Origin of the sequence: Micromonospora thermarum (genome assembly GCF_012034245.1) — a bacterium.
In the GTDB taxonomy this organism is placed as follows: domain Bacteria; phylum Actinomycetota; class Actinomycetes; order Mycobacteriales; family Micromonosporaceae; genus Micromonospora; species Micromonospora thermarum.
This window is the reverse complement of sequence record NZ_JAATEO010000025.1, coordinates 1-55638: the sequence shown is the minus strand read 5'-3', so window position 1 is coordinate 55638 and position 55638 is coordinate 1. Positions and strand designations below refer to the sequence as shown.

The 55638-nt window shown below is 73.3% G+C and carries 55 protein-coding genes and 1 riboswitch (1 of these 56 only partly in view); of the genes, 25 read left to right on the top strand and 30 right to left on the bottom strand.

Annotated elements, in window-relative coordinates:
• The 3 genes from HCJ94_RS21590 to HCJ94_RS21580 form a co-directional block, all read right to left on the bottom strand.
• Positions 1-88, bottom strand: partial view of an esterase/lipase family protein gene (locus HCJ94_RS21590; protein ID WP_309227370.1) — the 5' end (the start) only. Its footprint begins 596 nt before the window's first position; 88 of the gene's 684 nt are visible here — the first part of the coding sequence; the start codon lies at positions 86-88; its stop codon lies beyond the left edge, outside the window.
• 328 nt (positions 89-416) lie between these two features.
• On the bottom strand, positions 417-1535 hold the full coding sequence (locus HCJ94_RS21585; RefSeq protein ID WP_309227369.1) for a glycosyltransferase: 1119 nt from the start codon (positions 1533-1535) through the stop codon (positions 417-419).
• A 21-nt stretch (positions 1536-1556) separates the two neighbouring features.
• The gene (locus tag HCJ94_RS21580; RefSeq protein WP_205801671.1) at positions 1557-2579 is read right to left on the bottom strand and encodes a glycosyltransferase family 2 protein; all 1023 of its coding nucleotides are present in this window, start codon (positions 2577-2579) and stop codon (positions 1557-1559) included.
• Positions 2580-2889: 310 nt separating this feature from the next.
• On the opposite strand from HCJ94_RS21580, the gene HCJ94_RS21575 reads away from it, so the two are divergent.
• The gene (locus tag HCJ94_RS21575; protein WP_205801685.1) at positions 2890-4209 is read left to right on the top strand and encodes a glycosyltransferase family 4 protein; all 1320 of its coding nucleotides are present in this window, start codon (positions 2890-2892) and stop codon (positions 4207-4209) included.
• Positions 4206-5786, top strand: a complete 1581-nt coding sequence (locus HCJ94_RS21570; RefSeq protein WP_168002852.1) for a glycosyltransferase family 2 protein — start codon at positions 4206-4208, stop codon at positions 5784-5786. Before HCJ94_RS21575 ends, HCJ94_RS21570 begins: the two co-directional genes overlap by 4 nt.
• Positions 5787-5800: 14 nt before the next feature.
• Here the strand turns inward: HCJ94_RS21570 and HCJ94_RS21565 are convergent, their stop codons facing one another.
• The 3 genes from HCJ94_RS21565 to HCJ94_RS21555 form a co-directional block, all read right to left on the bottom strand.
• Positions 5801-6208 carry a hypothetical protein gene (locus HCJ94_RS21565; protein WP_168002851.1) on the bottom strand — a complete coding sequence of 136 codons (408 nt, stop codon included), beginning with the start codon at positions 6206-6208 and terminating at the stop codon, positions 5801-5803.
• A gap of 276 nt (positions 6209-6484) precedes the next feature.
• Positions 6485-7813 carry an alpha/beta hydrolase family protein gene (locus HCJ94_RS21560; protein WP_168002850.1) on the bottom strand — a complete coding sequence of 443 codons (1329 nt, stop codon included), beginning with the start codon at positions 7811-7813 and terminating at the stop codon, positions 6485-6487.
• Positions 7810-9276, bottom strand: a complete 1467-nt coding sequence (locus HCJ94_RS21555; protein ID WP_205801670.1) for an arylsulfotransferase family protein — start codon at positions 9274-9276, stop codon at positions 7810-7812. Before HCJ94_RS21555 ends, HCJ94_RS21560 begins: the two co-directional genes overlap by 4 nt.
• 632 nt (positions 9277-9908) lie before the next feature.
• Between HCJ94_RS21555 and HCJ94_RS21550 the strand changes: the two genes are divergently transcribed.
• Positions 9909-10073 (top strand): hypothetical protein, encoded by a 165-nt coding sequence (locus tag HCJ94_RS21550; RefSeq protein WP_168002848.1) that lies wholly within the window; start codon positions 9909-9911, stop codon positions 10071-10073.
• A gap of 11 nt (positions 10074-10084) precedes the next feature.
• Here HCJ94_RS21550 and HCJ94_RS21545 read toward each other — a convergent pair whose 3' ends face one another.
• The 3 genes from HCJ94_RS21545 to HCJ94_RS21535 all read right to left on the bottom strand — a co-directional run bounded on the left by HCJ94_RS21545 (position 10085) and on the right by HCJ94_RS21535 (position 13346).
• The gene (locus HCJ94_RS21545) at positions 10085-11773 is read right to left on the bottom strand and encodes a long-chain-fatty-acid--CoA ligase (RefSeq protein ID WP_168002847.1); all 1689 of its coding nucleotides are present in this window, start codon (positions 11771-11773) and stop codon (positions 10085-10087) included.
• A 162-nt stretch (positions 11774-11935) separates the two neighbouring features.
• On the bottom strand, positions 11936-12655 hold the full coding sequence (locus tag HCJ94_RS21540; protein ID WP_168002846.1) for a spermine/spermidine synthase domain-containing protein: 720 nt from the start codon (positions 12653-12655) through the stop codon (positions 11936-11938).
• A gap of 76 nt (positions 12656-12731) precedes the next feature.
• On the bottom strand, positions 12732-13346 hold the full coding sequence (locus HCJ94_RS21535) for a class I SAM-dependent methyltransferase (protein WP_168002845.1): 615 nt from the start codon (positions 13344-13346) through the stop codon (positions 12732-12734).
• A 333-nt stretch (positions 13347-13679) separates the two neighbouring features.
• Here HCJ94_RS21535 and tnpB point away from each other — a divergent pair, with 333 nt between their 5' ends.
• Together tnpB and eccB are read left to right on the top strand one after the other, a co-directional pair.
• Complete coding sequence (gene tnpB, locus HCJ94_RS21530) at positions 13680-14639, top strand: IS607 family element RNA-guided endonuclease TnpB (protein ID WP_168002844.1); 960 nt, start codon at positions 13680-13682, stop codon at positions 14637-14639.
• A 15-nt stretch (positions 14640-14654) separates the two neighbouring features.
• Positions 14655-16043, top strand: a complete 1389-nt coding sequence (gene eccB, locus HCJ94_RS21525; RefSeq protein ID WP_168002843.1) for a type VII secretion protein EccB — start codon at positions 14655-14657, stop codon at positions 16041-16043.
• Between the two features lie 137 nt (positions 16044-16180).
• On the opposite strand, the gene HCJ94_RS21520 is transcribed toward eccB, so the two are convergent.
• The 4 genes from HCJ94_RS21520 to HCJ94_RS21505 all read right to left on the bottom strand — a co-directional run bounded on the left by HCJ94_RS21520 (position 16181) and on the right by HCJ94_RS21505 (position 20130).
• Positions 16181-16786: a class I SAM-dependent methyltransferase gene (locus tag HCJ94_RS21520; protein ID WP_168002842.1), complete on the bottom strand. Its 606-nt coding sequence runs from the start codon at positions 16784-16786 to the stop codon at positions 16181-16183.
• A gap of 124 nt (positions 16787-16910) precedes the next feature.
• Positions 16911-17777 carry a carbohydrate ABC transporter permease gene (locus HCJ94_RS21515; RefSeq protein ID WP_168002841.1) on the bottom strand — a complete coding sequence of 289 codons (867 nt, stop codon included), beginning with the start codon at positions 17775-17777 and terminating at the stop codon, positions 16911-16913.
• On the bottom strand, positions 17777-18739 hold the full coding sequence (locus HCJ94_RS21510; RefSeq protein WP_168002840.1) for a carbohydrate ABC transporter permease: 963 nt from the start codon (positions 18737-18739) through the stop codon (positions 17777-17779). Before HCJ94_RS21510 ends, HCJ94_RS21515 begins: the two co-directional genes overlap by 1 nt.
• Positions 18736-20130, bottom strand: a complete 1395-nt coding sequence (locus HCJ94_RS21505; protein ID WP_168002839.1) for an ABC transporter substrate-binding protein — start codon at positions 20128-20130, stop codon at positions 18736-18738. The genes HCJ94_RS21510 and HCJ94_RS21505 overlap by 4 nt, the downstream gene beginning before the upstream one ends.
• 116 nt (positions 20131-20246) lie before the next feature.
• Here HCJ94_RS21505 and HCJ94_RS21500 point away from each other — a divergent pair, with 116 nt between their 5' ends.
• From HCJ94_RS21500 to HCJ94_RS21485, 4 genes are all read left to right on the top strand, one after another.
• A complete protein-coding gene (locus HCJ94_RS21500) occupies positions 20247-21284 on the top strand; it encodes a zinc-binding dehydrogenase (protein WP_168002838.1) in 1038 nt (345 codons plus the stop codon).
• Positions 21285-21286: 2 nt separating this feature from the next.
• On the top strand, positions 21287-22105 hold the full coding sequence (locus HCJ94_RS21495; RefSeq protein ID WP_168002837.1) for a sugar phosphate isomerase/epimerase family protein: 819 nt from the start codon (positions 21287-21289) through the stop codon (positions 22103-22105).
• A gap of 41 nt (positions 22106-22146) precedes the next feature.
• A complete protein-coding gene (locus tag HCJ94_RS21490) occupies positions 22147-23484 on the top strand; it encodes an MGH1-like glycoside hydrolase domain-containing protein (RefSeq protein WP_168002891.1) in 1338 nt (445 codons plus the stop codon).
• Between the two features lie 128 nt (positions 23485-23612).
• On the top strand, positions 23613-24020 hold the full coding sequence (locus HCJ94_RS21485) for a DUF2267 domain-containing protein (RefSeq protein ID WP_168002836.1): 408 nt from the start codon (positions 23613-23615) through the stop codon (positions 24018-24020).
• Positions 24021-24063: 43 nt separating this feature from the next.
• On the opposite strand, the gene HCJ94_RS21480 is transcribed toward HCJ94_RS21485, so the two are convergent.
• Positions 24064-25305 (bottom strand): hypothetical protein, encoded by a 1242-nt coding sequence (locus HCJ94_RS21480; protein WP_168002835.1) that lies wholly within the window; start codon positions 25303-25305, stop codon positions 24064-24066.
• Between the two features lie 31 nt (positions 25306-25336).
• On the bottom strand, positions 25337-25852 hold the full coding sequence (locus tag HCJ94_RS21475) for an NUDIX hydrolase (protein ID WP_168002834.1): 516 nt from the start codon (positions 25850-25852) through the stop codon (positions 25337-25339).
• 141 nt (positions 25853-25993) lie between these two features.
• Between HCJ94_RS21475 and HCJ94_RS21470 the strand changes: the two genes are divergently transcribed.
• The gene (locus HCJ94_RS21470; protein ID WP_168002833.1) at positions 25994-26476 is read left to right on the top strand and encodes a type II toxin-antitoxin system PemK/MazF family toxin; all 483 of its coding nucleotides are present in this window, start codon (positions 25994-25996) and stop codon (positions 26474-26476) included.
• A gap of 46 nt (positions 26477-26522) precedes the next feature.
• Here HCJ94_RS21470 and HCJ94_RS21465 read toward each other — a convergent pair whose 3' ends face one another.
• A complete protein-coding gene (locus HCJ94_RS21465) occupies positions 26523-27170 on the bottom strand; it encodes a GGDEF domain-containing protein (RefSeq protein ID WP_168002890.1) in 648 nt (215 codons plus the stop codon).
• A 240-nt stretch (positions 27171-27410) separates the two neighbouring features.
• Between HCJ94_RS21465 and HCJ94_RS21460 the strand changes: the two genes are divergently transcribed.
• From HCJ94_RS21460 to HCJ94_RS21450, 3 genes are all read left to right on the top strand, one after another.
• Complete coding sequence (locus HCJ94_RS21460) at positions 27411-27650, top strand: DUF397 domain-containing protein (RefSeq protein ID WP_168002832.1); 240 nt, start codon at positions 27411-27413, stop codon at positions 27648-27650.
• Between the two features lie 129 nt (positions 27651-27779).
• Entirely contained in the window at positions 27780-28667 is an 888-nt protein-coding gene (locus HCJ94_RS21455) for a Sco1979 family transcriptional regulator (RefSeq protein ID WP_168002831.1), read from the top strand.
• Positions 28668-28802: 135 nt separating this feature from the next.
• The gene (locus HCJ94_RS21450) at positions 28803-30245 is read left to right on the top strand and encodes a serine/threonine-protein kinase (protein WP_168002830.1); all 1443 of its coding nucleotides are present in this window, start codon (positions 28803-28805) and stop codon (positions 30243-30245) included.
• 10 nt (positions 30246-30255) lie between these two features.
• On the opposite strand, the gene HCJ94_RS21445 is transcribed toward HCJ94_RS21450, so the two are convergent.
• Both HCJ94_RS21445 and HCJ94_RS21440 read right to left on the bottom strand, forming a co-directional pair.
• On the bottom strand, positions 30256-30963 hold the full coding sequence (locus tag HCJ94_RS21445) for a phosphotransferase (RefSeq protein ID WP_168002829.1): 708 nt from the start codon (positions 30961-30963) through the stop codon (positions 30256-30258).
• Positions 30960-31652, bottom strand: coding sequence for a carbon-nitrogen hydrolase family protein (locus HCJ94_RS21440; protein WP_168002828.1), 693 nt, complete (start codon positions 31650-31652; stop codon positions 30960-30962). Before HCJ94_RS21440 ends, HCJ94_RS21445 begins: the two co-directional genes overlap by 4 nt.
• Before the next feature lie 99 nt (positions 31653-31751).
• Between HCJ94_RS21440 and HCJ94_RS21435 the strand changes: the two genes are divergently transcribed.
• On the top strand, positions 31752-32552 hold the full coding sequence (locus HCJ94_RS21435) for a DedA family protein (protein WP_168002827.1): 801 nt from the start codon (positions 31752-31754) through the stop codon (positions 32550-32552).
• Positions 32553-33029: 477 nt separating this feature from the next.
• A complete protein-coding gene (locus HCJ94_RS21430) occupies positions 33030-33611 on the top strand; it encodes a hypothetical protein (RefSeq protein WP_168002826.1) in 582 nt (193 codons plus the stop codon).
• A 334-nt stretch (positions 33612-33945) separates the two neighbouring features.
• On the opposite strand, the gene HCJ94_RS21425 is transcribed toward HCJ94_RS21430, so the two are convergent.
• Positions 33946-34365, bottom strand: coding sequence for a protein-tyrosine phosphatase family protein (locus tag HCJ94_RS21425; protein ID WP_373684388.1), 420 nt, complete (start codon positions 34363-34365; stop codon positions 33946-33948).
• Positions 34366-34522: 157 nt separating this feature from the next.
• Between HCJ94_RS21425 and HCJ94_RS21420 the strand changes: the two genes are divergently transcribed.
• On the top strand, positions 34523-34771 hold the full coding sequence (locus tag HCJ94_RS21420; RefSeq protein WP_168002825.1) for a hypothetical protein: 249 nt from the start codon (positions 34523-34525) through the stop codon (positions 34769-34771).
• Between the two features lie 123 nt (positions 34772-34894).
• Here the strand turns inward: HCJ94_RS21420 and HCJ94_RS21415 are convergent, their stop codons facing one another.
• The gene (locus tag HCJ94_RS21415) at positions 34895-37168 is read right to left on the bottom strand and encodes an ATP-binding cassette domain-containing protein (RefSeq protein ID WP_168002824.1); all 2274 of its coding nucleotides are present in this window, start codon (positions 37166-37168) and stop codon (positions 34895-34897) included.
• A gap of 182 nt (positions 37169-37350) precedes the next feature.
• Here HCJ94_RS21415 and HCJ94_RS21410 point away from each other — a divergent pair, with 182 nt between their 5' ends.
• Positions 37351-38073, top strand: a complete 723-nt coding sequence (locus HCJ94_RS21410) for a MerR family transcriptional regulator (protein WP_168002823.1) — start codon at positions 37351-37353, stop codon at positions 38071-38073.
• Positions 38074-38091: 18 nt separating this feature from the next.
• Here HCJ94_RS21410 and HCJ94_RS21405 read toward each other — a convergent pair whose 3' ends face one another.
• Positions 38092-38820 (bottom strand): class I SAM-dependent methyltransferase, encoded by a 729-nt coding sequence (locus HCJ94_RS21405; RefSeq protein WP_168002822.1) that lies wholly within the window; start codon positions 38818-38820, stop codon positions 38092-38094.
• A 150-nt stretch (positions 38821-38970) separates the two neighbouring features.
• Complete coding sequence (locus HCJ94_RS21400; RefSeq protein ID WP_168002821.1) at positions 38971-40407, bottom strand: glycine hydroxymethyltransferase; 1437 nt, start codon at positions 40405-40407, stop codon at positions 38971-38973.
• A gap of 18 nt (positions 40408-40425) precedes the next feature.
• A riboswitch (ZMP/ZTP riboswitch) is annotated at positions 40426-40516 on the bottom strand.
• A gap of 249 nt (positions 40517-40765) precedes the next feature.
• Between HCJ94_RS21400 and HCJ94_RS21395 the strand changes: the two genes are divergently transcribed.
• The gene (locus HCJ94_RS21395) at positions 40766-41635 is read left to right on the top strand and encodes a metallophosphoesterase family protein (RefSeq protein ID WP_168002820.1); all 870 of its coding nucleotides are present in this window, start codon (positions 40766-40768) and stop codon (positions 41633-41635) included.
• A gap of 49 nt (positions 41636-41684) precedes the next feature.
• On the opposite strand, the gene HCJ94_RS21390 is transcribed toward HCJ94_RS21395, so the two are convergent.
• From HCJ94_RS21390 to HCJ94_RS21375, 4 genes are all read right to left on the bottom strand, one after another.
• Positions 41685-42185, bottom strand: a complete 501-nt coding sequence (locus HCJ94_RS21390; RefSeq protein WP_168002819.1) for a hemerythrin domain-containing protein — start codon at positions 42183-42185, stop codon at positions 41685-41687.
• A gap of 112 nt (positions 42186-42297) precedes the next feature.
• Entirely contained in the window at positions 42298-43788 is a 1491-nt protein-coding gene (locus tag HCJ94_RS21385) for a S8 family peptidase (RefSeq protein WP_168002818.1), read from the bottom strand.
• Between the two features lie 146 nt (positions 43789-43934).
• Complete coding sequence (locus HCJ94_RS21380; RefSeq protein ID WP_168002817.1) at positions 43935-44438, bottom strand: ADP-dependent NAD(P)H-hydrate dehydratase; 504 nt, start codon at positions 44436-44438, stop codon at positions 43935-43937.
• Complete coding sequence (locus HCJ94_RS21375; RefSeq protein WP_168002816.1) at positions 44422-45150, bottom strand: histidine phosphatase family protein; 729 nt, start codon at positions 45148-45150, stop codon at positions 44422-44424. Before HCJ94_RS21375 ends, HCJ94_RS21380 begins: the two co-directional genes overlap by 17 nt.
• A 130-nt stretch (positions 45151-45280) precedes the next feature.
• Here HCJ94_RS21375 and HCJ94_RS21370 point away from each other — a divergent pair, with 130 nt between their 5' ends.
• Positions 45281-45511: a hypothetical protein gene (locus HCJ94_RS21370; protein ID WP_168002888.1), complete on the top strand. Its 231-nt coding sequence runs from the start codon at positions 45281-45283 to the stop codon at positions 45509-45511.
• Between the two features lie 94 nt (positions 45512-45605).
• Positions 45606-46580, top strand: a complete 975-nt coding sequence (locus HCJ94_RS21365) for a DNA polymerase domain-containing protein (protein WP_168002815.1) — start codon at positions 45606-45608, stop codon at positions 46578-46580.
• Positions 46581-46725: 145 nt separating this feature from the next.
• Here HCJ94_RS21365 and HCJ94_RS21360 read toward each other — a convergent pair whose 3' ends face one another.
• Entirely contained in the window at positions 46726-47232 is a 507-nt protein-coding gene (locus HCJ94_RS21360) for an Lrp/AsnC family transcriptional regulator (RefSeq protein ID WP_168002814.1), read from the bottom strand.
• Positions 47233-47304: 72 nt separating this feature from the next.
• On the opposite strand from HCJ94_RS21360, the gene pdhA reads away from it, so the two are divergent.
• Genes pdhA through HCJ94_RS21345 form a run of 3 tightly spaced genes read left to right on the top strand, consistent with a single transcriptional unit; the run spans position 47305 to position 50863 of the window.
• On the top strand, positions 47305-48501 hold the full coding sequence (pdhA, locus tag HCJ94_RS21355; protein WP_309227377.1) for a pyruvate dehydrogenase (acetyl-transferring) E1 component subunit alpha: 1197 nt from the start codon (positions 47305-47307) through the stop codon (positions 48499-48501).
• Positions 48501-49517, top strand: a complete 1017-nt coding sequence (locus HCJ94_RS21350; protein ID WP_168002812.1) for an alpha-ketoacid dehydrogenase subunit beta — start codon at positions 48501-48503, stop codon at positions 49515-49517. Before pdhA ends, HCJ94_RS21350 begins: the two co-directional genes overlap by 1 nt.
• Positions 49514-50863, top strand: coding sequence for a dihydrolipoamide acetyltransferase family protein (locus HCJ94_RS21345; protein WP_168002811.1), 1350 nt, complete (start codon positions 49514-49516; stop codon positions 50861-50863). The genes HCJ94_RS21350 and HCJ94_RS21345 overlap by 4 nt, the downstream gene beginning before the upstream one ends.
• Before the next feature lie 48 nt (positions 50864-50911).
• Here HCJ94_RS21345 and HCJ94_RS21340 read toward each other — a convergent pair whose 3' ends face one another.
• Positions 50912-51532, bottom strand: coding sequence for a PKD domain-containing protein (locus tag HCJ94_RS21340; protein WP_240944402.1), 621 nt, complete (start codon positions 51530-51532; stop codon positions 50912-50914).
• Between the two features lie 236 nt (positions 51533-51768).
• Between HCJ94_RS21340 and HCJ94_RS21335 the strand changes: the two genes are divergently transcribed.
• Positions 51769-53034 carry a L,D-transpeptidase gene (locus HCJ94_RS21335; RefSeq protein ID WP_168002809.1) on the top strand — a complete coding sequence of 422 codons (1266 nt, stop codon included), beginning with the start codon at positions 51769-51771 and terminating at the stop codon, positions 53032-53034.
• A gap of 112 nt (positions 53035-53146) precedes the next feature.
• Here HCJ94_RS21335 and HCJ94_RS21330 read toward each other — a convergent pair whose 3' ends face one another.
• Positions 53147-54166, bottom strand: a complete 1020-nt coding sequence (locus HCJ94_RS21330; protein ID WP_168002808.1) for an SMP-30/gluconolactonase/LRE family protein — start codon at positions 54164-54166, stop codon at positions 53147-53149.
• Positions 54167-54666: 500 nt separating this feature from the next.
• Here HCJ94_RS21330 and HCJ94_RS21325 point away from each other — a divergent pair, with 500 nt between their 5' ends.
• Entirely contained in the window at positions 54667-55029 is a 363-nt protein-coding gene (locus HCJ94_RS21325) for an STAS domain-containing protein (RefSeq protein ID WP_168002807.1), read from the top strand.
• A gap of 31 nt (positions 55030-55060) precedes the next feature.
• Here the strand turns inward: HCJ94_RS21325 and HCJ94_RS21320 are convergent, their stop codons facing one another.
• On the bottom strand, positions 55061-55438 hold the full coding sequence (locus HCJ94_RS21320; RefSeq protein ID WP_168002806.1) for an FKBP-type peptidyl-prolyl cis-trans isomerase: 378 nt from the start codon (positions 55436-55438) through the stop codon (positions 55061-55063).
• Between the last annotated feature and the right edge of the window lie 200 nt (positions 55439-55638).

Below are 55638 nucleotides of genomic sequence, written 5' to 3'. Positions count from 1 at the left end.
AGGCGGCGTGGACGGGGCTGGGGAGGCCGACGAGGGTCGCTGCGGCGACAGTCAGGGCGAGTGACAATCTTGCCATGATCGATGTCACGGGGGCGGTCCTTCCGGGGGTGCGCGGCCCGCGAGCTGCTCGCTGGCCGCGATTCGGCGCCACGGCGAATCGACGCGGGTTCGGGGGAGGACCCGCGCCGTTCCGAGGGTGCGCGAATGTTACCGGCGGGTTGCCTTCGCATGTCAATATCTCGATTGGCCTGCGGGCGTCCCTGCTCCGGGCCCTGGTGGCCGTACCGGCGAACCGGCCTCCGCCTCCTCACCGACGGCGAGGGGGCGGTCAGGTGGGCGGTCGGCGAACCGTCCGGAGGCAGCGTTCGACGACGTGACCGGCCGGCGTGGGGCCGTCGCGTCCGTGCTGCGTGGGGTTACCGCGAGGACGGGTGCCGCTCGGCGACGGCGTCGTACAGCTTCTCCAGCCGTCGGGTCTGCTTGTGCAGGTCGAAGCGGTCCTCGACGTGCCGGCGGGCCTGGCCGCCGAGCCGCCGCCGCAGGGCGTCGTCGGCGAGCAGGCGGGCGATGTTGTCGGCGAGCGCGGCCCGGTCGCCCTCGGCGCCGAGCAGGCCGGTCTCGCCGTGCACGACCGCCTCCGGGATGCCGCTGTGGTGCGTCGCCACCACCGGCACGCCGAGGCTCGCCGCCTCCAGGACGGTGGTGGGCAGCCCCTCGGAGTCGCCGTCCGCCGCGGTCCTCGACGGTGCGGCGAGCAGCGCCGACCGCGCCAGGTGACCGGCCGCCACCTCCGGTGGCTGCGCGCCGAGGAAGGTGGCGTCGAGGCCGAGCTGGGCGGCGCGGGCGCGCAGCGCCCCCTCCAGCGGCCCGGTGCCGATGAACAGTGCCCGGGGCCGCCGGGGCCGCAGCAGCCCCAGCGCCTCGACCAGGTCGTCGACGCCCTTCTTCTCGACGAACCGGCCGACGAACGCCACGTTCCACACCGGCGGGGTGGGCGCCGGGAGGGGCGGGACGGGCACGCCGGTGTGGTGCACGCGGACCTTCGCCGGATCCGCGCCGAGGGCGACCGCCCGGTCGCGGATGAACTCGCTGACCGCCACGACGAGCGCCGCCCGGTCGAACGCCACCCGCAGGTTGTGCCGCTGGCGGGCGCCGCGCAGCCCCGGGAGGGCCGGCTGGCGGGTGACGTCCTGGCCGTGCACCGTGACGACCAGCGGAATGCCCAGGTCGGCGGCGGTGCGGCTGATCAGCCACCCGTCGTTGCCGAAGTGGGCGTGCACCAGTGCCGGCCGGAGCCGTCGCAGCAGCCGGGTGAGCCGGGCTGACCGGCCGGTGGCCTTCAGCGCGAGCAGGGCCCGCCGGTCCCGGCCGGTGTCGCCGAACGCGACCACGTCGGTGTCGCGGGTCAGCGTCGACGCGACCCGCACCGCGCCGAGGTAGGTGGCGCGCCAGGCCGTCAGCGCGTCGGCCTGGTTGCGGATGAACGTCTCGGAGCCGGCCAGCAGGTGGCTGCGCCAGATGACGACGTGGGGCACCCGTTCAGCGTGCGGCACGGGTCACGGGTTCCCGGAGTCGGCGGCGGCGAGGTCCGGCGCGGCGGGCCGGGGCGACCCGGCGGCGCCCGGCGGGGTGGACCGGGTCGGGCGGCGACGGCGGTCCAGGATCCGGTCTCGCAGGGCGTGCCGGAGCTGCGGCGGGATCAGCCAGATCTGCAGGTACGTCAGGTAGTCGATGGCACCCGGGCGGCCGTACCGGCGGGCGTCGGCGAGCACGGTCCGGAAGACCCGCGGGTCGCGGGTGGTGGCCGCCATCGAGCCGACGACGCTCAGCGCGACGGCCGCGTACGCCCGTGGGGTGAGCAGGGGGCGGCTGGACCGCAGCCACTCCAGCTGCGCCGCCCAGGGGGAGGAGAGGCTGATCCGCGGCCGGTCCTCGTCCTGGTGCCACAGCACGAGCGGCTCGGGCGCCATCAGCAGCCGTACGTCGTCGTGCGCGAGTGCCCGCAGCGTCCAGTCCAGCTCCTGCTGCCGGCGCAGGCCGACGGTGAACGGGACGCGGCGCAGCAGCTCGGTGGGCGCCATGATCGTCGAGGTCTGGATGAAGCCGTCCCCGTGGAAGAGGCCCCGGCGCACGGTGAGGTACTCGCAGACCGGCTCGCCCGGCTTCGGCAGCCGGCGGGGCAGCACGAACTCGGCGCGCGGGGTGCGGTTCACCAGGCGGCTGGCGACGATCGGGGACGCGACGGTCGCGGTGGCGGCGAGCGCGAGTTGCACCTCCAGCTTGCGAGGCAGCCACTCGTCGTCGTCGTCGAGGAACGCCGTCCAGCGGGCGCGGGCAGCCTGGACGCCGACGTTGCGGGCGTTCGGCGCGCCACCCCGCTGGGGCAGCGGCAGCACGCGCAGGCGCGGGTCGGGGATCGCGGCGAGGGCGGCCTGCGTGTCGGCGTCCGCACCGTCGACCACGACGAGGACCTCGATCTCCGCCACCGACTGGGCGAGGGCGCTGCGGACCGCGCGGCTCACCAGGTCCGGCCGGTCGCACGTCGGGATGACCACGCTGACGTCAGGTGTACGCGACATGAATACCCGCTTACGCATTGATTGCGGTTTCCTCGGGAGCCGGCGAATGGGCGGCATCGGATGCCGGTCGAGGCTTTGCGCATGACCTAACCGGCCTAAGGAAAAACGCCGGTAAGACGTAGATGACCAGAGCGTATACGGCCGGGAATCAGCTCGTGGCCGAACTGTCGAGTGGCGGAAAAGCGCGGCGGTGGAACGATTCCGGTGCCCGAACTGCCGTACACTCGCCGGGCATCCGCTGACGTGAGGAATCGGAGAACAATTCGTGCAGCTCGACGGTGTCACCGCGGCCGGCGGTGGCCGGGTGGTCATGCTCGTGGACAACGGGGTGGACGGCGACTCCCGGGTGCAGAAGGCTGCCCGCTCGGCCGCCGACGCGGGCTGGGACGTCACCCTGCTGGGCTGCGCCGACGTCGAGCGGGAGTGGCGGCTCGGCGACGCACACGTCCGCGTGCTGCCGATGGGCGGCGGGACGCCCGCCGGCGGGCGGCGCACGCTGCGCCAGCGGCTGGTCGCCCGGGGCGGGCCGGTGCTGCGGGTGGCCCGGCTGGCCCGGCGGCCGGTCGAGCACGCCCAGGTCCTCCTGTGGCGTACGGTCTCCGGCGACCGGGCGTGGCGGCGCCTGGAACCGGGGCTGTGGACGTACGAGCGGGTGTTCGGGCCGGTGCTCGACGCCCTGGCGCCGGACCTGATCCACGCCCACGACTTCCGGATGCTCGGCGTGGCCGCGCGCGCGGTGGACCGGGCGCGGGCCGCCGGCCGGGACGTGAAGCTCGTGTGGGACGCGCACGAGTGGCTGCCCGGCGCGAAGCCCCGCCGCGACAACGTGCGCTGGCTGCCGGCCCATCTCGCGTACGTGCGGGAGTACGTGTCGCACACCGACGCGGTGGTGACCGTCTCGGAGGACCTGGCCGACCTGCTCCGGGAGGAGCACCGGCTGGCGGAGCGCCCGACCGTGCTGCTCAACGCCCCGACGTCAGCAGATTCGACGCCGGACGGAGCGGAGGTGCCCGACCTGCGTCACCTCTGCGGGATCGGCCCGCAGACCCCGCTGCTCGTCTACAGCGGCACGCTCACCCAGCAGCGCGGGGTGGCCACCGTGGTCGAGGCGCTGCCCCGGTTGCCCGATGCCCACCTCGCGCTGGTGGTCGCCGACCCGGCCGCGCCGTACGTCCGCCACCTGCGGGCCCTCGCCGACCGGCTCGGCGTGGCGGAGCGGCTGCACCCCGTGCCGTACGTGCCGCACGGACAGGTGAGCGCCTTCCTCAGCGCCGCCGACGTGGGCCTGATCCCGCTCCACCACTGGCCGAACCACGAGATCGCCCTGATCACCAAGTTCTTCGAGTACGCACACGCGCGGCTGCCGGTCGTGGTCAGCGACGTCCGCACGATGGCCGACACCGTCCGCGCGACCGGGCAGGGCGAGGTGTTCCGCGCCCGCGACGCCGCCGACCTGGCCCGCGCGGTGCGGGCCGTGCTCGCCGACCCGCAGCGCTACCGCCAGGTCTACGACGGCCCCGACTCGCCGCTGCCCGGCTGGACGTGGGAGGCGCAGGCCGACCGCCTCGACGCGCTCTACCGCCGGCTGCTGGCCGGTGCCGGGGCGCGCACCCCGGTGGAGGCGCCGTGAGCACGCCCGACGTCAGCGTGGTGGTGCCGGTCTACAACACCATGCCGTACCTGACCGGCTGCCTCGACTCCCTCGTGGGGCAGACGATCGGGCTGGACCGGCTGCAGGTTGTGGCCGTGGACGACGGGTCCACCGACCGCAGCGGCGCCGAACTGGACCGGTTCGCCGCCCGGTACCCCGGCGTGTTCACCGTCATCCACCAGGCCAACTCCGGCGGCCCCGCCGGCCCGTGCAACCGGGCGCTCGACGCCGCCACCGGCCGGTACGTCTTCTTCGTCGGCGCCGACGACCACCTCGGCCCCGAAGCCCTGGAACGGCTGGTCACCGCCGCCGACGAGTGGGGCTCCGACGTCGTGCTCGGCAAGGTGGTCGGCGTCAACAGTCGACACATCTACCAGGACATCTTCGCGGCCAACCAGGTCGACGTGGACCTGTTCGACTCGCCGCTGCCCCGGTCGCTGGCCAACACCAAGCTGTTCCGCCGCGACCTGCTGGAACGGCACCGGATCCGCTACCGGGAGGACCTGCCCCTCGGCAGCGACCTCCCGTTCACGCTGGAGGCGTGCTACCGGGCGCGGCGCATCTCGGTGCTGGCGGACTACGAGTTCTACTACGCCGTCCGCCGGTTCAGCGCCACCAACATCACGTACCTGAGCCGGCACCTCGACCGGCTGCGCACCGTCGAGGCGACCACCGCGTTCGTGGCCGACCTGATCGGCCCCGGCAAGCAGCGGGACGCCGTCATGGCCCGGCGTTTCGACCACGAGATCGCCAAGCTGCTGGAGGACGACCTGCTACGGCTGGACCGCGACACCCAGCAGCGGGTGCACGACGCCATCGGGCGCCTCGTGGCCGCGTACCTCACCGACGACATCGCGGGCGAGTTGAACGCCGAGACGCGCATCCGGCTCGCCCTGACCCGCGACGGCAGCCTCGACGACCTGCTCGCCGTGATCCGCCAGGACGCCCGCACGGGGGTGCCCCCCACGATCGTCGAGGACGGCCGCCGGTACGCCGCCTATCCGGGGTTCCGCGCCGGCGTGCCCGACTCCTGCTTCGACGTCACCACGGCGCCGGACTGGGTCGCGAAGCTGGACGTCACCGGCCTCGGCTGGGAGACCGACCGGCGGGGCGAGCGGGTACTCACCGTGACCGCGACGACGCCCGTGCCGGATCTCCCGCCGCTCAGCGTCAGCGCCGAGGAGATCCTCGCCGACACCGAGACGGTGACCGCCGGCCCGGACGGGACCACGCTGCGGATCCGGTTCCGCGCCGCCGACCTGATCGCCGCGACCCGGCCCACCGGCCAGCGGCGGGCCGTGTCCGCCCAGGTCGGCGAGTTCGACCCGGGGCTCGCCCAGGGTCTGCACCGCGCCACCGGGGCGGGTGGCTCCGCCGCCCTGCGGGCACCCCGACTGCGGGCTACCGCACCGCTGGTGCGCCGGCGCGGCGCCCGGCTGTACGTGATCACGCCGGTCGTCGACGAGTCCGGCCGGCTGATGGTCTCCGTGGTGCCGGTGACCCCGAACCGCGTCCTCGCCCAGGTCCGCCGCAGGGTGAGCCGCCGCCCCCGCTGACCCGACCCGCCAGCTCAGCCGCCCTGCCTGATCACCCATATCCGGACCCCCTCCTCACCGGCCGCCCGCACCTCGAACTCCCGCACCACCCTGCCGAGCGCCCGGACGACGACCTGCCGGTCCCGCTGTACCGCGGGCGCCGCCGGCACGGTCGCGGCGAGCACCAGCTCGTCGGGCTCCATCCCGTCGATCGCCTCCCGGACCCGGTCGGCGGTCACCGCGGCACCGGCAAGCCGGGCAGCGGGCGGTACGAAGAGATCCACCAGCTCCGGCCGTCCCGGGTCGGAACGCGGGGCGCGCACCGGTGGCACTCCGATGCCCTGTTCGACGCCGACGGCCGTCAACGCGTTCAGCAGCGCCAACAGTTCCGGTTCGGTGAGAGCGGGGTCGATGGTGACGTTGACGTCGCCGTGCAGCCCCACCAGGTGCAGCCGTACGTCGCCGGTGGCCGATGTGGAAGCGTCCGGTCGCCGTCCGGGCCGGACACGTTCCGGGTGACGGTGCCCTGAGAGTCCTCCACCACCCAATGGACCTCGTCGGAGTCGTCGCCGTAGTGGTTCACCTAAGTGGTGGCGGCACCCCAGGTCACCTGACGATGGACGCCTCGATGACCTACCTGCGGCAGAGCGTCCCCGGGCGGTGCTCACGGCGGTGCGGTTTGCCGGCGGGGCCGGGTCATGGTTTTGTGCCGGGGTGGCTCACTTGATCCCGAAGAGTTGCCTCAGCCGGGCCTGGACCAGCGGTCTTCCGACAGTGGGGACGTCGTAGTGGCCCGCCCCTTCGAGCACGGCGAGGTTGATGTCGTTGTCGTTGATCAGCATCCTGTTGACGACGTTGTAGGTGATCGTAGCCGGGCTGGTGATGTCCTCGGTCCCGTACAGCCAGAGGATCGACCCCGGCAGTGTCGAGTTTTCAAGCCTGCCCTGGTTCTCCCCGTAGAAACGCCTGTTCTCGGGAAGAGAGCTCGGCGTGTCGCCGCGGATGCCTGGATACGTGGTCAGGCGGTGGGAAGGGGACGCGTCCAGGTAGTTCTGGATGTCCTGCTTGACCAGGGTGTTCAGGTCGTCCAGGCAGGTGCGCCAGTTTTCGCGGTAGAGCTTCAGCATGTTCGGGCCGTAGATCACGGTGGGGTCGATGGCATAGCCTGCGTACCGTTGGGTCCTGGTGAAGTAGATGGTTTCTGCGTTGGCGAAGACGAGCTGTTCGATTTGGTGTTCCGTCGGCGGAAGTCCGGATTGGGAGGCCCTGTCGATGTCGTCCCACAGGATCGTGCTCATGGCGGGCACATCCGGAACCGGGGCCAGGGCGATGGTGCCGCGGTACTCCAGGTCGGGATCCGCCTTCGCGGCCTTGTCGGAGTAGTACGCGGCAGCCAGCGCCGCGAAGCCTCCTTCCGACCATCCGGCCGGCACCCACTGGCCCGACAACCGGTCGCCGAGATATCGCTGCGCGGCCACCGCGGCGAAGATCATGGAGTTTCCTTCGCTGGACAGCTCGTAGTAGCCGTGCCCCTCCGGGACGCCGTCGGCCACCGGGCCCAGCCCTTCGTAGTCCGGAGCGACCACGGCGATGTTCATCTTCAGAATGGCCGCCAGCAGGGCGGCGTTCGGCCCGTCGGCCCACCTGCCGTGTTCCTGGAGTTGGACGCTCGGGGCACACTCGGGTGCCCATCCGACGGTGCCGTGGCCCCAGACCACGAGTGGCCAGCCACCTTCCGGGGGCTGCTGCTCGGGGAGGAACAGCATGGCCGTAGCATTGATCTGTCCTCCCTGGATGCCCGGCATACGGTAGACGATCAGTTCGCCGTCGGCCACGTCGGCGATCACCGAGGGCACATTGCGCAGGGGTGTGGGAGTACCGACCACGTCCCCGTCGGAGGTCGCCTCGGCGATGCCGGTTGGACCGTTGTCGGAACTCCACGACGGGGCGACGGAGCCGGTGCTGAGAAGCGCCGCGACAAGCAGCAGGACCGCGAATCCGCGCCGGTACCGGCCACCGTGTAGCCACAGCATCGTCTGGCGTGTCATGGTAGCCCCTGTCGACGTGGCCCCTTGGCGAGATTCGCGACGGCTGAGGCCCCGAGGACGTTTCCGGCCTCGTCCAGCGCCCTCACCTGGAAGTACGGTCCTCGGCTCCCGGTGGCGATCGCCGTCTCGAACCCGACCCGCGAGGCGTGTCCGACCACCACCGACAGGGAATCCGGGTTGGGGCCGGCCAGCACCTGCCATGCCGCGGTCTGCGTCGAACCGTTCCACGAGGCGTAGACGACGCTCTGCCCACCGTCCGCCCGGACCGCCACGCTCGGGGAGTAGTACGGCGTACCGATCCATTCATCGCGAAAAGCTCGATACGAGATATTGTCGCCCGGCATCTTCGCGTCGTAGAGCAGATTCCGCGCACCGTCATTCTCAGAGTTCCCCGCAGCCGCGTACTCCGAGTAGTACGGGTTCTGCCCCCACCCGACGAACTCGTTGCCGTTCACCAGCGCCTGCGTGTTTCCCTGCGACTGTGAGTACAGCGGGGGTTCGTGGTAGTAGGTCCGTTCGGCGGTCGCGGTGCGGCTGTCGAAGTCGAGACTGAGGATCAAGCCGTGTGACTGCTGCTCGGGTGAGCCACCCGGTTGGTCGCAGCAGCCGTCGTCGAACATGCTGATCCGGTTTCCCGGCCGGAATCGGGCATCGTGTTGCCAGTAGAACTGCGCGTTCTCGCCGAGGGTGAAGTCGCTCTGCTGGCCGCCGAGTTGCCAGAGAACGTCCCCGCTGTTTTTGTCGATGTTGTAGACCGCCCACATATTTCTCATCGAGATCAGTAGTTGGCCGTCGGGGCCCTCGTCGATCGAGTTCACATGGTAGGCGTCCCACACCCCGCCGGACGACGCCGCGTTGGAGACCGGCTCCTCGGAATCGGCCGGGTCCACATGGTCCAGAACGTTCCACGAGAAGATCAGCTTCCCCGTGGCTAGGTCGACCTCCTGGATCTCGCTGTTCAGGATGGCGCCGTTCTCCGGGCCCCCGTACGGCCGCAGATCCAGAGGTTCGGCCCGTGACGCGATGAATAGTGCGGTACCCCGCGGGGTCAGCCGGAAATCGTGCTCGTCCGCGTCGAAGCCGTTCTTCGCCGAAACCGTCTTGAGCAGGCGGTAGTGGGAATCGTAGATGTAGTAGCACCCGCCCGGCTCGGGCGAGCCGCCGGGCAGGTTCGTGTACGTCGGCGGAATGGCGATGGTCCCCTGCCACCAGGTCAGCACCGGCTGCGACGTTCCGGTCTCGGGGTCGTGATAGGCCTGCACCTTGAAGTCGGCGTTCTGCAGGTTGGTGTACGGCAGTGGGCGGAACCACACGGGATCACCGGCGTCGTCGAGGATCAGGGACCCCGTCTGGCCGACCACCGTCTCCAAGCTGTACGGGGCGACGAAGATCTGACCGGCAGCCGTACCCGGTTTCCGTGTTGTCACGGTGACCCGCATCGGATGCAGGTCCGGCTCGGACACAAAACTCCACACCTCGCTGCCCGAGGTGATCGGCGCTGAAGTGGTCGTCGCGCCCCCCTCACTGCCCGACGCGGGAGCGGGCTCCGTCGCGCACAACAGCGGGCCCGGTCGTGGAGCAGGATCTGGTGATGGCGGTTCCGGCGGACCGTCGGCCAGCGCAACCCCGCCGGGCCCCGCCCACGCGCTGGCCGCCAACACCAGCGTCAACGCCACTGCCGACGACAGGCGCAACCGGACGCCACCGGGTCGCCGCCGCGCCGGACGGCTTGTCCGCGGTGACGGTTCATTCCCAGCGGAGTCATTCCCAGTCGAGTGCGACACCACTACCACCCCTGTGCCCCGGAAGAAGTTCCGCCGCGAGCGGTGGATCCTCGCGGACAAGACCGGATCCAGATCGGAGCGCCGAGGCAATGCGGCGGACCGGCTGGCCCGACACCGCGCGTTCCCGGTACGGCGACGCGCGGCCCAGCACCTAAGCACGCACCTCCCAGCCATGCCGAGAAGTGACGGCCCTCACGAGAGGATGGATCCGGTGCCTACCGGGCTGAAAATAACATTATTCGGTTATCTCGGGCGGTGGGTTTCCTGGTTTCGCCCGCGTCGGAAGGTGACGACACCGCTGGTCCGGTTCCATGGCTCGCGCGGCCAGCGCGGGGCTGACCGGCGCGGACATCCGCGAGGTCCTGCGCCGGTTGCAGCTCGCCAAGGCGATGCGCGAGGCCACCGGCGGGAGGCCGGCAGGCCCCGTCGACCAGGCCGACCTGCACGCGGCCATCGAGGGCCTGCGGCGCGGCTGAGCGTACGCGGGTCAGCCGGCGAGGAGCCGGGCGCGCACCTCCCGGCGCAGCACCTTGCCGATCTGTGACCGCGGCAGGTCCTCGACCACCACCACCCGCCGCGGCACCTTGTACGCGGTCAGGTGCTGCCGGCACGCCGCGCGGATGCCCGCCTCGTCGGTGGTGCAGTCGGCGTGCAGCACCACCGCGGCGACGACCTCCTCGCTCCCGCCGGCCCCGGGCAAACCCACCGCCGCGGCGTCGAGGACGCCGGGTACCCGCCGCAGGGCCTCCTCCACCTCGGACGGGTAGACGTTGAAGCCACCGGTGATGATGAGCTCCTTGATCCGGTCGACCACCCGGACGAACCCGTCCGGGTCCATCTCGACGACGTCCCCGGTGCGCAGCCAGCCGCCGGGCAGCAGCACCGCCGCCGTCTCGTCCGGCCGCCGCCAGTAGCCGGCGAACACCTGCGGGCCACGGATCAGCAGCTCGCCGGCCGAGCCGGGGGCCCGGTCGTGGGACGGGTCCTCCGGGTCGACGATGCGGATGTCGGTGGACGGGAACGGCACGCCGACCGTGCCGGGCCGACGCGCCGGCGACACCGGGTTGCCCAGCGCCACCGGGGACGTCTCGGTCATCCCGTACCCCTCGACCAGCAGCCCGCCGGTCACCGACTCCCACAGCTCGACCGTGGCCGGGGGCAGCGTCATCGCGCCGGAGATCGCGTACCGGACCGAGGTGAGGTCCACTCCGCGCTCCCGGGCCGCGGTGGCGAGCCTCTCGTAGATCGGTGGCACGGCGGGCAGGAACGTCGGGGGTCGGCGGCGCACCGCGTCGAGGGTCTGGTCCAGGTCGAAGCGGGGGAAGAGCACGAGCGTCGCGCCGATGCTCACCGAGAAGGTGAGGCACAGCGTCAGCCCGTACGCGTGGAACAGCGGCAGCACCGCGTACACCGTCTCGGCGCCGTCCCGCAGGCCCGGCACCCACGCACGGCCCTGCGCGGCGTTGGCGCGGAGGTTGCGGTGCGTGAGGACGGCGCCCTTCGGCGTGCCGGTGGTGCCGCCGGTGTACTGGAGCAGCGCGATGTCGTCCGGCCCGGGCGCGGGGTGGTCGGCGGCCAGTGGGCCGGCGGCGGCCACGATGCGTTCCCAGGACAGCGCGCCCGGCGCGGGCGCGGTCATCGCGGCCCGGGCGGCGCGGACCTTCGGCAGCGGCAGCCGCAGTGCCCAGCGCTTGAGCCGGGGCAGCGCCGCGCTGAGGTCCACCGCGACCACGGTCTCCACGCTGGTGGCGCCGGCCGTGTCGAGCACCAGCGGGGCGACCTTGTCCCAGGCCACGGCGACCCGGGCGCCGTGGTCGGCGAGCTGGTGGGCGAGCTCCTGCTCGGTGTAGAGCGGGTTGTGCTCGACCACCACCGCGCCGAGCCGGAGCACCGCGTAGAAGGCGACGACGTGTTGCGGGCAGTTCGGCAGCACGAGCGCGACCCGGTCGCCCCGGCCGACGCCGAGGCGGCGCAGCGCCTCGGCCGCCCGGGTCACCTGGGCGTCGAGCTCCGCGTACGTGGTGGTGGCGCCGAAGAAGTCCAGTGCGACCCGGGAGCCGAAGCGGCCGGCGGCGGCGCGCAGCAGGTCGACCAGCGAATCCTCCGACGGGGCGATCGTGGCCGGTACGTCCGGGGCGTAGCTGCGCAGCCAGGGCCGCTCGACGCTCAGGTCCATCTCTCCAACCTCCCGGTCCCGCCTTCGCCTACCCCACAGTAACCTACGGTCACGTAGGTACTCCGCGAGGTGCCGCGGACCGCGCCCTCGGTCCCGACCTGGCGGGACGCGCGGGATCGGGGTGGGCTGGCACTCTGGTCGCCGCCCCGCGTCGGGACACCCTCAGACGGCGGTGTGTGCGACGTAGACGGTGTTCGCCGACTCGCCGCCGGTCAGCGGGTTCGCGAAACGGACGACGTGCGGCTCCACCGCCGCGAACACCTGCGCGAGGACCTCGGTGAAGGCGACGTCGGGCGGGTCGTCGGACCAGAGCGCGAACACGCCGTCCGGCCGCAGGCACGCGGCGAGCCGGCGCAGCCCCTCGCGGGTGTAGAAGGCGGCGTGGCTGGGGTGCAGGACGTTGCGCGGCGAGTGGTCGACGTCGAGGAGCACGGCGTCGAACCGCCGCCCCGGATGATCCGGGTCGAGGCCGGCGCCCCCGGCGACGGCGGCGAAGAAGTCCGCGCGGACGAACCGGGTCCGGGGGTCGCCGGCGAGGCCGGCCGCGAACGGCAGCAGGCCCCGCCGGTGCCAGTCCACGACGTCCTCGACCGCCTCCACCACCAGCATCGAGGCGACCCGGTCGTCCTCCAGCACGGTACGGGCGGTGAAACCCAGCCCCAGACCACCGACGACCACGTCGAGGTCGCGCCGGGGCAGCGGAGCGAGACCCAACCGGGCCAGCTCGATCTCCGCGACCGGGAAGAGGCTCGACATGAGGAACTCGTCGTCGAGCTTCACCTCGTACACCTCGACGTCGAGGGCGGGGTCACGGCGCCGGCGCAGGCTGATGGCGCCGATCGGCGTCTCCCGCCAGGCCAACTCCTCGAACCGCGCGCCCACGGGCCGGATGCTACCGGCGGCGCGACGTGGGCGTCCGGCGGCGCGCGGCGGGCGTGCGTGGCCGGCGGGTGCGGGCTCAGCCGTCGTCCGCCGGGCGGACGGCGACCACCACCGTGTCGAGGGCGTCGACCGTCGTGCCGTCGGGGCGGGCGACCGGCCTCCGGGCCGTCTCCGCCCGGACCACCCGCAGGCCGGCGAGGGCGGCGACCACCGCCTCCGGGGTGTGCAGGATCTCCTCGTCCTGCGGACCGCCGGTGCCGCCGGTCAGGTTGGCGCGGTCGTGACCGACGACCACGACCCGGCCGCCCGGGCGGAGCGCGGCTCCCGCGCCGGCCAGCACCCGGGCGATGTCGTCCGGCGGCAGGTGCAGGTAGGCGACCAGGACGACGTCGTACGCCCCGAGCTCCGGCAGCCACGTCGTGACGTCGGCGACGTGCCAGGCCACGGTGACGTTCCGGCTCGCCGCCAGCGTGCGGCCCCGGGCGACGGCGACCGGCGAGAAGTCCACCGCGGTCACCCGCCAGCCCTGCCGGGCCAGCCAGACCGCGTTGCGCCCCTCGCCGGCCGCGAGGTCCAGCGCCCGGCCGGGCGGAAGGTCGGCCGTTTCCTCGACGACGAACCGGTTCGGCTCGGCCGTCCAGACCAGATCCGACGTGGACGCGTACCGCGCGTCCCACTCGTCGCTGTCCATGCCCTGCTCCTCTCCCGCGGTCAGCTTCTCATCGCGCGCCGACCGTTCGGAGGGCGCGGCACACCGCAGGACCGCGTGTGCGACGAGTCCTCGGCAACGGAGGGTCCTCGCGACATCGACGTAGCGCCTATCCTGTGCCCCGACCCCCGCCACCCGAAGGGCTGTCAGCTGTTGCCAGTCGAGTAGGCGTCGGTGTGCGTTTCTGATCTGAAGAGTGGTTTGCGGCGTGGGTGGTGCGTCTTGGCAGGGGTGTGGATCAGTGTCTGTCGGCGTAGTCCTGCGGGGCGAGAGTTGGCCGGGGCGAAGTCGTATCCGGTGGTTAGTGTGCCGGGCGTGGGGCACCGGGATCGGCTGAGCGTCGTGCAGGCGTACCGGTTCGCCCTTGATCTGTCCCCAGCACAGGAGCGGGCGGTGCTGGGCCATGCCGGTGCTGCCCGCACGGCGTACAACTGGGGGCTGGAGCGGGTGAAGGCGGTGCTGAACCAGCGGGCCGCCGAACGCAGCTACGGCATCGGCGACGATCAGCTCACCCCCACGATCGGCTGGTCTCTGCCGGCGCTGCGGCGGTCGTGGAACGCGGCGAAGGACGAGGTGGCGCCGTGGTGGCGGGATTACTCGAAGGAGGCGTACAACACCGGCCTCGATGCGCTGGCACGTGCGTTGAAGAATTGGGCCGACTCCCGTTCGGGTAGGCGGGCCAGCCGGCCGGTCGGGTGTCCCCGGTTCAGGTCCCGCCGCCGTTCGGCCCCGTCGGTGCGGTTCACCACGGGGGCCATCCGGGTGGAGCCGGATCGCAAGCATGTGGTGTTGCCGCGGCTGGGTCGGTTGAGGCTGCACGAGTCGGCCCGCAAGCTGGCCCGCCGGCTGGAGGCCGGCGCCGCACGGTTCCTGTCCGCCACCGTGCGTCGCGACGGTCACCGCTGGTACGTGTCGTTCACCTGCGAGGTCCAGCGTGCGCCACGCACCCCCGCCCGTCCTTGCGCGACGGTAGGCGTTGACCTTGGGGTGAGGCACTTGGCGGTCTTGTCCACCGGCGGACCGGTGCCGAACCCGCGACATCTTGATGCCGCGCTGCGGAAGCTACGCCGGCTCAGCCGTGGCCTGTCCCGCAAGGTGGCGCCGGACCGGCGCACCCGCCGCGATGCATCGATACGGTGGCAGCGGGCGCGCGGCCAACTCGGCCGGGTCCACGCCCGGGTGGCGAACCTGCGCCGTACCGCCACCGCGGACAAGACCGGGACCGTCCCACCGCAAGGTAGGACATCCAATCATGCGCTTACTCCTGCTTCATGAGAGGAAACGGATCCCATGCCGTCGCGGCAGGACCAGCTGCACTCGTACCAGTTCACCGTCCAGCGGGCGGTCGCCGCCCTGGTGATGCGCGAGACCGACCCCGCACAGTCGCCGTTCCGGCGGTTGGCGGGTGCCGGTCTGGCCAGCGTCCTGGTCGCGGTGATCGCCCTGGGCGGTTTCGCCCTGTACGGGTTGTTCGCCGGGGGTGGGACCAAATGGCGTGACGAGGCGGCGGTGATCGTGGAGAAGGAGTCCGGCGCCCGGTTCGTCTACCGCGACCAGCGGCTGCACCCGGTCCTCAACTACGCGTCGGCCCTGCTCATCATCGGGGCGGAGCGGCCCAAGACGGTGCTTGTCTCCCGCCGGTCCATCGCCGGGGTGCCCCGCGGCCTCCCGCTGGGCATCGCCGACGCGCCCGACTCCCTGCCCGCCCCGGGCGGACTGTCGACCGCGCCGTGGACGGTCTGTTCCGTGACCGGCCCAGACGGCGACCGGCCCGAGCCGCGCTCCGCACTCCTGATCGGCGTGGACGCCCCGGGTGGCCGGCCGCTCGGCGACGAGGGCCTGCTCCTGCGCCACCCCGACGGCGGTCTGCACCTGGTCTGGCAGCAGCGCCGGCACGCGATCCGGGACCCCGACCGGGTGCTCGCCGCGCTCGCGGCCACCCCTGCTCGGGCGGTCCCGGTGGCGCCGGCCCTGCTGCACTCGCTGCCCGCCGGCGTCGACCTGACCCCGCCGGCCCTGCCCGGCGAGGGGCGACCCTCGGCGCGGGTCGCCGGGGCCCGCATCGGCGACGTCTACCTGGTCCGCAACTCCGGGGGCGGCCGGCAGTACGCGGTGGTGCTCCGCGACGGCCTCGCGGGCATCACCGAGTTACAGGCCAGCCTGCTGCTGGCGAGCACCGGCCAGGGCGAGCCGGAGCCGATCACGCTGGGGCGCTTCGCCGCGCTGCCCAAGGTCCCCGACCTGACACCGGCCGGCCCGTCGGCCCCGCCGGCCGTACCGCCCCGGCTGGCCGCTCCCGACGGCGGGCTCTGCACGCGCGTCGGCGAGGACGGCGCGGTGGCCGACGTCCGGTACGGGGTCCGGCCGCCCGACCTGGACAGTGCCCTCCGCTCCGGGCCCGCCCCGGCGGAGGGCGGCGTGCTCGCCGACCACGTCGTCGTGGACCCCGGCCGGGGCGCGGTGGTCGAGGCCGTCGCCGCACCTGGGGCGACCGGGGGAGCGGTCTGCGTGGTCACCGACCTCGGCCGGCGGTACGTGCTGGCCGGCGCCGAGGTGCTCGGGATGCTCGGCTACCGCGACGTGCGCCCGCTGCGCCTGCCGGCGAGCCTGGTCAGCCTGGTGCCTCCGGGTGCCACGCTGGACCCGGCCGCCGCCCGGGTGGTCGCCGCCCCGGCGTGACGGGCGGCTCGGGGTGGACGCGGAGATCGTGGACGACCTCGGCGCCCTCGAGCCCGGCCGCGCGCCGGTCCAGCTCCGCGGAGCCGGCGGTGTCGACGCTCGCCGAGGCGACGATGGTGTCGTGTCGACTGGGCGCGTCAGTCGGCCGGGCGGCGGAGGATGGTGACCGCGAAGTCGCTGTCCTCCCGCCAGGGACGCAGGTCCCAGGTGGCGAAGCGGTGCTCGCGGCGCAACCCGGCGGCGGTCGCGTCGTCGTCGAAGTCGGCCAGCCGGTAGCCCCGGTCGAGGCCGAAGCCGACCGCCACCACGCCGTCCGGTCGCAGGTGCGCCGCGATCCGCCGGAGCACCGCCGCTTCGGTGCCCGGCGCGACGAAGGCCATCACGTTGCCGGCCACCACGGCCGCGTCGAACGGTTCCGGTTCCCCGGCGGCGGCCAGGTCGAGGTCGGCCAGGTCGGCGACGAGCCAGCGGGGTCCGGGGTGGTCGGCCCGGGCCGCCTCGATCAGGGCCGGGTCGGCGTCGACGCCGATCACGGTGTGGCCGCGGGCGGCCAGGGCGGCGCCCACCCGGCCGGTGCCGCAGCCGGCGTCGAGGATCCGGGAACCGGGTGGCACCAGGGTGTCGACCAGCCGGGCCTCCCCGGCCAGGTCGACGCCCTCGGCCGCGAGTCGGCGGAACCGGTCGATGTACCACTGCGAGTGCTCCGGACCGGTCTCGGTCACCCACCGCGTCGGCTTCCCCATGGGGCAACGTTAACCGCTCCCCACGCCACCCGATCCACCCTCCGCGATCTTGCACTTTCGGCCCTCATTCTGGGGTCCTTGCGGCTTTTGCCCGGGCCAGAAGTGCAAGATCGCGGCAGTGCGGTCAGCCCTTCTCGGCGCCGCTGGTCAGGCCCTCGGTGAGCAGCCGTTCGCTGGCGAAGAAGAGGATCACGATGGGCAGGGTGAGGATGACCGAGCCGGCCATCAGCACCGTTTTCGGGACCTCCACGCCGCCGGTGAGCTGGGCGAGGCCGAGCGACACGGTCCACCGGTTGGGCTTGTCGACGAGGAAGAGCAGGGCGAAGAGGAACTCGTTCCAGGCGATCATGAAGTCGTAGAGCGCCACCGCCATGATCGACGGAGCGGCGAGAGGGAGGCTGACCCGCCGGATGATGCCGAGCCGTCCCGCCCCGTCGATGGCGGCGGACTCCTCCAGGCTGACCGGAATGGTCTCGAAGTAGTTCTTCAGCATGTAGACCGAGACCGGCAGCGTCTGCGAGATGTAGACCAGGATCAGCCCGAGCAGCGAGCCGCGCAGCCCGGCCCGGGTGAAGACCACGAACAGCGGGATGGCGATGACGATCGACGGGAACAGGTAGACCGCCAGGAACAGGAAGTGGACCTGCCGGCGGCCGAAGAACCGCAGCCGGGAGACGGCGTACGCGCCCGGGATCGACACCAGCAGGGTGAGCAGGGTCGCCGCGACCGCGACCAGGCCGCTGTTGCGCATGAACGTGAGGAAGCCCTGGCCGCCGTCCTCGGTGGCCTTCAGGACCTCCGCGTACGTGGTGACGGTCAGCTCGCCCAGGCCCACCACCAGGGAGCCGGGGTCGAGCAGAAGGCGCTCGATGGGGCGTACCGAGAGTACCAGCATGTAGTAGAAGGGGAAGACGGTGACCAGCAGGAACACCGCGATCACGAGCCGGCGCAGCCAGCGCAGGCTCACCGTCTCCACCCGGTCCCGGTCCATCAGTCGGCCCTCCGTCCGCCGAAGAAGCGCAGGTAGACGACGACGAACACGATGAGCACGACGGCCAGCACCACCGCCTGCGCCGCGGCGGCGCCGATGTCGGTGCGCGCGGTCAGGAACTCGTAGACGCGGACGCTGACCACCTCGGTGCCGGCCGCGCCCCCGGTGAGCAGGTAGACGTCGTCGAACTTGTTGAACGTCATGATGAAGCGCAGCACGCCCAGCAGGGCGATCACCGGGAGCAGCTGCGGCAGCAGGATGTGCCGGAACCGCTGGGTCGGGGTGGCACCGTCGACGAGGGCCGCCTCCTCCAGCTCGCCGGGCACCGCCTGGAGCCGGGCGAGCAGGAACAGGAACGCGAAGGGGAAGTACCGCCACGCCTCGAAGGCGATGACGGTGGCCAGCGCGGTCGACTCCTGGGACAGGAACGGGACCGGCGTGTCCCAGCCGAGGAACCGCTGCCCCCAGTTGTTGACGATGCCGAGCTGCGGGTCGAGCATCACCTGCCAGACGAAGGTGACCGCGACCACCGGCGCCACGTACGGCAGCAGCATCGAGGCGCGGACCAGGGTGCGGCCCCGGAACGGCCGGCGGACCACCAGCGCCGCGACGAGGCCGAGCAGGATCGAGCCGGCGGTGCTGCCCAGGCTGTAGACCAGCGTGGTCCAGAGCGTGTCGGCGAACCCGGGGGTGTTGAGCACACGTTCGACGTTGGCGAGGGTGAACTCGCCGAAGAGTCCGGTGCGGCGCAGCGTGGCCAGACGTACCCGCTGGAAGGCCAGGACCACCGTCCACACGATCGGGATGCCGATCACCGCGACCACGACGAGCAGGGTCGGCGCGACCAGCGCGAGCCCGGCGCGGGACTCGCGCTGCCGGAGCGTGACCGGCCCGCGGCGGCGGGCCGGGACCGGCCGCTCCCGGGTGGGGGAGCGGCCGGTGTCCGGTGTCGCGGTGGTCAATTGACTCCCGCCTTGATCGCCTCCACGTCCTTCTGCGCCCGTCCGGCCGCGGCGGCGGCGTCGGACTTCCCGGAGACGACGTCGGCCAGCGCCTTCGGCACCGGCAGCTCCCCGAGGATGGCGCCGACCAGCTTGCCCTGGCCCTGGGTGAGACCCCACCGTTGGAAGGTGTCCGGGCTGCGGCGCAGGTTGGCGAGCACCTCCTCGCCGTAGACCTCGGCGAGCGGCTTCTTCGCGTCGACCCCGGCCTGGCTGGTGTTCCAGGCGGTGAGGAACTTCTCCGGCTCCTGCGCGGTGCCCTTGCGTACCGGGAAGCGTCCCTCCGGGGACATCCCGAACCAGCGCGGGTAGGCGTCGTCCAGCAGGTACGCCACGAAGGACTTCGCCGAGTCGGCGGCGGCGCCGTCGAGCACGGCCCAGGAGCTGATCTCGCCGTACTGGGCCGGCTCGGCGCCGTTGGGGCCCTTGATGGCGGTGACGAAGCCGCTGTTCTTCGCGAGGAACGTGGGATCGGCCTGGCACTGCGGGCAGGTGGGCTTGGCGTCGTTCCGCAGGCCGGCCAGCTCGTCGAGGATGAACGGCGACCAGACCAGCATGGCCGCCTTGCCGGCGAAGTAGGTGGCGCGGGTGGTGTCCACGTCCTGCGCGCCCTTGACCGAGTGGTTCCGCATCAGGTCGCCGTAGAAGCGGAACGCCTCCACGCACTCGGGGGTGTTCAGCTTCACCGCGCCGGAGTCGTCGGTGAGCTGGCAGTTGTTGGCCAGCGCGAGGTGCTCGAACGTCTGCTGGGTGAAGACGTCGCCGGGGGCGGTCGCCGCGGTGATGCCGGCGACCCCGCCGGTGTTCAGCTTCGCCGCCGCGGCGGCGATCTTCTCGTACGTGTCGGGGGCCGGCAGGCCGGCGGCGTCGAAGAGGTCCTTGCGGTAGACGAGCAACTGGCCCCAGCCGTCGCTGGGTACGGCGAGCTGCCGACCGTCCTCGGTGGTCAGTTCGATCGCTCGGGGCGAGAACGTCTGCCGGCCCAGCGCGTCGACGACCTCCGCGTTCGCCGAGGGGTGCAGGAGTTCGTTGCCGGCGAGGGTGCGTACGCCGGCCAGCGACACCGAACCGACCACATCGGGGAGTTCCCCGGCGGCGGCGCTGGAGGCGATCAGGGAGGGGAACTGGTCCTCGTTGACGGTGACCAGGTCGACGGTGATCCCGGTCTGCTTGGTGAAGTCGGCGATGATCGCCTTGGTGGCGGTGACCCGGGCAGCCACGTCCTCCAGGCTCCACACGGTGATCTTCTTGCTGTCGGTCTCGGACTCGTCGTCGCCGCAGGACAGCAGGCTGGCCGCGGCGAGTGCCATGATCAGGGTGGTGGCGAGTGTCCGCATCGGAGGTGCTGGCATCGGTGGCACTCCTCTCGAAGGGTACATGACGGATTCAACCCCTTCGATTGATCAATGACAAGACATATAACGAAATTTTGCCTACGATGGAACCCAGTGCTACCGGGATGTGACTCATGGTCAACTGGGTTGTCTCTCTGGCGGGGCCGCGACAGATCAGCCTCCAGCCCTGCCCCCCGGATCCGCTCGGTCCCGGTCAGGTGCGCGTCCGCACCTGTTACTCCGGCATCTCCGCCGGCACCGAGCTCACCCTCTACCGTGGCAGCAATCCGCGCCTGAGCAAGGACTGGGACGACGTCACGCGCATGTTCGTCCCCCGGCAGGCCGCCGTGCCGTACCCGCTCGTGGGCTTCGGCTACGAGGAGGTCGGCGAGATCGTCGAGCTGGCGCCCGACGTGGTCGGGCGGCAGCGCGGGCAGGTCGTCTGGGGCATCTGGGGGCACCGCGCCGAGGCGGTCGTGCCCGCCGACGCGGTGCACCCGCTCCCCGCCGGCGTCGACCCGCTGGCCGCGGTCTTCGCCCGCCCCGGCGCGATCGCCCTGACCGCGGTGCTCGCCGGCGACCTGCACCTCGGCGACTGGGTGGGGGTCTTCGGGCAGGGCGTCATCGGTCTGCTCGCCACCCGGCTCGCGGTGCTCTCCGGCGCGCGGGTGGTGGCCGTCGACCAGGTGCCCGCCCGACTCGCGCACGCCACCCGCCTCGGCGCCCGACTGGCCGTCGACGCGACGACCGAATCGGCCGCGGCGGTTCTCCGCAAGGCCACCGACGGCCGCGGCGCGGACGTCTGCCTGGAGCTGTCCGGGGCGTACCCGGCGCTGCACGAGGCCATCCGCGCCACCACCCACGCCGGCCGCGTCGTGGCCGCCGGCTTCTACCAGGGGCAGGCCGACGCGCTCGGCCTGGGGGAGGAGTTCCACCACAACCGCATCCAGCTGGTGGCGGCCCAGGTCTCCGGGCCGACCCCGGCGCCCGGCATGGCCGGCCGGTGGACCGGTGCGCGCGTCACCCAGACGTTCATGGACCTGGTGGCCGAGGGCAGCGTCGATCCGCTGCCGCTGGTGAGCCACGTCGTCGACGCGAGCGCGGTGGCCGACGCGCTCGCGCTGCTCGACCGCGGTGACGGTGACGTCCTCCAAGTAGTTCTGAGGTTCTGACCATGGCGATCCCACTGGCCTGTCAGGAGCAGCTCCTGCCGGGCGATGACCTCATCCGCAAGTACGCGCTCGCGACCGCACTCGGCTACCACGGCATCGAGCTGCGCGGGCGCGGCGACCTCGCCTTCGTACGCCGGCTGCCCGAGCTGCGCCGGGCCCGCGCGGCCGGCGTGGTCATGCCCACCGTGTGTGTGGAGATGGACCACTTCATCGGCGACTTCGACCCCGCGCGGTCCCGCGACGCCGTCCGCAACCTCCGCTCGCAGCTGTCGGTCATCGCGGAGCTCGGCGGTGTCGGGGCGATGACGCCGGCCGCGTGGGGGATGTTCTCCCGCCGGCTGCCGCCGTTCGAGCCGCCCCGGTCCCCGGCCGGCGACCGGCAGGTGCTCCTCGACGCCCTGGGCGAGCTGGGCGAGCACGCCCGGGCCGAGGGGGTCACCCTCTTCCTTGAGCCGCTCAACCGGTACGAGGACCACATGGTCAACCGGCTCGACGAGGCCGTCGCCCTCTGCGCGGCCGTCGGGCTGCCCTCGGTACGCGTGGTCGCCGACACCTTCCACATGAACATCGAGGAGGACGACGTCCACGCGGCGCTGCGCGCCGCCGCGCCGTACCTCGGGCACGTGCAGGTCAGCGACTCCAACCGGTTCCAGCCCGGCGCCGGCCACCTGGACTGGCGGGCGCTGGTGCGGACCCTGCTCGACATCGGCTACCCCGGCTGGCTGGCGCTGGAGTGCCGGCTGCGCGGCGACCCGGTCCGCGCGCTGCAACAGGCCGCGACCGTGCTGCGGCTCGCCGAGCCGAAGCGGGCGGCGGCGTGAGCGCCGGCACGCCGGGCGGCGTGGCCCCGGGGCCCGGCGCGGTGCGGGACGACGCGCCGGCGGGACCGGTCGCCGCCGACCCGGCCGGCCTCCGGGCGCTCGCCGTGGCCACACTCGACGGCAACTGGGAGCACGACCACACCGTGCCGTCGCGCACCCTCTACCCGCACCAATGGAGTTGGGACTCGGCGTTCATCGCGATCGGCTGGGCCCACGTCCGTCCCGCCCGCGCCTGGCGGGAGCTGGCCAGCCTGTTCCGGGCCCAGTGGGCCGACGGCCGGGTGCCGCACATCGTGTTCAACCCGTCCCTGCGCGTCGGGGCGTACTTCCCCGGGCCGGAGTTCTGGGCCTCGGCGCTCGCCGAGGGCGCGCCGGCCGCCGCCACCTCCGGTCTGATCCAACCGCCGGTGCACGCGCTGGCCGCCTGGCTCGCGTACCGGCGGGACCGGTCGGAGGCGGCGCGGGCGGCGCTGGCCCGGCTGTACCCACGGCTGGTGGCGCAGCAGCGGTACCTCGCCACGTGCCGGGACGTCGGCGGCGGTGACCTGGCCTGCATCGTGCACCCGTGGGAGTCCGGTCTGGACAACAGTCCCGCCTGGGACGCCCCGATGGCGGCGGTACGCGCCGACGCGGCCGTCATGCGCGCATACCGCCGGCACGACACCGTGCACGCCGACGCCGCGCACCGCCCCACGGACCTGGACTACGCGCGCTACGTCGCGATCGTCGCGTCCTACCGGGCGCTGCGGTACCGCGACGACGACCTCGCCGACCGGCACCCGTTCCTGGTGGAGTGTCCGCTGCTCAACGCGGCGATGGGCGGCGCGGAGCAGGCCCTGGCGCGGATCGCGGCGGTCGTCGGCGCCGACCCCGGCCCCCACCGGGACCGCGCGGCCGCGATCACCGAGGCCCTCGTCCGCCGGCTGTACGACCCGACCACCGGCCTCTTCCACCCTCGTGACCTCCGCACCGGCCGACTGGTCCCGGCGCGGACGGCCCTCGGCCTGATGCCGCTGGGCCTGCCCGACCTGCCGGCCCGGACGGCGGCGAGCGTCATCGCCGAGGCGTGCTCGGCCCGGTTCGGGCTCGCGCCCCGCATGGAACGGCCGCTGCCCAGCCACGACCGCACCGCACCGGACTTCGAGCCGCTGCGGTACTGGCGTGGCCCGAGCTGGCTGAACCTCGCCTGGCTGCTGCACCGGGGGCTGCGCGCGCACGGACGGCCCGACCTGGCCGCCGGGCTGCGCCGGTCGATGATCGGGTTGGTGGCGCGGTCGGGCTGCCACGAGTACTTCCACCCGGACACCGGCGCCGGCCTCGGCTCGCCGGCGTTCGGCTGGACCGCCGCCCTCCTGCTCGACGTCCTGGCCGATCCGTGAGGGCCGCCCGAGCCGGCACCGCCGCAGCCACAAGCGCGGGGGCTCGGCGCGGCCGGTCCGGTCACGGGCGCCGGAGCTGACGCGGCGCCGGTCCGTTTGCGCGGTCGCGCGGCGGGTAAGCGCGCGCCGTGCGGTTTCCCCTGTTCGTCGACGCGGTGTCCCGCCGCGGCGGCCTACCCACCGACCAGGCCGCCACCGTCGCCCGCGCGGTGCTGCAGACCATGGTGGAACGCATGACCGGCGGGGAGGCCGCCGACCTGGCGGGGCACCTGCCGGACGACGCGGGCGACTACCTCGCCGAGCCGGGCACGGCCCCCGCCGACGGCCGGCCGCCGGCCATCGGCCCGGTGGAGTTCCTGCGCCGGGTGGGGGAGCGGGCCGGGGTGGACGACGAGACCGCCCGGATCGGCACGGCGGCCGTCTTCGCCACCCTGCGCGAGGCCGTGACGGTCGACGAGTTCCGCGCGATGGTGGCCCAGCTTCCCCGCGACTTTGACGGCATGACCCAGCCGATCCCGCGCCCGCCGGACCGGTGACCGGCGGCCCGGGTCCGCCGGCGCCACCGCTCCCCGCCACCGGCTACCAGGCGTCCGGCGGGTCGGCCGCGTCGGCCTCGGGCAGGTCCTCCGGTTCGGCTACCCAGGCGGAGAAGACCGGCAGGCCGTGCCACGGGCCGGGCCTGCCGGACCGCTCGTCCGTCGCGACGGCCACCACCGCGTACGGGTGGCCGAAGCGCAGCTCGGCGGTGCGCCGTACCTGCTCCGGCGGCAGGGCGACCGCCATGGCGAACCCGGTGACCGCGGCGGCCTCGAAGCCGTAGCGGCCGTACCGGGCGGCGGCGGCCTGAGCCGCCTCGACGTCGAGGTCGGGCCTGGCCAGGAGCCCGCGGAAGGCCTCCGCTGCCGCCGGGAAACCGAGCGCCGGTGCGGTCAGGCCGTGGTGGCTCTCGGCCGACCAGCAGGGGAGCACCGCTTCGAGGCGCTCGTCCCGGGCCGCGAACGTGCGTACCGTCTCCTCCCGCAGCGTCCACAGCGGAGCCTCGCCCAGCGGGATGTCGTACAGCGAGCGCCGGCCGGCCGGCTCGTCCCCGTCGAGCGCGTGGGCGGCCTGCTCGTGGGCGGCGGCGAGCACGTCACCGCGCGGTACGTCGGCCGGCCCGGCCACCGAGACCACCAACAGCCCCGGCCCGCCCTCGGTCGCGGGCCGGGCGGGCGCGGCGTGCACGATCACGTCCCCGGCCCGGCCGGTCGCCGCGATCCACGCCCGGTGGCCGTACGAGGGGGTACGCAACACCCGCCGCAGCCGGCCGGCCCAGGCGCTGCCCCGGCCGAGCGCCTCCACTCCGGTCACCTGGAACGGCTCCGCCCAGGACACCCGCGTGGCGAGCGCGCTGGCCAGCACGAGCAGCACGGCCGGCCGGACCTCCAGCGGGAACCGTTCGATCAGGCCGAGGCTGTGCTCGCGCGCCCAGGCGTCGAGGGTGGCCTGGTCGGGCAGGGGGCCGGTCTGCGTCGACGATGGCAGGGCCGCCCGCCAGGACGCCAGCCCGGGCGAGTCGACCCCGCTGGCCTGCCAGAGGCCGGTCGCGGCGCCGACCAGGGGGTGCGGGTCGGCCAGCAGCGCGCGGGCGGCACCGGCCGCGGCGTCCGCGTCGGTGCCGAGCGCCTCCGCGAGGTCGGCCCGGGCGGTGCCGGTGGCGGCCGGCGCGACCAGGGCGAGCAGCAGCCAGGCGCCCAGCGGGGAGGCCACGTGGTGGCTTCCGCCGAGGACGTTGTGCAGCCGTTCGGCGTACCGGGCCACGCAGGCGGGGATGTCGGTCATCGCTCCACTGTGCCCGGGGACGGCGGTCCCGTCACGACCAGAGCTCGAACGGTTCGTCGATCCGCTCCCCGGCCAGAAAAGCGGGGAGCAGGTCGGGCAGCCGTCCCGGGTAGAAGCGCCCGTCGCCGGTCGTCACGTCGGCCACCCGCCACCACCGGAAGCCGAAGTAGTCCTCCCGCTCGTACGCGAGCCGGTGCGTCTCGTCGACGTCCGGGCCGGGTACGGCGAGCCGGACCGGGACGACCACCTCGTCCTGGAGGTGCCGGCGGTGGCGGTGCAGGAAGCTGGCCCGCCGTCGCCAGGTCGGCGCCCCGACCAGGGCGGGGTCGACCACGATGCCGGTCTCCTCCCGCAGCTCCCGGGCGGCCGTGTCGAGGTACGTCTCGCCGGGGTCCATCCCGCCGCCCGGCAGCTCCCACCACGTGCCGAGCCGCGGGTGCTCCGGGTCGCGGGTGTGGAACAGCAGCACCCGTCCGTCGACGTCGAGCACCACCAGCCGTACCGCGCGCCGCTCGACGACCGGATAGTCGTCCGGCAGCCCGTTCACGACGCGGTTCCCAACGGGGAGATCAGGTGCACGGCGACGGGCATGGCCCGATCCTGGCCGGTGCCGGCGTGATCGTCCAGCTCGGTGCGCCGGTGTTCCCTCGGCCGTGGCACGGGACGGGCAGGCGTTAGGCTGCCGGCCGTGGCAGGTCTTCTCCGCAGTGTGGCCGCGCGCCTCGGCACCGTCATCCCGACCCCGCGACGCCCGGGCCCCGCCCCGGCCCAGGTCGCGCGCCGGCGCCAGGTCGCCGCGCTGCAACGTCGCCAGCTCGCGTACGCCCCGGAGCTGGACGGGCACGCCGACCCGGGGGAGATCGTCTGGACCTGGGTGCCGTACGAGGACGACCCCCGCCAGGGCAAGGACCGGCCGGTGCTGGTGGTGGGCCGGCACAGCCGGACGTTGTTCGGGCTGATGCTCTCCAGCCAGGACGAGCGCGACGGGCAGCGGCACTGGCTGGCACTCGGGGCGGGCGGCTGGGACCGGTCCAGCCGTCGGAGCTGGGTGCGCCTGGACCGGGTGCTGACCATGCGCGAGGACAGCATCCGCCGCGAGGGGGCCGTGCTCGACCGGGAACGCTTCGACCGGGTGGCCCGGGCGCTGCGCGCCGGCTACGGCTGGCGGTAGGGCGTCCACCAGCGGAGGTCGTACCGCTGCCTGCCGGCGCCGTCGGTCAGCGGTCGGCCGCGCCCGCGCTGTCGAGCTGGCGGCGCGGGCGGGCGGACGCGACGCTCTTCGCCCGGTACATCGCCGCGTCGGCCTGGTCCAGCGCCTCGGTCAGCTGGCCCGGACCGGTGACCGGCGCCAGGCCGACCGAGGCCGTCACCCGGATGGTCAGCCCGCGCAGGGGGATCGGCGCGGCGAGGACATCGCGGAGTCGCCGGGTGGCGTGCTCGATCCACCGTCGGTCCACGCCCGGCGTGGTCAGCAGCCCGGCGAACTCGTCGCCGCCGAGCCGGGCCACCGGGTCGCCCCCGGCGAAGGCGGCGAACCGCTGGGCGACGCTGACCAGCACCTGGTCGCCGGCGGCGTGCCCGTACCGGTCGTTGATCTGCTTGAAGTCGTCGAGGTCGAGGACGACGGCGATGACGGGCCGGCCGGCCGCCCCGGTCAGCACCGCGGCGGCCAGCCGGTAGAAGGCGCGCCGGTTGGGCAGGCCGGTCAGCGGGTCGTGGCTCGCCGCGTGGCGCTCGGCGGCGAGTTCGGCCTGCAGCACGCTGAGCTCGGCTTCGGCCCGGACCGCCCGGCGGTGCAGCTGCCAGGACGAGACGAGGGCCCCCGCGGCGCAGATGCCGGACGCGAGGGTCAACGGATCCGGCACGAGCCCTCCCGTCACGCTGACGCCCCGGCCCGGCCGGCGGTCACCGACACCCTTGTTTTCCTGGTGGCAGCCCAGGTTGAGGTGACTGTCCGTGAGCGGATCGGCACCGCACACGTCGGTTATCATGCTCGCTGTCCAATGCAGATGCAATAGCAGATGCACGTGCAGGAAGCCCCTCCGTCCATTCGCGACGCCTCCACCGGTCCCGGTGCGAGCGGGTGCGTGAAGAGAAAGACGCACATGCAGCAGCCACCGAACGGCGTTCCCACCAACCAGTTGCCGCCGCTGCGGTGGCAGAAGAGCCGACGCAGCAACCCCAGCGGCAACTGCGTCGAGCTGGCCGAGCTGCCCGGCGGGGCGGGCATCGCGGTCCGCAACTCCCGGCACCCCGACGGGCCCGCTCTCATCTACACAGTGGACGAGATCGCGGCCTTCGTGCTCGGCGCCCGCGACGGCGACTTCGACCACCTGATCCGCTGACCGGCCGTCCCGTGACCGGGCCCGATTCGCCTCGCCGGAGGCATTCACCTCACTGACCGTCCATGGCATGCTTACACCCCGGTCGGGTTCGGCTGCCCGACGGGCATGGTGGCGTGCGGAGGGTCGGCAGTGGCGATGGTTCCCGCCGAGGGCGGTCCGGCGACCGGCCCCACCGTCCTGCGCATGCTGCTCGGCGCCCAGCTGCGCCGGCTGCGCGAGTCCAGCGGGGTGACCCGCGAGGGCGCCGGCTGGGAGATCCGCGCCTCGGAGTCGAAGATCAGCCGGATGGAGCTGGGGCGGGTCGGCTTCAAGGAGCGGGACGTCGCCGACCTGCTCACGCTCTACGGGGTCACCGAGCCGCAGGAGCGGGAGGCGCTGCTCAAGCTCGCCCGGGACGCGAACAGCCCCGGCTGGTGGCACCGGTACGGCGACGTGCTGCCGTCGTGGTTCCAGGCGTACCTGGGGTTGGAGGCCGCCGCGTCCCTGATCCGGACGTACGAGGTCCAGTTCGTGCCCGGCCTGTTGCAGACGCCGGCGTACGCGCGGGCCGTGGTGCTCCTCGGCCACGGGCGGGCCACGCCGGCGGAGATCGACCGGCGCGTCGGGCTGCGCATGCAGCGGCAGCGCCTGCTGCGCCGGGAGAACCCGCCCCAGCTGTGGGCCGTCGTGGACGAGGCGGCGTTGCGCCGGCCGATCGGCGGCCCGGAGGTGATGCGCGACCAGGTGACGGCACTGATCGAGGCGACCAAGGCGCCGAACGTCCGGCTCCAGATCATGCCGTTCGCCGCGGGTGGGCACGCCGCCGCCGGTGGCGCGTTCACGATCCTGCGGTTCGGTGAGGCCGACCTGCCGGACGTCGTGTACATCGAACAACTCACCACCGCGCTCTACCTGGACAAACGGGACGACCTCGAGAACTACGCGATGGCGATGGAACGGCTCTGCGAGGAGGCCGAGCCACCGCAGCGCACGCCCGAGATCCTCGGCCGGATCCTGGACGACCCGTACGCGCGGTGACCCCGCCGGGGCCGTGTTTCGCGGCCACCGGGAGTTGGCGCTTCAGGCATGATCCGGTCACCACGGCCGGTACCGGGCGTGGTCTCTGCGTAGTCGGTGGTCGTGCCGACCGTCGAACAGGCAGACTGGAGACCTATGTCGCCGTTCACGCCCAGCCTCCGCCTGCACGACCGGTACGTCCTGCGCGAACGCATCGGCCGCGGCGGGATGTCCGAGGTGTGGCGCGCCGACGACGAGGTGCTGCACCGGCCGGTGGCGGTGAAGGCCCTCGCCGGCGAGCTGGCCACCGATCCGCAGCTGCGGGCCACCATCCAGCGCGAGGCCCGCGCCGCCGCCCGGCTGAGCCACCCGCACGTGACCCAGGTGTACGACTACGGCGAGGCGACCCTCACCGGTGGTGCCGTCGTGCCGTACCTGGTGATGGAGCTGGTGGAGGGGCACAACCTCGCCGACCGGCTGGCCGCCGGCCCGCTGCCGTGGCCCGAGGCGGTCCGGATGGCCGCGCAGGTGGCCGGGGCGCTCGCCGACGCCCACCGGATCGGCGTCGTGCACCGCGACATCAAACCCGGCAACGTCATGCTCACCGCCACCGGCGCGAAGGTGCTCGACTTCGGCATCGCCGCACTGGCCGGCCCCGACCATCCGCTCGCCGGCCAGACCGGCGAGCTGCTGATGGGGACACCCGCGTACTTCGCCCCGGAGCGGATGCGGCCCGGCCCGCCGGACCCGGCCAGCGACGTGTACGCCCTCGGCGCACTGCTCTACCGCACGCTCACCGGCCGGGCGCCGCTGCGGGTGGACAGCTGGGAGGACGCGGTCGACGTGCACGCCCGTGGCGTCACCGTGCCACCGCCGGCCGTCCCCGGGCTGCCGGCCGACGTCGCGCAGCTCACGCTGGCCTGCCTCGCCGCCGATCCGGCCCGCCGGCCCACCGCCGCGCAGGTCGCCGCCCACCTCCGTGCGACGCGGCCCGCCAGCTCGCCCGCGAACCCACCCACCGCGGTCCTGCCGGCCGTCGCCGCGCCGACGCCCGCCCACGCGCCCACGCTGGTCGACCGTCGCCCGGCCACCCCCGACGGTGCCCGGCCATGGTCGCCCGTGCCGACCCGGGCGCCCGCACGACGGTCGGACCGGCCCGTCGCCGCCCTGGTGGCCGCCGGTCTCGCCCTGGTCGTCGCGACCGTCGCCGTGCTGGTCCTCGGCAACCGGGGTGACCGGGCCCCGACCGCTGGGCCGTCCGTGCCGGTCGAGGCGCCGAGCAGCTCGCCGGCGCCGAGCACCGCCGCCCCGCCGACCACCGTCGGGCCGGCGCCGGTCGGCCTGCGGGAGGTGGCCGCCGAGTTCGCCGCGGTGCTCGCGCTGGCGGTCGCGCAGGGCGACGTCGACCGCAAGACCGCCGAGCAGCTGGGCAAGGACCTCGTCGACCTGAGCCGCCGACCGCGGGACCGGGCCGAGCGGGTCGAGAAGCTGCGCGAGCGCCTCGACGAGGCCGTCCAGGACGGCAAGCTCGACCCCACGGTGGCGTCCCAGCTCGACGCTCTGCTCGCCGACACCGGCAGTGGCCGGGGCGACGGCTGACGGTCGCAGGTCACCTCTCGCGTCCGGTCGGGTGGAGGGCCCGGATCAGCTCCGCCGCCGCGAGCCGGGCGTCGCCCGGCGGGCCCAGGGTGCGGCGCAGGTCGACCGCCTGGTCCAGCAGCGGAAGCGGACCGGTCCGGGCCAGGTACGCGACCAGCAACTCCCGGGCCGGTCGGCACAGCGGTGAGCCACCGTCCGCGGCCACCTCACCGAGAATCACCGCGGACATCGCCACATCCAGGCCGGGCCGGCCCTCCCTCGCGTTGCGCCAGTCGATCACCACCGGACCCGCGGGGGTCAGGATGACGTTCTCCGGATGCAGGTCGAGGTGCAGGATCCGGTCAGCCGGGACGGCCGCCCGGCGCGTCGGCAGCGCGTGCAGGCTGCCGAGCAGGTCGAGCAGGATCCGGGCGGCGGACCAAGCATCCGTCCGGCCGATGACGACGGACTGGGCCAGGGTGGGCCCGACCAGCCGGTCCAGCACCAGATCGGGGCCGGCGGCGTGGTGTACGCGCGGAACCGGGTACCCGAGCCGGTGCAGGTGGGTCATCACCGCCGCCTCCGCGGCGACGTCCCCGCCGGAGCGGTAGCGGCGCAGCACGCGGTCGCCGTCGAGGGCGTACACGTCGGCGTCCCGCCCGGAGGCGAGCGGTCGGCACCCCGACGACAGCGGTGCGTCGTACCCGGATGCGGGCGCCGGCCCGGACCGCCGGCTCATCCCAGGACCGTCCGGGCGATGTCGCCGGTCGCCGCGCCGGCACGCGCCAGCACAGTGCCGTCCGGGGACCAGATCGCCGATCGGCCGGCCGCCTGCGGGTAGCCCTCGCCCGACGAGCCGGCGAAGCTGGCGACGGCCACGTGGACGCGGTGCGCCGTGGCGATCCGACAGGCCCGCTCGTCGGTCACCGCCGCGTCCGGGGCGGCCTCGAGGACGGACGCCGCGTACACCTCGATCCCCGTGTCGGCGGTGCGCCGGGCGTGCTCCGCGACCCCGGTGTCCCGGCAGATCGCCAGGCCCAGCCGCCAGCCGTCCGCATCGAGCACCGCCGGAGCGGCGCCCGGGGAGAAGCGTCGCGGTTCCGTCCCGCCCAACCACATCTTCCGGTACGCCACCCGCACCCCGCCGCCGTCGACGGCCAGCGTCGCGATGTGGTCCCCGGCGACCGGCGCGCCGGCCAGGGCCAGCGCGCCCGTCGCGGCACACGCCTCGACCAGTGGCGCCAGCACCGGATCGGCGGGGTCGAGGACCGGCGCGTCCAGGTGGTAGCCGGTCAGGGACAACTCCGGGAAGACCACGACCCGGGCGTCCGCCGCGCGGACCGCGTCGGCGTGCCGGGCCGCGTTGACCGCGATGTCGTACGGCTCGCACGCCGGTTGGGCGACGGCGATGCGCAGGGGCGTACGCACTGGGCGGCTCCTCTCCCGGAGTTCCGCAGCATAATCGGGGCGCGCCAACGGGGCCGCCCGCTCGGCCGGCTCTCAGGATGGGTTCGTAGCGTGTAGCCCATGTCTGGAACCGCGCACGCCCTGCTCGCCGTCGGCACCGCCACCGGCGAGGCCGCACCACCCCAGGACGGCCTCGTCGGGTACGTCACCGGCCTGGTGGAACGGCTCGGAGGGCCCGGCGCGGGTCTGGCCGTCGCCCTGGAGAACCTCTTCCCGCCCATCCCCAGCGAGGTGATCCTGCCGCTCGCCGGGTTCGTCGCCGGGCAGGGGCGGATGAGCCTGGTCAGCGCGATCTTCTGGACGACGCTCGGCTCGCTGCTCGGCGCCCTGGCGTTGTACTACATCGGGGCGGCGCTCGGGCGGGAGCGGATGCGGGCCATCGCCGCCCGGCTGCCGCTGGTGAAGCTGAGCGACGTGGACCGCACCGAGGAGTGGTTCCTCCGGCACGGCGTGAAGGCGGTGTTCTTCGGGCGGATGATCCCGATCTTCCGCAGCATGATCTCCATCCCGGCGGGCGTGGAACGGATGCCGGTGCTGACCTTCGTCCTCTACACCACGCTGGGCAGCCTCATCTGGAACACCACGTTCGTCATGGCCGGTTACCTGCTCGGGGACAACTGGCATCTCGTCGAGGGGTACGCCGGCATCCTCCAGAACATCGTCATCGTCGCCTGCGCGGTGGGGCTCGTGTGGTTCGTCGTCACGCGGGTGCGCCGGTCGCGGACGGCCGGGGGCGTGCTGCCGAACGGCCCTGACGACGAGTTCCCGTCGTCCGTTCCGCCCGCTGACGGCGTACCCGACCCGTACGGCCGGGGCACGCTGTACCGGAGCGCGTGGTCGCAGGGGCGGGACGTCGGGTAGGCGGCTTCGTTTGTGGTTGCGGTTGGGGCTGACGGCTCGGCCCCGGCATCCGCGCCGATCCTTCCAAGATCCCGATGTGCCGTCTGCGCTGTCTGGCGCGGATGCCCGGATTCGGTGTCGTGTGCTGGGCTGCTTGTCCGGTTTGGAGGTGTGATCGGCGGCATCCCGGAGGTGGAATCGTGGCGGGGGCGGGGTCGTTACATCACCTGGACGATCGAGCAGGACCGCCGCCCTGAGCGGGTGGGGTGCGGGCCCCGGGCCGGCCGGAATGATGGCGGGCCGGCGGTCGTTACATCTGGACCCGGCACCACGAGGGCCCCCGGCCCGGGTCGCCGATCCGATCACCACCCCACCCCCCTGGGCCTGGTGATCATCCCCCAACTGTCTTTTGAGCGCCGGACGGTGCTTGCGTCACCACACCCCTGATTTCCCCCTGTGCGGGTGGGTGGCGTCTTTCCCCCGAATGGAGCTTTGACCATGAACACGATCATTCGTAAGAGCGTTCTCGGTATCGCCGGTCTGGCCTTCGCCGGTGGCATGTTCGCCGGCCCGGCCACGGCCGCCCCGTCGGTCGAGTCGAAGCCGGTCGCGGTCACCGTCCTCGCGGACAAGGTGGACAAGGGCACGCTGATCCCGCACGGTGTGCAGGGCGAGCAGTCGCGCATCGACCTGGACGACGAGCAGATCAAGAACGTGAAGGCGATCATCGCCGCGACGAAGAAGGCCGGCATGGACGAGCGGGCCGCGGTGGTGGCGATCGCGACGGCGTTGCAGGAGTCGAAGTTGGTGAACCTGGGTCATCTGGGTGAGCGCAACGACCACGACTCGCAGGGCCTGTTCCAGCAGCGTCCCTCCAGCGGGTGGGGCACGGTGGAGCAGATCACCGACCCCGAATACAGCACGATGGCGTTCCTGAAGGGTCTCAAGCAGGTCGACGGCTGGCAGGACATGCCGCTGACCAAGGCCGCCCAGACCGTGCAGGTCTCGGCCTACCCCTTCCACTACGCCCAGTGGGAGACCCAGGCCGCCGACCTCGTCGCCAAGTACTGGAACAACTGACCCCCGAGCACCGAACGCAGGCTTTCCTCACAGGGGGAAACAGGCCGTTGGCCGGTACCCGAACCCGGGGTGCCGGCCAACGGCATCTGCACGTCTGCACACACCGGTTGATCGACTCGGCTTCCTGCATGTCGGGGTATCACCGACGCTCGGACACCCCGACATCAAGGACGTCGAGTCGATCAAGAGGTGTGGGTGCCGGGCCCCACCCCAACCACCGCAACCAAGGACGAAACCGGAACGCACCGACGAACCCCAGCCCCGCCCACGGACCAACCCCAGCCCACCCACGGACGAAACCCGGACCAGCGCCCCCTGCCGTCAGCGGCGTAGGTCACCGCAGTCGGTGGAGCCAGCGACGCTGCCAGGGTGTCTCCACGGCGCGGGGTCGGTAGTGGGTGCGTACCCAGGACACCGCCTCCCGGGACGGCAGCCCGTCGAGGATCGCCAGCGCCGCCAGGGCGGTGCCGGTACGGCCGGTGCCGCCCCGGCACGCCACCTCGACCCGCTCGCCGTCGTGGGCACGGCGCAGCGCCTCGCCGAGGGCGTCGAGCGCGTCGGTGCGGTCGACCGGTACCCAGAAGTCCGGCCAGCGGATCCGCCGGTGCGGCCAGGCCGGCGCCGGCCCGGGGGCCAGCAGCAACGCGAAGTCGGCCGGCGAGGCCGGGTCGGCGAGGCGGCGCCCGCGTACGGGGACTCCGCTCGGGAGGACGACCACCCCTGGCAGCCCTGTCCAGTCGTCGCGCTCACTCACACCGGCCATCATGCCGGTCGACGGCACGCCGGTGGCAGCACCACCGCCGGACGGCGCGAAGCCCTCCGGCCTGTGGCCCTCGTCATGCGGATGGTTCACCGGGCGTCGACGGGGTATCGGGTGCGCCTCGCCGAGACTCGAAGCAGGCAGGTGCACCATGGCTCCACCCCGTCCGACCGTCCCCCGTCGGGGCGCCCACCGCGCCGCCGCACGTTCCGTTTCCCTGCTTGTGCGGGCCGTGGCGGTGCTGGCGGTTCTCGTCGTGCTCGCCACGCTCTTCCTGGACGTGCTGCTGATCGCGGTCGGGCTGCTCACCCCGGCCGTCGCGGCCGTCGTCCGGCTCCGGCGCTGGCTGGGGCGGCTCGCGGCGCAACCCGCCCGCGCCGCGCCGGCCGCCGGTCACTGACGCCCGCCCAAACGACTTCGCCGGTGTCCCGCCGAAGTCGGGCGAGTGCGCGCCGGCGCCGCGCCGCAGCCCTCGAGAAAGCGGCGGGCGGTGGCCGGACGCGGGCGCGTCCGGCCACCGCGGTCATCGGCCGACGTACTCGCGCAGGTGGCGGGCGGTGAGCGTGTCCCCGTGCGCGACCAGGTCGGCGGGGGTGCCGGTGAAGACGATCCGCCCGCCGTCGTGGCCCGCGCCCGGCCCGAGGTCGATCAGCCAGTCGGCGTGCGCCATCACAGCCTGGTGGTGCTCGATGACGATGACCGTGTTGCCGGCGTCGACGAGGCGGTCGAGCAGGGCGAGGAGTTGGTCCACGTCGGCCAGGTGCAGGCCGGTGGTCGGTTCGTCGAGGACGTACGTGCTGGTCTTCTCGGCCGTGTGGATGGCCAGCTTGAGCCGCTGCCGTTCGCCGCCGGAGAGGGTGGTGAGCGGCTGGCCCAGCGTGACGTAGGTCAGCCCGACGTCGGCGAGCCGGTCGAGGATGACCCGGGCGGGGCCGCTCGGGAAGAACTCCCGCGCCTCGCTGACCGACATCGCGAGCACCTCGCTGATGTTCTTGCCGCGCAGCCGGTAGGTGAGCACCTCGTCGGTGAACCGGCGGCCCTCGCACCGCTCGCAGACCGAGGCGACGCCGGCCATCATGGCCAGGTCCGTGTAGACGAGGCCGATGCCCTTGCAGGTCGGGCAGGCGCCCTCGGAGTTGGCGCTGAACAGCGCGGCCTTCACGCCGTTCGCCTTCGCGAAGGCGGTACGCACCGGGTCGAGCAGGCCGGTGTACGTGGCCGGGTTGCTGCGCCGCGAGCCCCGGATGGGGGACTGGTCGACGATGACCACCCCGTCGTGGCGGTGCAGGGAGCCGTGGATGAGGGAACTCTTGCCCGAGCCGGCCACGCCGGTGACCACGGTCAGCACGCCGAGCGGGACGTCCACGCTCACGTCGCGCAGGTTGTGCAGGTCGGCGTTGCGGATCGCCAGGTGCCCGGTGGGCGTACGGACCTGGTCGCGCAGCCGTGCCCGGTGGTCGAGGTGCCGCCCGGTGAGCGTGTCGGAGCGGCGCAGGTTGGCGACGTCGCCGGTGTAGCAGATCCGGCCGCCGGCCGTACCGGCGCCGGGACCGAGGTCGACGACGTGGTCGGCGATCGCGATGGTCTCCGGCTTGTGCTCGACCACCAGCACCGTGTTGCCCTTGTCGCGCAGCCGCCGCAGCAGGTCGTTCATGCGGGCGATGTCGTGCGGGTGCAGGCCGACGGTGGGCTCGTCGAAGACGTACGTGACGTCGGAGAGCGGTGAGCCGAGGTGCCGGACCATCTTCACCCGCTGCGCCTCGCCGCCGGAGAGGGTGGCCGACTCGCGGTCCAGGCTGAGGTAGCCCAGACCGATCTCGACGAGGGAGTCGAGCAGGTCGCGCAGGTTGCCGACGAGCGGGGCCACCGCCGGGTCGTCGATGCCCCGGACGAACTCGGCCAGGTCGCTGATCTGCATGGCGGCGCACTCGGCGATGTTGCGCCCGGCGATCCGGGAGGAGAGCGCGGCGGCGTTCAGCCGGGTGCCGCCGCAGTCGGCGCAGGTCGTGAAGGTGACCGCCCGGTCGACGAACGCCCGGATGTGCGGCTGCATCGACTCGCGGTCCTTGGCGAGGTAGAGCCGCCGGACCTTGACGATCAGCCCCTCGTACGTCCAGTTGTTGCTGCCGACCTTGATCTTCGTGGCCGGTTTGTGGAGGAGGTCCTGCCACTGCTGCGGCGTGTAGTCCTGGAGCTTGGTGTCCGGGTCGAACAGCCCGGAGTTGACGATGGTCTGCCAGTACCACGTGTCGACGCCGAAGTTCGGGACGGTGATCGCGCCGTCGTTGAGCGACCTCTCCACGTCGACGAGTTCGTTGACGTCGAGGTCGGAGACCCGGCCCAGCCCTTCGCAGGCCGGGCACATGCCCTCGGCCAGGTTGAAGCTGAACGCGCCCGCCCCGCCGACGTGCGGCTGGCCGAGTCGGCTGAAGACGATGCGCAGCATCGCGTACGCGTCGGTGGCCGTGCCGACCGTCGAGCGGGAGTTGACGCCCATCCGCTCCTGGTCGACGACGATCGCCGGGGTGAGGTTGCGCAGGGAGTCCACGTCGGGCCGGGACAGGCTCGGCATGAACGACTGGAGGAACGCGCTGTAGGTCTCGTTGATCAGCCGCTGTGACTCGGCGGCGATGGTGCCGAAGACGAGCGAGGACTTGCCGGAACCGGAGACCCCGGTGAAGACGGTCAGCCGGCGCTTCGGGATGTCGACCGAGACGGAGACGAGGTTGTTCTCCCGCGCTCCGCGTACCTCGATCATGTCGTGGCTGTCGGCGGCGGACCGGTCTGGCTGCTGCATGCGAACCCTTCACGTGAATCGTGGGCAGGGCGAAGCCCCGCCGGGTGTGCGTCTTCTGGCCTGGCCGCCTTCAATCGTCTCATTGAAGCTCCTGTAGAGACTTTTCGCGCGCCCACCAGCCCACCACCGCCGGAGAGCGCCGGCAAAGTCTCAAACGACGTGGAAGCGGTAGGGTCGGTGTCGTGAGGACAGCGCGCCGGCTCCGGGCCGTGGATGTCGCCGCGACGGCCGGCATCTCCACGCAGCAGGTTCGCAACTACGTCGCCGACGGGGTGCTCCCGCCGGTCGAGCGCACGCCGACCGGGTACCGGATCTTCACCGAGGCGCACGTGCGGGCCCTCGCCGTGGCGCGGCGGATGGCCGAGGGGCACGGCTGGGCGCGTACCCGGGAGGTCATGACCGCGGTCCACCGGGGCGACCTGCCGGCGGCGCTGGCGGCGCTCGACGGCGGCCACGCCGAGCTGGACCGGGAGCGGGCGGAGATCCGGCGGGTGCTCGGCGCGTTCGAGACCGTGGTGTCCGCCCCGGCCGTCCCGGCGCCGCGGGACGGCGCGCGGATCGGCGGGGTGGCGCGGCTGGTCGGCGTCCGCACCTCCCAGCTGCGGCTGTGGGAGGAGCGCGGCCTGCTGCGGCCGGTGCGCGACCGGGCGACCGGCTACCGGGTGTACGACGCGGCCGAGCTGCGCGCCGCGCAGGTGGTCGCGCTGCTGCGGCGCGGGGCGTACCCGTTCGACATCATCACCGCCGTGCTGGACGAGCTGCGTACCACCGGCAGCGCCGCCCGCGTGCGCGCCGAGCTGGGGCGCCGCGAGCAGGATCTGCACCGCCGCAGCCTGCGGCGGCTGCGGGCGACCGCGGCGCTGCACGACTACCTGCGCGAGCGCGGCGAGACCGGCCCGGTCTGACCGGCGTCCGGCCTCGCTCTAGCGCAGTACGAGCAGGTCCAGGTGGTCGACGACCGGCCCGGGGGTGTGCGGCGCGGCGGCGCGCAGCCGGGCCATGCCCGCCTCGTACGCGTCGTCGCTGATCAGCCGCAGCGGGGTGTGCGCCCGCCGGTCGAGACGCTGTGCGAAGTCCGCGAGGGACGCGGCGGTGGTCTGGGCGACCGCCTCGACGCTGCTGACCGGGAAGCCGGCCGCGGCGAACGCGGCGCGGACGCGGGCCAGGTCGGGGTACGTCTCCAGCACCCGGATGGCCTCCGGGAACCAGTGGAAGAGGCCGATCCGCTGGTGCCGCCCGGGGAAGGGGGAGCGGATGAGCACCGGCGCGCCCGGTCGCAGCACCCGGCGCAGCTCGTGGGCCGCCGCGTCGAGGTCGGGAACGTGGTGCAGCATCGTGGACAGCCAGGCGGCGTCCACGCTGGAGTCGCGCAGCGGCAACGCCCCGGCGTCCCCGGCGAGCAGCGGCCGGTGCTCGGCGTACGCGCGCATCGCCGACGCGGGCTCCACGCCCACCACCTGGATGCCGAACCACCCGGTGAAGGCGCGCGCCCAGGCCCCGGTGCCGCAGCCCAGGTCGAGCAGGCTCGTGGTGGCCCGGGGCCGCAGGTGCTGCTGCACGGCGTGGCGCCAGCGGTCGAGGCTGGCCGGGGGCAGCTCCCGGGCGGCCGCGAAGGCCGCCGCCTCGGCGTCGTCGTAGGAGACCAGAGCCACGTCCATCACCTCGCCACCGTCGCCGGGAGGTCCGGGCGATCGTTGCTGAGGTTCTAGTCGGACGGTGACCCCGTGGGCAACACCTTGTGATGTACCCCCCGAAACGTTGACGGCCGGGCGAGTGCCGCCCGGCCGTCACGACGGGACGGGTCAGGCGAGGTCGACGCCCGGGTACAGCGGGAAGCCCGCCAGCAGCTCGGTGGCCTGCTTGCTGACCTTGTCGGCGATCGCCGGGTCGAGGACGTACTTCGCCTTCGACGGGGTGCCGTCGGCGTTCGCGCCCGGGGTGGTCTGGCTGAGCACGGCGTGGATCAGCTCGGCGGTGGCGTCCATCTCCGCCGTGCCCAGGCCCCGCGTGGTCAGGGCCGGCGTGCCGATCCGGATGCCCGACGTGTACCAGGCGCCGTTCGGGTCCTGCGGGACGGAGTTGCGGTTGGTGACGATGCCGGAGTCGAGCAGTGCCTGCTCGGCCTGCCGGCCGGTGAGGCCGTACGAGGTGACGTCGATGAGCACCAGGTGGTTGTCGGTGCCGCCGGTGACCAGCTTGGCGCCGCGCCGCAGCAGCCCGTCGGCGAGGGCCTGCGCGTTGGCGACGATTCGCTGCGCGTAGGCGGCGAAATCGGGGCGGCGGGCCTCGGCCAGGGCGACCGCCTTGGCGGCCATCACGTGCGGCAGCGGGCCGCCGAGCACCATCGGGCAGCCCCGGTCGACCTGCTCGGCCAGCTCCGGCTGGCACAGCACCAGGCCGCCGCGGGGGCCGCGCAACGACTTGTGCGTGGTGGTGGTGACGATGTGCGCGTGCGGCACCGGGTCGAAGTCGCCGGTGAAGACCTTGCCGGCGACCAGGCCGGCGAAGTGCGCCATGTCGACCATGAAGGTGGCGCCGACCGAGTCGGCGATCTCCCGCATGATCCGGAAGTTGACCTTCCGGGGGTACGCCGAGTAGCCGGCGACCAGGATGAGCGGCTTGAACTCGCGGGCCGCCTCGGCGACCTTGTCGTAGTCGACCAGGCCGGTCTCCGGGTCGGTGCCGTAGCTGCGCTGGTCGAACATCTTGCCGGAGATGTTCGGCCGGAAGCCGTGGGTGAGGTGGCCGCCGGCGTCCAGCGACATGCCGAGCATCCGCTGGTTGCCCAGCTCGCGGCGCAGCGCGAACCAGTCGGCCTCGGTGAGGTCGTTGACGTGCCGGGCCTGGGCGCGCTTGAGCGCCGGCGACTCGACCCGGTCGGCCAGGATCGCCCAGAAGGCGACCAGGTTGGCGTCGATGCCCGAGTGCGGCTGCACGTACGCGTGGGACGCCCCGAACAGCTCCCGGGCGTGCTCGGCGGCGAGCGCCTCCACGGTGTCGACGTTCTGGCAGCCGGCGTAGAAGCGGCGGCCGACCGTGCCCTCGGCGTACTTGTCGCTGAACCAGTTGCCCATGGCCAGCAGGGTGGCCGGGGAGGCGTAGTTCTCGCTGGCGATGAGCTTGAGCGACTCGCGCTGGTCGGCCAGCTCGGCGCGGATGGCGTCGGCCACGCGCGGCTCGACGCCGGCGATCACTTCGAGCGCGCTGCGGAAGGCGGTGGACTCGGCGTTCAGCGACATGCGACCTCCTGGTGACGTGCGGAAGGCCCAGGCGCTCGGCATGCGTCCTCGTGACGGGGCCGCTCCCCGATGGTTCTCCATCTCCAATGCGCCAGTCACGGCCCGAGGGGATCCTACCGGGTGCCGGCGTGCCCGGCCGTCCGCCGGGGTCGACCCGCCGGTCGTGGTCAGTACCGCAAGATGGCCGAACCGTCGCCGGCTCCTGACCCCCTCGTCCCGGTCCTCGTCGATCTTGCAATTCCGGCCCGGGAAAAAGGGGTATTGAGCCCATAACAGGGGCCGAAAGTGCAAGATCGACGGGAGGAGCAGGGGCGACGGGGGGTCGCCGGGCCGGGGGCGCGCCCTTAGGATCGACGGCATGGCGGGGGCGGGTGGTGACGGGAGCCTGCTCGCCATCAGTGATCTGCACGTGCGGCACGCGGACAACCGGGCGATCGTCGAGGGGCTGCGTACCGAGTCGCCGGACGACTGGCTGCTCGTCGCCGGGGACGTCGGCGACACCGTCGAGCAGATCGAGTGGGCGCTGCGGCTGCTGGCCGGCCGGTTCGCGAAGGTGGTCTGGTCCCCGGGCAACCACGAACTGTGGACCCCGCCCACCGATCCGGTGACGCTGCGCGGCGTGGCCCGCTACGCCCACCTGGTCGAGCTGTGCCGGGGCCTCGGCATCGTCACCCCGGAGGATCCGTACCCGGCGTGGGAGGGGCGCGGCGGTCCGGTGACCGTGGCGCCCCTGTTCCTGCTGTACGACCACAGCTGGCGGCCGGAGGGCTTCGACACGCCGGAGGCGGCGCTGGCCGAGGCGTACCGGACGGGCGTCGTGTGCACCGACGAGTACCTGCTGCACCCGGACCCTTACGAGAGCCGCTCGGCGTGGTGCGCGGCCCGGGTGGCGGAAACCGCCCGGCGGCTGGCCGAGCGGGATCCGGCGTTGCCGACCGTGCTGGTCAACCACTGGCCGCTGGTCCGGGAGCCGACGCGCGTCCTGCGGTACCCGATCTTCGCCCAGTGGTGCGGCACCGAGGCGACCGCCGACTGGCACGTGCGCTTCGACGCCGCCGCCATGGTCTACGGCCATCTGCACATTCCCCGCACGACCTGGTACGACGGCGTCCGGTTCGAGGAGGTGTCGGTGGGCTACCCGCGCGAGTGGCGGCGGCGGAGCGCGCCCCCGGGCGAGCTGCGGCGCATCCTGCCGGAGCCGGACGGGGTGCCCCCGAGCGCCTGGTGACACGCGTCGGGGCCCGACCGGCGGCCGGGCCCCGGATGGCGTGGCGGGTTCAGGCGCGCACCGCGTCGAGGGACTTCTTCAGGGCCTTCGGGGCGGCCGGCGACCGGGGCGCCTTCTTGCGCATCTCGATCATCCGCTCGCCCAGCTCCTGCAGCTCGTTACGCCCCATCTTCTCGCGCACCTTGGGGAACCACTCCTGCTCCTCCTCCTCGACGTGGTGCAGCACGCTCTCGATCAGCACCGTCGTCTTGGCGTTGTAGTGCTCGTCGTCCGGCTTCATCGTGAAGAGCTCGAAGCAGAGCACGTCGGCGACGTGGTGCTCCTCGTACGACTCCAGGACGTGGTCCTCCAGTTCCGGCAGGCGCTTGCGGACCTCCGGGTACATGACCTCGTTCTCGAGGTAGGTGTGCACGGTCAGCGCCTCGAGGATCTGCTTGACCAGCTTCTCGCGCTGGCTCGCCGGCGCCTCCTCGCTGGCCTGGAACTCCTTGAACAGGCGGCGCATCTCCTTGTGGTCCTCTTTCAACAGGACGATGGCATCGGTGGACACCGGGCTGACCTCCTCGACTCGGGCTGAGGACTCCTTCCGTACCCGGGGTTGAGCAGGAGAAACGGATGGGCCCGGCGGATGACCGCCGGGCCCCACACGGTGTGGTGCCGGACTACTTCACAACCTGGTACGCGTTGACCATGCCCGCGCCGTAGAACCCGTTGCGCTCCCCGCCCGCGCACGTGGCGTCGTACGCGTGAGGACCGGCCGCGATCAGCGGCACCGGGTTGTAGACGCCCTCGGGGCAGGACTGCGCCACCGCGGTGTTCTCCAGCAGGGCCGCCAGAGCGCCCGGGTTGATGCCCGGGTGCGCGGAGGCGGCGAGCGCCGCGACACCCGCCGCGTGCGGCGAGGACATCGAGGTGCCCTGCTTGTAACCCCAGCCGTTGGTCTTCGTGCTGGTGTTGAAGGTGGTGGACAGGATGCCGTCGGTGAGGGTCGAGCGGGCACCCTGGGTGCGGAACCGGGTGTCGCCGCCCGGCGCCGTCACGTCGACGACGCCCGTGCCGTACGACGAGTAGTAGCTCTTCGCCCCGGTCGGGCCGACCGCCGAGACGGTGACGACGCCCGGCGCCTCGCCCGGCAGGACGAGGCAGGCGCTGTTGACCTCGCGGACCTCGACCGGAGCGCTGCCGTCGTTCGGGCTGCCGTCGTCGACGTTCTTGTGCGCCAGGTCGTAGTTGGAGTTGCCCGCCGACGCGACGTGCAGCACGCCCTTGGACTGCGAGTAGCGGATGGCCCGCTGCACCGCCTGCCAGACCGGACGCTGCCGCTCGTCGTTGCGGCAGTTCAGCTCCCACGGGTCGATGTAGTAGCTGTTGTTGGTCACCCGCATGCCGTGCTCGGCGGCCCACAGGAACCCGCAGACCGCAGCCTCCGGGTAGATGAGGCCGTCGTCGTTGACGACCTTGACCGCGGCCACCTTGACGCCGGGCGCGACGCCGGTGACGCCGACACCGTTGATCGCGGCGGCGATCGTGCCGGCCACGTGGGTGCCGTGGTCGGAGGTGGTCGGGTTCCAGGCCGCCTCGGACGTGTTGACGACGCCGCCCAGGCAGGAGGCGCTCTTGTCCTTGGCGATCTGGCTGGCCAGGTCGGGGTGGCTGCTGGAGATGCCGCTGTCCAGCACACCCACCACGACGTTCGCGCTGCCGGTGGTGACGGCGTGCGCCTCGGGCACGTCGATCATCGGCATGTCCCACTGCTGGCCGTAGAGCGGCTCGCCGGTGGGGTCACCGGCGGCAGCGGCGACGGCCGCGGCGTCGACCTCGACGGTCTCGCCCTCCTCGATGGCGGAACCGAGGCCGGTCGTCGCGGCGACCGAGTCGACCCCGGCGCCCGCCACGTCGGCGGCGAACTCCGGGTTGGTGGAGCGGACGACCAGCACGCCGATCTGGTCGTACTCGGCCACGATCGAGCCCCTGGCGGAGGCCACGCGGGCCACCGCCTTGTCGGTCGTGGCGCCCTGCGGGGCCAGCACCAGGTACGTGGTGTCCGGCCCGGCGGCCGACGCGGCCGGAGCCATGCCACCGGTGACGGCCAGGCCGACACCGAGGGACACGGCCGACGCGGCGGCCAGTGTCTTGCGACGGAGGTTCTTCACACAGACTCCCAGGGGCTGTCGTGCGGCCGGCGCTCCCTGGTGGGGAGCGGTCCGGCGGGCGGCGGGCAGGGTGCCCGTCACCGATGTAGACAGCGCTGGACGTTCATGTGGCGTTACACACACCTTCTCCCGGGAGACAAAGGGTGTCAGACCGTGGCGAGGGTGTGCGGAATCTCGTCGAGCAGCTCGCGGGCCAGGAAACCGATCCGGCCGTACTGCGGCACCAGGCGCTGGCCGCTCACGGCGTGCGCGAACGCACCCCAGCACGCGGCCTGCGCCGGCTCCGCGCCCCGGGACAGCAGGCCGGCCAGCAGACCGGCGCGCACGTCGCCGCTGCCCGAGGTGCCGAGCCCCGCGTCGCCGCTCTCCTCCCGCCAGCCCCGCCCGTCCGGCGGGGCGATGTGGCCGTACAGCGACACCACGGCGTCGTACCGGCCGGCCAGCTCCGTCGCCTCCGCGTCGAGGTCGTCGCCGGGGTCGCGGCCGAGCAGGTGCCGGGCCTCGGTGAGGTTCGGCGTCAGGATCACCGGACGGCCCGCGCCGACCACCAGCACCGTGCCCCGCGACTCCTTGCCTCCCGACGGCATGGGCAGCGCCCAGTCCCGCAGCAGCGCCGGCGTGATGACCGGGGTGTCAGACCGGTTCGGCATGGACCTCGTCCTCCCTGGTCGGTCGGGCGCCCTCGCGGCGCAGGTGGCGTACGTCGTTGAACACGTCGGGGCGGAGCCGGCCGTCGTCGGCCGACCAGCCGGTCACCGAGCAGTTCGCGATGACGTGCTCGCGGGTCAACGCCATCAACTCCTCCTCGGTGAGCCCCTCCACCAGGTAACGGATGAGGAAGACGATGGCGTCGTGGCCGAACAGCAGCACCCGCTGGCCCTCGTGGTCGCGACGGAGGTCGCCGAGGAGGGCGCGCAGCCGCAGCGCCACGTCCGTCCACGACTCGCCGCCGGGCGGGCGGTAGTAGAACTTGCCGTGCCGGTCCCGCCGCGCCGCCTCCTCCGGGTACCGGCGGCGTACGCCGTGCCCGGTCAGGCCGTCGAGGATGCCCAGCTCCCGGTCGCGCAGCCGCTCGTCGCGGGTGCACGGGACGCCGGTGCGGTCGAGGGCCAGCTCGGCGGTCCGCCGCGCACGCAGGTACGGCGACACCACCGCCACGTCGGGTCGGCGGGCCTCGGGCAGCCCGGCGAGCCACCGACCGGTGGCCCGGGCCTGCTCCTCCCCGGTGCGGCTGAGCGGCACGTCCGGGTCGCGGTGGGTGAGGTCGATCAGCTCGGCACCGGACGCCTCGGCCGCGCCGGCCGCCACGTTCGCCGTGCTCTCGCCGTGCCGGACGATCCACAGCGCCGCCAGTTCCGCCATGCGCCACCCCCTACCCCGGCGCGTCGCCGGGTAACCGCGAGGTGCCGGCGCTCCCGGGCGTGAACGGGCCGATGAGGGGTAAGCGCTGGCTCGACCACGACACGGACAGGGGAGGTACGCCGTGGCGACCATGACAATGGAGCAGAAGAGCGCTCTGAAGGACAAGAACTACGACCTCATCCACGCGATACAGATGTCCCTCGAGAACATCTACCGGATGGAGACGTACATCTCCGACGCCCAGGCGCGCGGAGACAGCGAACTCGCCACCTGGTTCAAGAAGATCCAGGAGAACAACCGCAAGGCGGGCGAGCAGGGCAAACAGATGCTGATGGCGCGCATGCAGCAAGAAGGGCGCTGATCGTCGCCGTACCGCCGGCCGGACCGCTCACCGGAGCCGTCCGGCCGGCGGCGTGTCCCCGCCGGGCGGCCCACGGGCGGCTACCGTGTGAGGCGTGGCGACGACGGCGGCGGAGGATGTCCGGGTCGGGGAGCGCGTCGTACGGGTCTCCAGCCCGGACAAGCCGTACTTTCCCGAGCGCGGGCTGACCAAGCTCGACGTGGTGCGATACTTCCTGGCCGTCGGCGACGGCATCCTGCGGGCCCTCCGGGACCGACCGACCATGCTGGAGCGCTGGCCGCGCGGCGTCTTCGAGGGCGCGAAGATCGCCACCCGGCAGGACAACCGGGGCGACGCGTTCTACCAGAAGCGGCTGCCGGCCGGGGCGCCCGAATGGGTCCGGACCGCCCACATCACGTTCCCCAGCGGTCGTACCGCCGACGAGGTCGCGCCGAGCGAGCTGGCGGTCGTCATCTGGGCGGTCAACCTCGGCACCCTGCGCTTCCACCCGTGGCCGGTGTCCAAGGGCGACGTCGAGCGGCCCGACCAGCTGCGCATCGACCTGGACCCGCTGCCGGGGGTCGGCTTCGACCAGGTGGTGCCGGTGGCGCACGAGGTCCGCGCGTTCCTCGACGAGCTGGGGCTGGTCGGCTACCCGAAGACCACCGGAGGCCGGGGCCTGCACGTCTACCTGACCATCGAACCCCGGTGGAGCTTCGGCGAGTGCCGGCGGGCCGTCCTCGCGCTGGGCCGGGAGATGCAGCGCCGTCGACCCGACCTGGTGACCACCACGTGGTGGCGGGACCAGCGGGACCGGCCGGTCTTCGTCGACTACAACCAGATGGCCCGGGACCACACGATGACGTCGGCGTACTCGATCCGGCCCACCCCGGCGGCGCTGGTGTCCGCGCCGCTGGACTGGTCCGAGCTGGACGACGTCCGGCCGGAGGACTTCGACGTCACGACGATGCCGGCCCGCTTCGCGGAACGCGGCGACCCGCACGCCGGGCTGGACGACCGCGCGTACTCGCTGGAACCGCTCCTGGAGCTGGCCGACCGGGAAGGGCTGGAGGCCCCACCCGAGCGCTGAGGGGCTCACTCACCAGGTGTGTGGCGGCTCGCTTCCGCCGGCGGTCGGCGCGGCGACGGATCGAGCGGCGCTGACCGCCGGGCAGCGGTGACCGGGCGGCAAGAGCTGGCGTTTGCAGGTTCTTTGCAGCGCCGGCGCGCCCGGGTCACTCCCAGGGGCTGGTCTCGCCGTCGAACTCGTGGAAGACCAGCCAGGTGCGGGTGGAGAGGACCCCCGGAATGCTCTGCACCCGGCTCAGCACCACGTCGCGCAGGGTGGCGTTGTCCGGCGCGCGGACCAGGGCGAGCACGTCGTGGTCGCCGCCGAGCAGCGCGGCGTGCTCGATGTAGCGCACCCGCGCCAGCTCCGCGGACACCTCGCGCCAGGTGTTCTGCTCGATCGTGATCGCGATGTACGCCGAGGTGCCGAGCCCGGCGGCCTCCGGCGCGACCTGCGCCCGGAAGCCGGTGATCACACCGTCGCGCAGCAGGCGCTCCACCCGGGCGTACGCGTTGGTGCGGGAGATGTGGATGCGCTCGGCGAGCGTACGCACCGACGTGCGCCCGTCCCGGGCCAGCTCGGCCAGGATGCGCCGGTCGACCTCGTCCAGGGCGCGGGCCGATCGTCCCGTTGCGGGCGTCGAGTCCACCTCCGGTCCGGACTCCTGGCTCATGGCCACGCCTTCCTTCTGCCATCCGTCCCGCGTTCACCGGGCATCTTGAGTCAATCATCCGACAGCAGGAGCATAGGCGCACCAGATGTCCAGGAGGTTCCCGCCGTGACGACCACACCCCAGGCGGTCCGCAGGGAGTCCCGGCGCGGGTCCCGACCGGCCACCACGCCGGATCCGGCCCGCGCGCTGATGCCGGCGGGCGAGCCGGTACGCCTGCTCGACCCCGACGGCACCCCGCTGCCGGCCCACCCCGACTACCCCGAGCCGCCCGTCGAGGCGCTCGTCGAGCTGCACCGGCGGATGGTGATCGGCCGCCGCTTCGACGTGCAGGCCACGGCGCTGACGAAGCAGGGCCGGCTCGCCGTCTACCCGTCCTCCCGCGGGCAGGAGGCGTGCCAGGTCGGCGCGATCCTCGCCCTGAACGACGACGACTGGGTCTTCCCCACCTACCGCGAGTCGATGGCCCTGGTGTCCCGGGGAATCGACCCGGTCGAGGTGCTGACCCTGCTGCGCGGCGACTGGCACTGCGGGTACGACCCGGCCGCCCGGCGTACCGCACCGCAGTGCACGCCGCTCGCCACCCAGTGCGTGCACGCCGCCGGCCTCGCCTACGGGGAGGCGTACCAGGGGCGGGACACGGTGGCGCTGGCCTTCATCGGCGACGGCGCCACCAGCGAGGGCGACTTCCACGAGGGGGTCAACTTCGCCGCCGTGTTCAAGGCGCCGGTCGTCTACTTCGTCCAGAACAACCGGTACGCGATCAGCGTCCCGCTGTCCCGGCAGACCGCCGCGCCGAGCCTCGCGTACAAGGGCGTCGGCTACGGCGTGCCGAGCGAGCAGGTCGACGGCAACGACCCGGTCGCCGTCCTCGCGGTGCTCACCCGCGCGGTGGCGCACGCCCGCGCCGGCCACGGCCCGTTCCTGGTCGAGGCGCACACCTACCGGATGGAGCCGCACACCAACGCCGACGACGCCACCCGCTACCGGGACGCCGACGAGGTGGAGGCGTGGCGGGACCGGGACCCGGTCGCCCGGCTGGAGACCTACCTGCGGGCGCGGGGCGCGCTGGACGACGCGGCGGTGGCCGCGGTCGCCGAGGAGGCCGAGGCGTACGCCGCCGACCTGCGGGACCGGATGCACGACAAGCCCACGGTCGACCCGCTGAGCCTGTTCGACCACGTCTACGCCCAGCCGACGCCGCAGCTCGTCGAGCAGCGCGACCAGGTCCGCGCCGAACTGGCCGCGGCCGCCGAGGAGGGGGACGCCTGATGGCCACCATGACCATGGCGAAGGCGCTCAACGCGGCCCTCGCCGACGCGATGCTCGACGACGAGCGGGTGGTCGTCTTCGGCGAGGACGTCGGCCAGCTCGGCGGCGTCTTCCGGATCACCGACGGGCTCCAGGCCCGCTTCGGCGACAAGCGCTGCTTCGACACCCCGCTCGCCGAGGCCGGCATCGTCGGCTTCGCCGTCGGCCTGGCCATGTCCGGCCTGCGGCCGGTGGTGGAGATGCAGTTCGACGCGTTCGCGTACCCGGCGTTCGAGCAGATCGCGTCGCACGTGGCGAAGCTGCGCAACCGCACCCGGGGCGCGCTCAGCGTGCCGATCGTCATCCGCGTCCCGTACGCGGGCGGCATCGGCGGGGTGGAGCACCACTGCGACTCGTCCGAGGCGTACTACGCCCACACGCCCGGCCTGAAGGTGGTCACCCCGGCCACCGTCGAGGACGCGTACTCCCTGCTGCGCGAGGCGATCGCCGACCCGGACCCGGTCGTGTTCATGGAGCCCAAGAAGCTCTACTTCGCCAGCGCCGAGGCCGACCTGCCGGCCCGCACCCAGCCGTTCGGGCGCGCCGTGGTCCGCCGCCCCGGCACCGACGCCACCCTGGTCGCGTACGGGCCGGCGGTGCCGGTCGCGCTGGAGGCCGCCGAGGCCGCCCGCGAGGAGGGCTGGGACCTGGAGGTCGTGGACGTCCGCACGATCGTGCCGTTCGACGACGCCACGGTCACCGCCTCGGTCCGGAAGACCGGGCGGTGCGTGGTGATCCAGGAGGCGCAGGGCTTCGCCGGGGTCGGCGCGGAGATCGCCGCCCGGGTGCAGGAGCGCTGCTTCCACGCGTTGCACGCCCCGGTGCTGCGGGTGTCCGGCCTGGACATCCCGTACCCGGCGCCGATGCTGGAGCACACCCACCTGCCCGGCGTGGACCGGGTGCTCGACGCGGTGGCCCGCCTCCAGTGGGACGACCAGCCCGACGCGCGCTGGCTCACCGAGGCCGGTGCGGCATGAGCGAGAGAGTCTTCCTCCTGCCCGACCTGGGGGAGGGGCTGACCGAGGCGGAGATCGTCGAGTGGCGGGTCGCCGTCGGCGACACCGTGACGGTGGACCAGACCGTCGTCGAGGTGGAGACCGCCAAGGCCGTCGTCGACGTGCCCTGCCCGTACGCCGGGCGGGTCGTGGCCCTGCACGGCGCGGCCGGTGAGGTCCGGCCGGTCGGCCAGCCGCTGATCACCATCGCGCCGCTGGACGCGGCGGCGGCGCCCACGCCCGACGGCGCTCCCGAGCCCCCCGGCCACGCCACCTACCGCGAGGAGGAGCGCGCCGGCTCCGGCAACGTCCTCATCGGGTACGGCACGGGCCACGGCGGCTCGGGCCGGCGCCGCCGCCGTCCCCGCCTCGCCCCGGCGGTGGCCGCCCCGACCGGTGCGCCGGCGAACGGCGCGCCCGTGCCGGCGACCGCCGACACGGGCGCCGTGCTGGTCATCTCGCCGATCGTGCGGCGGCTGGCGAAGGAGCGCGGCGTGGACCTGGCCACCCTGCGCGGCACCGGGCCGGGCGGGGTGATCCGCCGGGCCGACGTGGAGGCGGCCGGCACCGTCGCGCCGGCGGCCCGGCTCGCCGCCGTCCCGGACGTCCCGGACCAGCACGTCGGGCTCGGCGACGGCGACGTCGTCGTCCCGCTGACCGGCATCCGCAAGGCCATCGCCGACAAGCTGTCCCGCAGCCGGCGGGAGATCCCCGAGGTGACCATCTGGGTGGACGTCGACGCGACCGCCCTGCTGGAGACCCGTGCCGCGATCAACACGGCCACCCCGGACGCGCCGGTGAGCATCCTGGCCCTGCTGGCCCGGATCTGCCTGTCCGGGCTGCGGAGGTTCCCGCAGCTCAACTCGCGGGTGGACACGGAGGGGCAGCGGATCGTCCAGTCCGCCGGCGTGCACCTGGGCATCGCCGCCCAGACCGACCGGGGTCTCGTGGTGCCGGTGCTGCGGGACGCGCAGCGGCTCACCACCGCCGAACTGGCCGCCGCGCTGGCCGAGACCACGGCGGCGGCGCGGGCCGGCACGCTCCCGCCGGCCCGGCTCACCGGCGGCACGTTCACGCTGAACAACTACGGCGTGTTCGGCGTGGACGGCTCCACCCCGATCATCAACCACCCGGAGGCGGCGCTGCTCGGCGTGGGCCGGATCGTGGACAAGCCGTGGGTGGTCGACGGGCAGCTCGCGGTGCGGAAGGTGACCCAGCTCAGCCTCACCTTCGACCACCGGGTCTGCGACGGCGGGGTGGCCGGCGGCTTCCTGCGGCACGTCGCGGACTGCGTGGAACGGCCCGCGCTGCTGATCGCGAACCTCTGACCGGACCGAAGGCCGGCGGCGGCGTGTGCCACCGCCGGCCATCCGGCGTCAGTGTGCGGTCGAGGGAGTCAGGACCACCGTCGCGGTCCCGGTCCGCGGCGGTACGTCCGGCTCGGTCGCGTCCGTGTACTCGGCGACGAACACGGCGCTGAGGTTGTCCGCCCCACCGTGCCCGCCGTCGACGAACGTGGCGATCGTGCCGGTGCATCCGTTCGCCGACGACAACGGATGCCCGTGCTGGTCGTGCCCGAGGATGTAGGTGACCTTCACCCGGGCGCAGTCCACCGGCAGATCGTCGGTGACCTTCACCTCGAACGCCACCGTCTGGCCGAACTCGAACGGCTGGCCGGCCACCGGGGTGACGAACTCCACCTCCGGCGCGCGGGGTCCGATCAGCAGCGGCAGGGTGGCCGCCGCCGACCGCCCCGTGCGGTCGGTGACCTTCACCGTCGGCGCGTACGACCCGTTCGAGGTGTAGGTGAAGCTCGGGTTCGCCTCGGTCGAGTCCACCGACCCGTCGGCGTCGAAGTCCCACGCGTACCGCAGCGGGTCGCCGTCCGGGTCCACCGTGCCGGCACTGGAGAACTGCACCGTCAGCGGCGCCTGCCCGGCGGTGGGCGTCCGTCCGGCGTAAAGGTCTGTCAGCGCATCCGAAACTTTCGTCGCCATAAGCAAAAGCTTGGATTCGGGTGGCGGAGGCGGGCGGGCCGGGCGATCGGGGCGGGCGCGGGTCGAAGCGGGACGCCGGGCGGGCATCGGGCACGGTCGGTCACGGCCGGCGCACTTCGTTCAGGACCGGAAAATGGGGCCGATAATTACGGTCGGAGATTCGCCGAAATTGCGTACAAAACTGTGCCCGACGGAGAGAATGTGGCGGAGGGAAAGCATTAACGGGGGGACGCATCATGGATTTCAGGCGGCGAATGACGCTGCTCGCGGTGGCCGTCGCGGCCGCACCGTTGGCCCTGGGCGGATGCACCGCCGACCGCCGGCCGGGGGCGCGACCGGGGGAGGGCCGGGGAGGCGCGCCGGAACTGGCGTTGACACCCGCGGAGGGGACCCGCGACGTGCCGATCAGCGCCGAGGTCGGTACGACCGTGAAGGGCGGCCGGGTCACCTCAGTGAAGATCACGGACGACAAGGGCGGGCAGGTCGCGGCTGAGCCCCGGGAGGACGGCTCGGGCTGGGTGCCGAGCGCGCCGCTGAAGCCCCGCCGGACGTACACGGCCGAGGTGACCGCCACCGGCGACTCCGGCAAGACCACCACCCGGAAGACGACCTTCACCACGATGCCGAAATCCACCAAGCAGGCGATAACGAGTACGTTGTATTTCGCCGGTAATCGGACGTACGGAACGGCGATGCCGGTAACCGTCGCGTTCGACCCGCCCATTCCGAAAGAGGCCAGGGCGGCGGTGCAGCGCCGGTTGTTCGTGAAGACCGACCCGCCGCAGCCGGGAGTGTGGTCCTGGGTGTCCGACGGCTCCCAGGTGTACTACCGGGCGCCCGACTTCTGGCGGCCCGGGACCACGATCAGCGTGCGCGCCGGACTCGAGGGCCTGCCGATCGGCAAGGAGTACGTGGGCGACTCCGAGCATAAGGCGACCTCGAAGATCGGCCGGCAGGTCTCCCTGGAGATCGACAACGCCACCAAGCAGATGTCCGTGCTGCGCAACGGCAAGCTCGTCCGCAAGATCCCGGTCAGTATGGGCAAGCCCAGCACGCCGACGTCCAGCGGCAAGATGGTGATCATGGAGAAGCACCAGTTCACCACGTTCGACACCCGGGGTTCGGCAGACCCGTACGTGGTCGACGTCGAGGACGCACAGCGCCTCACGTGGGGCGGCGAGTTCATCCACGGCGCGCCGTGGTCCGAGGGGGTCCAGGGGAGCGAGAACGTCTCCCACGGCTGCACCAACGTCTCCGCCACGGCCGCGGACTGGCTCATGAACATCACGCAGGTCGGCGACCTGGTGACGATCAAGGGCACCGAGGTGACGCTGGACGAGGGCAACGGCTGGACGGCCTGGAACGTGAGCTGGGACAAGTACGTCAAGGGCAGCGCCCTGCCCGTGCCGGCCGGCCTGGCGCCGAGCCCGACGCAGGTGCCTCACCCCGGCGCGGTCGCCGGCGGCTCACCCGCGCCGGTGCCGTCCGTCCGCGGCGGCTGACCCGGGAGTACGCGGGGACCGGTCCGGAAGGCGGGCCGGTCCCCGCGGTGTGGGGCAGCCGGTCCGGTCCCCGCAAGTCGGGGTGTCCGGCCCGCATGGTCCGGAGCGGACTTCAGCCCAGCGGCACCCGGGCCACACCGGCGCCGGTGAGGCTGCCGAGCCACAGGTGGTCGCCGTGCTGCCGGACACCGGTGACCATGTCGTACGTCCCGTTGGGACCGTGCAGGGTACGCAGCACGTGACCGTCACCGTCCACGAGGGCGGCCAGGCCGTAGCGCAGCGGCTTCGGCTGCACCGCCGCCGGCAGGACGGCCACGAGCTGCCGCAGCCGGGGGTGTGGCAGCAGCCGCTCGACGACCGGCACGCGGGGGCTGGGCAGCGCGATCCAGTACGTCCCGTCGCCCACCGCGGACACGTTGTCCGGGTATGCCGGCAGGTCCGCGAGCACCGTGACGACGCCGTCCGGCAGGCCGACCCGGACCAACCGGTGCGTGGCCGTCTCCACCAGCATCAGCGCCGACTCGTCCGGGGTCAGCGCGACCCCGTTGGGGAAGTACAGGCCCGAGCAGACCACCTCGGTGGCCCCGCTGCCCGGGTCGTACGCCAGCACCCGCCCGTTGGGTCGGTGCTCCAGCAGGTCGCGCTTCCAGTGCGAGACGGGGAACCGGCTGGACGAGTCGGTGAAGTAGACCGTGCCGTCCCGACTGACCGCGGCGTTGTCGGCCAGGTGCGGCCGGGGACCGGAGCCGCCCAGGTCCCGGACCGTGCCGTCGCCGGTCACCCGCAGCAGCCCCCGGTAGGCGTCGCAGACCACCAGGCTGCCGTCGCGCGGATCGACCTCCACGCCCAGCGGCCGGCCGCCGGTCTCGGCGAGAAACCGCGGACGGGTGCCCGCCGGCGCGTCGACGGGCCACCACCAGATGCTGCCGTCCTCCGACCCGCTGACCACCCGTCCCGCCGGGTCCACGACGACGTCCTCCGGACCGGACGTGCCGTCGGGCAGGGGCAGCAGCTGGACGGCGTCGAGCCGGCGGTCGACCGGCGACCACGGCCCGTCGAGGGGCGGCGGCACGGTGGCGGGCTCGCGGACGGGACGGATCAACCACGGCGCGCGGGGGCGGGGGACGACCATCCGCTCATTCTGGCCCGCCGATGCGTCCGGCGTCGCCCCCTCGGGCCTCGACGGGGCCACCACCCGGTCGGGTGACCAGCCGCCGTGGCCCCGCCGGCCACCGCCGACGCACTCGCGTGTGGATCTGCGCGGCGACGACATCCGTCCCGACCGCTGTCGAGCTGCCCTACAGATGGGGCACGGTGCGCCCCTGCGGGGCCCCGGCCACCGGGTGGTCTCATCGATGGGGCAGCTCGACAGCCCACCACCCGGCATCCGGACTCGGTCACGAGACGGCCGACCCGCCGCCGTCGTCATCCGCCTCCCCAGGACGTGGGTCGGTCCGGACGCCGAGGGTGGACTGCCGGGCCGGCTGGTGGGCCGGCCGGTGGTCGCCGTGGCCGCTCCGGGGGTCGCCCGGAAGGGGGATCCCCGACGGCTGCGGATACGACCCTGGTCGTACCCGGATCCCGTCCCGCGGCACGACGGAACTGTCGGTGGTCGGGGCTAGCTTCGTCGGCATGGGACAGCGGGGTGACCGGTTCCACGTCGAGGTCAGCGTGGGTGCCCGGGTGGTGGAGGTGCGGGCGACCGGCGAGATCGACGTCGCCACGGTCGGCGCGCTGCGGTCGGCGCTGTGGTCCGTGCCGGCCCGGTCGGTGCTGCGGCTCGACCTGTCCGGCGTCCGCGTCCTCTCCGCCGCCGGGGTGCGCGCGCTGGCCGCCGCCCACCTGCGGCTGCGCGCCGGTGGTGGGGAGCTGGTTCTGGTGCGACCGGACCCGGTGGTCGCCCGGGTCCTGCGCGTGACCGGCCTGCACCGTGTGGTCCGCGTCGTCGACGACGCCCCCGCGCCGGTGGCCGGCCGCGCTCTGATCGCCGCGTGAGGGCCCCGGCCGCGCCGAGGCCCTCACCGCGTCAGCGCACGCCGAGCAGGTCGACGACGAACACCAGCGTCTCGCCCGGCTTGATGACGCCGCCGGCGCCCCGGTCGCCGTAGCCGAGGTGCGGCGGGATGGTCAGGCGACGACGGCCGCCGACCTTCATGCCGACGACACCCTGGTCCCAGCCGGCGATGACCCGCCCGCCCCCGAGGGGGAACTCGAAGGGCTCGCCGCGGTTCCACGACGCGTCGAACTCCCGGCCGTTGGAGTGGGCGACGCCGACGTAGTGGACCCGCGCGACCTGCCCTGCGCGCGCCTCGGGCCCCTCGCCGACGGTGATGTCCTCGATGACGAGGTCGGCCGGGGGCGCGCCCTCGATCGGGCCGACCTCGGGCTTGCCTGCCTGGTTCATCCGGAAGTCTCCTGCCGTGTCCGTCGTGATGTCCTTCGCCCCGTGATCCTGCCGGATCGCCATTCTCCGATGTGTGCCGGGCGTACACGCGACGCGGCGGGCGCCACCCGGTGGGTGACGCCCGCTGTCGAGGATGCTGCGGTGTCCGGTCAGCGGAGCCAGGGGAACCGCTGGACGATGGGGAGCTTCTCCCAGGCGGC

What these genes read in the sequence shown, in the direction of transcription:
- HCJ94_RS21580 (WP_205801671.1), bottom strand. Translation starts at nt 2,579, where the DNA reads ATGTCGCGTACACCTGACGTCAGCGTGGTCATCCCGACGTGCGACCGG.
- HCJ94_RS21575 (WP_205801685.1), top strand. Translation starts at nt 2,890, where the DNA reads ATGCTCGTGGACAACGGGGTGGACGGCGACTCCCGGGTGCAGAAGGCT.
- HCJ94_RS21560 (WP_168002850.1), bottom strand. Translation starts at nt 7,813, where the DNA reads ATGACACGCCAGACGATGCTGTGGCTACACGGTGGCCGGTACCGGCGC.
- HCJ94_RS21550 (WP_168002848.1), top strand. Translation starts at nt 9,909, where the DNA reads ATGGCTCGCGCGGCCAGCGCGGGGCTGACCGGCGCGGACATCCGCGAG.
- HCJ94_RS21545 (WP_168002847.1), bottom strand. Translation starts at nt 11,773, where the DNA reads ATGGACCTGAGCGTCGAGCGGCCCTGGCTGCGCAGCTACGCCCCGGAC.
- HCJ94_RS21535 (WP_168002845.1), bottom strand. Translation starts at nt 13,346, where the DNA reads ATGGACAGCGACGAGTGGGACGCGCGGTACGCGTCCACGTCGGATCTG.
- eccB (WP_168002843.1), top strand. Translation starts at nt 14,655, where the DNA reads ATGCCGTCGCGGCAGGACCAGCTGCACTCGTACCAGTTCACCGTCCAG.
- HCJ94_RS21520 (WP_168002842.1), bottom strand. Translation starts at nt 16,786, where the DNA reads ATGGGGAAGCCGACGCGGTGGGTGACCGAGACCGGTCCGGAGCACTCG.
- HCJ94_RS21515 (WP_168002841.1), bottom strand. Translation starts at nt 17,777, where the DNA reads ATGGACCGGGACCGGGTGGAGACGGTGAGCCTGCGCTGGCTGCGCCGG.
- HCJ94_RS21505 (WP_168002839.1), bottom strand. Translation starts at nt 20,130, where the DNA reads ATGCCAGCACCTCCGATGCGGACACTCGCCACCACCCTGATCATGGCA.
- HCJ94_RS21500 (WP_168002838.1), top strand. Translation starts at nt 20,247, where the DNA reads ATGGTCAACTGGGTTGTCTCTCTGGCGGGGCCGCGACAGATCAGCCTC.
- HCJ94_RS21495 (WP_168002837.1), top strand. Translation starts at nt 21,287, where the DNA reads ATGGCGATCCCACTGGCCTGTCAGGAGCAGCTCCTGCCGGGCGATGAC.
- HCJ94_RS21480 (WP_168002835.1), bottom strand. Translation starts at nt 25,305, where the DNA reads ATGACCGACATCCCCGCCTGCGTGGCCCGGTACGCCGAACGGCTGCAC.
- HCJ94_RS21460 (WP_168002832.1), top strand. Translation starts at nt 27,411, where the DNA reads ATGCAGCAGCCACCGAACGGCGTTCCCACCAACCAGTTGCCGCCGCTG.
- HCJ94_RS21450 (WP_168002830.1), top strand. Translation starts at nt 28,803, where the DNA reads ATGTCGCCGTTCACGCCCAGCCTCCGCCTGCACGACCGGTACGTCCTG.
- HCJ94_RS21445 (WP_168002829.1), bottom strand. Translation starts at nt 30,963, where the DNA reads ATGAGCCGGCGGTCCGGGCCGGCGCCCGCATCCGGGTACGACGCACCG.
- HCJ94_RS21435 (WP_168002827.1), top strand. Translation starts at nt 31,752, where the DNA reads ATGTCTGGAACCGCGCACGCCCTGCTCGCCGTCGGCACCGCCACCGGC.
- HCJ94_RS21430 (WP_168002826.1), top strand. Translation starts at nt 33,030, where the DNA reads ATGAACACGATCATTCGTAAGAGCGTTCTCGGTATCGCCGGTCTGGCC.
- HCJ94_RS21420 (WP_168002825.1), top strand. Translation starts at nt 34,523, where the DNA reads ATGGCTCCACCCCGTCCGACCGTCCCCCGTCGGGGCGCCCACCGCGCC.
- HCJ94_RS21415 (WP_168002824.1), bottom strand. Translation starts at nt 37,168, where the DNA reads ATGCAGCAGCCAGACCGGTCCGCCGCCGACAGCCACGACATGATCGAG.
- HCJ94_RS21400 (WP_168002821.1), bottom strand. Translation starts at nt 40,407, where the DNA reads ATGTCGCTGAACGCCGAGTCCACCGCCTTCCGCAGCGCGCTCGAAGTG.
- HCJ94_RS21395 (WP_168002820.1), top strand. Translation starts at nt 40,766, where the DNA reads ATGGCGGGGGCGGGTGGTGACGGGAGCCTGCTCGCCATCAGTGATCTG.
- HCJ94_RS21380 (WP_168002817.1), bottom strand. Translation starts at nt 44,438, where the DNA reads ATGCCGAACCGGTCTGACACCCCGGTCATCACGCCGGCGCTGCTGCGG.
- HCJ94_RS21375 (WP_168002816.1), bottom strand. Translation starts at nt 45,150, where the DNA reads ATGGCGGAACTGGCGGCGCTGTGGATCGTCCGGCACGGCGAGAGCACG.
- HCJ94_RS21370 (WP_168002888.1), top strand. Translation starts at nt 45,281, where the DNA reads ATGACAATGGAGCAGAAGAGCGCTCTGAAGGACAAGAACTACGACCTC.
- HCJ94_RS21360 (WP_168002814.1), bottom strand. Translation starts at nt 47,232, where the DNA reads ATGAGCCAGGAGTCCGGACCGGAGGTGGACTCGACGCCCGCAACGGGA.
- HCJ94_RS21350 (WP_168002812.1), top strand. Translation starts at nt 48,501, where the DNA reads ATGGCCACCATGACCATGGCGAAGGCGCTCAACGCGGCCCTCGCCGAC.
- HCJ94_RS21345 (WP_168002811.1), top strand. Translation starts at nt 49,514, where the DNA reads ATGAGCGAGAGAGTCTTCCTCCTGCCCGACCTGGGGGAGGGGCTGACC.
- HCJ94_RS21340 (WP_240944402.1), bottom strand. Translation starts at nt 51,532, where the DNA reads ATGGCGACGAAAGTTTCGGATGCGCTGACAGACCTTTACGCCGGACGG.
- HCJ94_RS21335 (WP_168002809.1), top strand. Translation starts at nt 51,769, where the DNA reads ATGGATTTCAGGCGGCGAATGACGCTGCTCGCGGTGGCCGTCGCGGCC.
- HCJ94_RS21330 (WP_168002808.1), bottom strand. Translation starts at nt 54,166, where the DNA reads ATGGTCGTCCCCCGCCCCCGCGCGCCGTGGTTGATCCGTCCCGTCCGC.
- HCJ94_RS21325 (WP_168002807.1), top strand. Translation starts at nt 54,667, where the DNA reads ATGGGACAGCGGGGTGACCGGTTCCACGTCGAGGTCAGCGTGGGTGCC.
- HCJ94_RS21320 (WP_168002806.1), bottom strand. Translation starts at nt 55,438, where the DNA reads ATGAACCAGGCAGGCAAGCCCGAGGTCGGCCCGATCGAGGGCGCGCCC.